The sequence below is a fragment of the Xanthomonas dyei genome (assembly GCF_002939865.1).
GTDB classification, from domain to species: Bacteria; Pseudomonadota; Gammaproteobacteria; order Xanthomonadales; family Xanthomonadaceae; genus Xanthomonas; species Xanthomonas dyei.
Genome location: NZ_MDEE01000027.1, coordinates 1 through 57,671, shown reverse-complemented (window position 1 = coordinate 57,671; position 57,671 = coordinate 1). Strand labels below are relative to the sequence as shown.

Sequence of the window (57,671 nt, the reverse complement as noted above, 5' to 3'; positions counted from 1 at the left end):
GTTCTTGCAGACCGCGCGTGCCGACGGAGCGCCGGATATCCACCGCCGCTTGCTGGCGCCGTGGGATGGCGAACGCTATATCGTGCTGTACTTCGAACCGGAGTCATCGGGCAACCGGCCTATCGGTCTGGACATCGCATCCGAACCGCGCCGCCGCGCCGCCGCCTTGCAGGCCGCGCGCAGCGGCGAGCCGATCATGACCTCACCGGTTTCGTTGTCGGGCTATCGCGTGCCCACCGAGAGCGGCTTTCTGGTGTTGCTGCCGGTGTATCGCGAGGGCATGCCGTTGCAAACGCCGCAGCAGCGCATGGCTGCCACCAACGGCTGGGTGTACGCGCCTTTCAGCGTCGAGCAGATGGTGAAAAGCGCATTGGGCGAACGCAACGACGTAGCGCTGGATCTGTCCGATCGCAACGAGCCGACCCATAATTTCTACCGCAGCGGCAACCCAGCCGGCGATAGCGCGCGCTGGCGGCCAGTGGTGCAGCTGTTGCCGATTTACGGGCGCACCTGGGTCATCACCGCCCATCCCACGGCCAGCTTTGTGGCCTCGCTCAATCAGACCTCGCCGTGGCTGGTGGGCGGCCTGGTCATGACAGCGTCCACCCTGTTTGCCGCCTTGCTGGGGTTGTACTTCAGCAACGGGCTACGCCGTGAAGAGGTGTTGCGCAAACAGATGGAACTGGCCGCACTGGTCAGCCATTCCAGCGAAGCCATCGTGGCCGAAACTCCGGATGGCCGCATCACCCACTGGAACCCGGCCGCAGAAGCGATGTTCGGTTACACCGCCGAGGACGCGATCGATCAGGACCTGACGCTGCTGCTGTCGCCGCAACCGTATGCGATGCCGCAGATCGAGCACGCCGATGAAGCGTACCCGACCAATGCCTCGGCCGCACAGAGCATGCGGCACCGCGATGGCCATCAGGTGCATGTGCTGGCGAGCAAGGCGCCCATCATCGAACCGGATGGCACGCTCAGCGGGCACTCGCACTTTTTCCGCGATATCTCCGAGCGGGTGCGGTCGCATCAACGCATTCTCGACCTCAACGCCTCACTCGAACATCAGGTGGCCGAGCGCACCAGCGAACTGGTCAAATTCTCGGTCTTGCAGCGCGCAATCCTGGCGCATGCCGGGTATGCCATCATCGCCACCGATTCCAGCGGCTTTGTCACGCTGTTCAATCGCGCCGCAGAAAAGCTGCTCGGCTATAACGCAGAGGACGTGATCGGCCGGCGCAAGGCCAGCCAGTTCGTCGAACCGGAAGAACTGCAGGAGCGCGCGCACCTGCTGTCCGAGCAGACCGGGGTGCCGGTGGCGCACACGCTGGAAGCGGTGGCCGCGCTCACCAGCCTGGGCCGCAGCGACACCAGCGAATGGACCTATGTCGGTCACGACGGTCGCCGCCTGCCGGTGTTGCTGACCCTGAGCACCCTGCGCGACGACAACGATCAGGTCATCGGTTACCTCGGCGTCGCGGTGGATCTCACCGAGCAGAAGATGCACGAAAAACAGCTGCGCCTGGCGATGGATGCGGCCAAGAGCGCCAATCAGTCCAAGTCCGATTTCCTGGCCAACATGAGCCACGAAATCCGCACCCCGATGAACGCCATCCTGGGCATGTTGTATCTGCTTCAGCGCAGCGAGCTCCCCGGCGCGGCGCAGGACATGGTCACCAAGATCGACCGCTCCGCACGCACCTTGCTGGAAATCATCAACGACATTCTGGACTTTTCCAAGATCGAGGCCGGACGCATCGATCTGGAACGCGCACCGTTCGATCTCAATCAATTGTTCGACAACATCGCCGACCTGATGCGCTCCTCGCTCAGCGCCAAACCGGTGGAGATGATCGTCGAGCCGTTGCCGCGCGACAGCCGTTGGCTACTGGGCGATGCGCTGCGCATCAACCAGGTGCTGGTCAATCTGGTCGGCAACGCGATCAAGTTCACCGAGCAGGGCGAAGTGGTGCTGTCGGTGCGGCGTTTCCCCAGCGGCGATCCGAACAAGGTCAAGCTGCTGTTCTCCGTGCGCGACACCGGCATCGGCATTTCCAAGGAAAAGCAGAGCCTGATCTTCTCGCCGTTTCTGCAAGCCGATACCTCCACCAGCCGGCGCTATGGCGGCAGCGGACTGGGGCTGACCATCAGCCGACGCCTGATCGAGCTGATGGGGGGCGAGCTGGAAGTGGAAAGCGTGCCCGGCCGTGGCAGCGAGTTCTATTTCGTGGTGACCCTGGAAAAAGCCGCACCACCCAAGGCGCAGCAGGATCTGCCGGCGCTGCCGCCCGAAGCGATGCCGCGCGTGCTCATCGCCGACGACCACGATGCCGCGCTCAGCAATCTGGTGCGGATCACCACCGACCTGGGCTGGCGCGTGGATGCAGTGGCCAGCGGCCAGGCCGCGCTGCAGGCGATCGAACAGGCCAGCGAGCCCTACGACATCTTCCTGCTCGACTGGCGCATGCCCGACATCGATGGTGTGGCGATCGCGCGCGAAATCCGCGCACGTGCCGCCCCTGGCCCGCATCCGGTGATCGTGATGGTCACCGCCTACGAGCGACGTTTGCTGGAGCAGCATCCCGAGCAACAGGATCTGGACGCGGTGATGACCAAGCCGGTGACCAGCGCCGCACTGCATCGTCTGGTGGAACAGCTGGTCGGCGAGCGTCCGGGAGCGCGCCCGGTCACGCCCACCTTCGTGGCACGGCGGCTGGAAGGCACGCATCTGTTGTTGGTCGACGACAGCGAGATCAACTGCGAGGTGGCGCAGCGCATTCTCGAGGGCGAAGGCGCCATGGTCACCGTCGCCCACGATGGCGAGCAAGCGGTCGACACCCTCAAGCGCGCGCCGGATCTGTTCCATCTGGTGTTGATGGATGTGCAGATGCCGGTGGTGGACGGCTACGAGGCCACCCGCCGACTGCGGCAGATCCCTGCCCTGGCCAGCCTGCCGGTGATCGCGCTGACCGCCGGCGCATTCCGCCCGCAACAGGAAAAAGCGCTGGAAGCGGGCATGAACGGTTTCATCGCCAAACCGTTCAATGTCGAGGAACTGGTTGCCGCCATTCGTCACTTCATGCATCCCGGGATCAAGCGCATTCCCTCGCTGCCGCACGAAACCGACCTGGCCATCGGCCCCGAGTGGCAGCACGACGATCCCGAGCTGCTGGACGCCGCACGTGCGCACAGCCTGTGGCGCGAGCGCGAGCCGTATGCGCGTTATCTGAGCAAGCTGCTGCGCGACAACCCCGACCCGGCCGAAGTCGCAGCCGAACACCTGCGCCGCAACGAACTGCCGGCCATCGGTGCAATGGCGCACAAGTTGCGTGGTGCGGCGGGCTCACTCGCGCTGCCGGCGCTGGCCGGGGCGGCAAGCGATCTTGAAACGCGCATCGAAGACGGTCACGACATCACCGCCTCGCTGATCGCGCTCAAGGACGTCATGCAACGCACCGCCGAGGCGATTGGCACTTTTCTGCAACACGACCACGCCACCGCGGCAGCCAACGACGACGATGTGGTGCTGGACGCCGACAGCCTGCGGATCCTGGAGCTCGCCCTGTCCACCGACGACGCCGACAAGATCGACCAGGCGCTGCTGAGCTGCGCATCGCACCTTCCACCGACATTGCAGGAAGAACTGCAACGCGCCGTGGAAGATTTCGACTTCCGTCGCGCCCAGGCCACCCTGCGCGACTGGCAGGCCACCCACCCACGCTGACGGCGATCTCCCGTGCCGTCGGCAAGGACCACCCATGCCGTCCCGTCCCCTGCTGTGTGTCGACGACGAGTCCAGCAACCTGGCGACCCTGCGCCAGCTGTTGCGTGACGACTTTCCGCTGGTGTTCGCCAAAACCGGCGGCGAAGCGCTGGATGCGGTGGCGCGCCATGCGCCTGCATTGATCCTGCTGGATGTCGAGCTCCCCGACATGGATGGCTACGCGGTGGCGCGCACGCTCAAGCAGCAACCCTCCAGCAATGCCATCCCGATCCTGTTCGTGACCTCGCGCAACAGCGAGCACGACGAGCGCGCCGGGCTGGATGCGGGCGCGGCCGATTACGTCAGCAAACCGTACTCGCCGGCCCTGCTCAAGGCGCGCATCAACACCCAGCTCAGGCTGGCCGAAAACGCGCGCCTGGCACAGCAATACCGCGACGCGATCCATCTTCTGGGCACTGCCGGCCAGGGTCAGGACGCGGACACCGGCGCGCACATCTGGCGCATGGCGGTGTATGCCCGCGTCCTGGCCGAAGCCGCCGGCTGGTCGCAGCAACAGGCGCAGACACTGCAGGATGCCGCGCCGCTGCACGACGCCGGCAAGATCGCCGTGCCCGGCAGCATCCTGCACAAGCCCGACACGCTGGACGAACACGAACGCTCGGTGGTGCGGCAACACCCGCAAGCCGGGCACGACTTACTGCGGCACGGGCGCGGACCGGTGTTCCAGCTGGCCGCCGAAATCGCGCTGCATCACCACGAATGCTGGGACGGCAGCGGTTATCCCAGCGGCCTGGCCGGCGAGGCCATTCCGGAATCGGCCCGCATTGTGGCAGTGGCCGATGTGTTCGACGCGCTGTGCGGGCGGCGCGCATACAAGGCACCGTGGACGGTAGAAGACGCAATGCGCAAGCTCGAAAGCATGTCGGGCAAGCAACTGGAACCGCGTCTGGTACAGCATTTCCGCAATGCCCTGCCACGGATCCTGGAGATCAAGGACGCCTGGGACAGTCGCACCGCACAGCGCTGATCCGGCGCTTCAAGCGTTGCCAGCTGCATATTGCTTGCCGCGTGCTGCTTGGTGTTGCTGTTGCTGTTGCTGTTGCTGTTGCTGCTCGCGAGCGAAGCACGATCGGCATGCACATCACGCCCTTCTCCCATCGGGAGAAGGTGGCGCGCAGCGCCGGATGAGGGTACGACGGAGCCATCGCCCCCCAATATCGCCCTCCCACAATACGGTTGCTTCACCGCACGCGTTGCCACACGGCCGGCTCGAACGCTGGCAGCTGCTTTGCGCAGAAAACACGACCATCAGCGACAGAGCACGCAGCGATCCGGTGCGCTGCATCAAACCACTAACGACGACACACCACCCCACCTCACGCAGCGGCTCGCACCGCAACCGTCGCACAAACCGCACTCCCAACCGCACGCAGCGTTGCCGCCACGCGCTTGAACCGCGTACCACGCAGGCGGACAATACCGGTTGTTGCGCCGCACAACACCGTGCGACGCGGGCTAATCCCGCGCTTTCGGGCGCCGCGGACAAGGCCCGGCAACCGAGAGCCCGATGTCTTCCAGCGTGTCCGAGGCCGGCGTGACGCCGCCGCGTTATCCCGATTACCGCATCATTTCGCTGATCCTGGCGTGCGCCATTTTCATGGAGCAGATGGACGCCACGGTGCTGGCGACCGCGCTGCCGACGCTGGCGCGCGACTTCGGGGTGGCCGCGCCAGCCATGAGCATCGCCATGACCAGCTATCTGCTGGCGCTGGCGGTGCTGATCCCGGCCAGCGGCGCCATCGCCGACCGCTTCGGCCTGCGCCGCGTGTTCGGCGCTTCGATCTGGGTATTCGTGGGCGGCTCGATCCTGTGTTCGCTGGCCGACAGCCTGCCCACCATGGTGGCCGCGCGCGTACTGCAAGGCGCCGGCGGCGCGATGATGGCCCCGCTCGGGCGCCTGATCCTGCTGCGCACCGTGGAGCGCCGCCATCTGGTGTCGGCGATGGCCTGGACGCTCGTGCCCGCCTTCATCGGCCCGATGCTGGGTCCGCCGCTGGGCGGCTTTTTCGTGTCGTATCTGGATTGGCGCTGGATCTTCTACATCAACGTGCCGATCGGCATCGCCGGCTTTTTGCTGGTGCGCCGTTTCATCCCGGAAATTCCTACCGACGCCGCACCGGCACGTTTCGATCTGCGCGGCTTCGTATTGTGCGGCATCGCGCTGGGCTGCCTGCTGTTCGGACTGGAAATGGTCAGCCAGCAGGACGGCATCGGCATGGCCAGCTGGTTGCTGGCCATCGGCGCGGCCGCGTCGTTGGGATATCTGTGGCATGCGCGCTACCACCCGGCACCGCTGCTGGATCTGACCCTGCTGCGCATCGACTCGTTCCGGCTGTCGGTGATCGGCGGTGCGCTGATGCGCATCACCCAGGGCGCGCAGCCGTTCCTGTTGCCGTTGCTGTTCCAGATCGGCTTCGGTTTCAGCGCTGCGCACAGCGGGCGGCTGATTCTGGCCACCGCACTCGGTGCGTTGCTGATGCGCAGCATCACGCCGCAATTGCTGCGCCGCTTCGGCTACCGCAACAGCCTGATCGGCAATGGCATCCTGGCCAGCCTGGGTTACATGGTGTGTGCGCTGTTCCGGCCCGACTGGCCGCCGGCGCTGATATTCGGCCTGCTGTTGTGGTGCGGCGCCTTCATGTCGTTCCAGTTCGCCGCCTACAACACCATCGCCTACGAAAACGTGCCCAGCGCGCGCATGAGCCCCGCCAGCAGCCTGTACACCACCTTGCAGCAGCTGATGCTGTCGGTGGGCGTGTGCGCCGGCGCGATGATCCTCAAACTGGCGATGCTGGCCGGCGATCACACCCAACCGGCGCAAGGCGATTTTTCGCTGGCGTTTTGCGTGGTGAGCCTGATTTCGCTCAGCGCCACCTGGGGGCATCTGCGCTTCGACAAGAACGCCGGGCAGGAAATGAGCGGACACCGGGCGTCGCGCGGCTGACACACCGATCGCGTCACCGCCGTTAGCCGATATCGGCAGCTACACCGAAGCCCCTGCACTCGCCAGCATGCGGTATTGCCAGCTGCTGACTACAGTGGGTAGCCAGCCATCACACCTATGCCTGCCCTTCGATTGCATGACGGCACGCAACAGGCTGCCGTCATGCATCGATCAACGCGCGAGGTTGGCGCGTCGCTGCGCGGCCTCTGCACGCGTGACCAACAGGAACGCCAGCGGAAGCCCGATTTCAATGGCAACCGCTGCAAAAATACCGGCGTTGACATGCCCGGCAGCCCATTCCGACACGCCCAGCACTGCCAGCGACAAGCACGCGGTGGCAAAGCCGGCAATCACGGCCCGGCGCCCCGGCGATGGCGGTGCAGCACGCACCAGCAACAGCATCACACCGATGGCCGCATACATCGGCGCGGCGCGTCGGCCCACCACCCCCAGCGCATTGCTGTCGAAGGCGAGTCCCCAGTTGGCCAGCATGGTCGCAGGCGCCAGCAACCAGGCCGCGCCCAACGCGAAAAACAACAGCGCCGACAGCGTGGCCAGATAGCGGAACGCTCGCGATGCAGTGGGCGCGCTCATGCGTTCACATCCACGACGGTACGCCCCTGCACCTTGCCATCCAGCAGCTGGGCGGCAATCTGCGGCACCTCCGCCAGCCCGACTGTCGTCGTGGTCAATGCCAGCTTTCCCAACTCCAGATCGCGCGCCAGACGCGACCAAGCCTGCAGGCGTACCGCCTGCGGCGCGTTGACCGAATCGATGCCGGCCAGCGTGACGTTACGCAGGATGAAAGGCAGCACCGAGGCCGGCAATTGCACACCCTGCGCCATGCCGAAGGAGGTCACCACGCCGCGATACTGCGTTTGCGCTAGCGCATTCGCCAGCGTATGGCTGCCCACCCCATCCACCACGCCTGCCCAGCGCTCCTTGCTGATCGGCGCGCCGGGTTCGGACAGACTGCTGCGGTCGATGACTTCTGCAGCGCCCAGGCTGTGCAGATATGCGGCCTGCTGCAGCCGGCCGGTGGAAGCGACCACGCGGTAGCCCAACCCTGCCAGCAGGGCGATGGCCACCGAACCGGCGCCGCCATTTGCGCCGGTGACCAGGATGTCGCCGCGTTCGGGCGTCAGCCCGCCGTGCTCCAGCGCCATCACCGCCAGCATGGCGGTATAGCCGGCCGTGCCGATCGCCATCGCATCGTGGGTGGAAAATGGCGCTGGAATCTTGATCAACCAATCGCCAGGCACCCGCGCCTTTTGCGCATAGCCGCCGTGATGGGTCTGGCTCAAGCCCCAACCATTGACCAGCACGCGGTCTCCCACCGCAATCCCCGAGTAGCTGGACGCTTCGACCACACCGGCTAGATCGATACCGGGAATCAGCGGAAAACGGCGAATGATCGGGCCGCGTCCGGTGACCGCCAGCGCATCCTTGTAGTTGACGGTCGAATAGTCGACGGCAATCGTCACCTCGCCCGGCATGAGATCGTCTTCGTTGAACTGCACGAGTTCGGTGGTCACCGTCTCGCTGGTTTGCGTGGCAAGCAATGCATTGAAGGTCATGACCTTGTCCTGTTTGGATGGAGGCTGCGGGTGAGCGCGTCCTTAGATTGCGGTGAGTGACGGGGCGGTCGGTTGACGATCACGCCGTAGCTGAGCGAGATGGCCGAGTGAGATGGCGGTGCGGTGAGGGATCAGCGGTCATGGCGGTGCAAGGCGTGTTGATTTACTGCAGCAGCAGGCTTGCCTGGGTCCGCTTGAAGCGGACGGTGTTGATCGCCTTGATGCCTGCTCAGACGGTGTGTTTTCTCAGCAATTTTGAGTGCAGCGACATCAACGGCGTTGCGCCAGGCACGTGACACGGCTGACGGATCTGCAGGACGGCTCGCGCGTTACGCGGCGTATCAGTACGCGCGCGTCTCTCAACACGCGGCGTTACCGGCAAACCCGCAATCGCGCCACACGCAGATGCACCTGTGCGTGCTAGTTGGACGGTTGCAACGACGACAGGATCTGGTCACGACACACCGCAATGATTTCGTCGGCCAGTGGCGAATCGTTCGGGCACGAGCGCGACAGCACGATGGCGCCGATCGCATGCGCCATCATGTCCAGGTTGCTGGCGCGCTCCTGTGCCGCTTCGGCAGTGCCGGGCGCAGCCCCGCTGCGGTCGAGCGCAGCCAACATGTTTTCCACCCCGGCAGCAAACGCTTCGCGCACCTCCTGCGGCTGACGGGCGGCGTCGGCGCCCAGCGCCGCCATCGTGCAACCGGTGGCGGGGTTGTCGCGATGCCCGCGCGATAGATAGAAATTCACGAAATCGGTCTTGTCCGCACGCTCGGACTGTGCAGCGATGTTGGCCAGACCGCAGGCTGCCGATTCGGCCATCAGATCCGCCTTGGAGCGGAACTGCTTGTAGAACCCACCATGGGTGAACCCTGCAGCGGCCATCAAGTCGGCGATGCCGATCCCTTCATAGCCGCGCTCGCGAAACAGCACCGCGGCCGTTTCGACGACGTGCGCACGGTTCGCCTGCGCCTGTGCCTTGGTCACTTTCATTGTTGGACCCTCCGGGGATGTGCGGGACTGGGACAGCCCCCAGCATACTTTGATGTTGGTCATAATCAAAGCATTGACAATTTAGATTTTGCTCGTAATCTTTGCCTCACTTCCTCCAAACACCGCCATTGCGCGCCGCTTCGCTTCGCTCCCAAGCCGTGGGCAATTTGACCTTTTCCAACCGCAAGGAACTTCCATGACCGCACTTCCCGCTGTCCTCATCACTGGCGCCTCCACCGGTATCGGCGCCGTCTATGCCGAACGCTTCGCCCAACGCGGACACAATCTGGTGCTGGTTGCACGCGACAAGGAACGCCTGGATGCCCTGGCTGCGCGCCTACGCGACGGCCACCACGTCAACGTCGATGTGCTGCAGGCCGACCTGACCCAGCCCGCCGATCTGACCGCCGTGGAAACCCGCCTGCGCGACGACGCGCAGATCGGCGTCCTGGTCAACAATGCCGGCATCGCGCAATCGGGCGGCATCGTGCAGCAAAACGCCGAGGCGATCGACCGCCTGATCGCGCTCAACATCACCGCGTTGACTCGCCTTTCTGCCGCCGTTGCGCCGCGCTTTGCGCAGTCCGGCAGCGGCGCCATCGTCAACCTCGGATCGGTCGTGGGGCTTGCGCCCGAATTCGGCATGAGCGTCTATGGCGCCACCAAGGCCTTCGTGCTGTTCCTGTCGCAGGGCCTGCACGTGGAGCTGGGAGCCAAGGGCGTGTATGTGCAGGCCGTGCTGCCGGCCGGGACCCGCACCGAAATCTGGGAGCGCGCCGGTATCGACATCAACACGCTCAGCGACCTGATGGACGTTGGCGAACTGGTCGATGCCGCGCTGGTCGGCTTCGATCGCCGCGAACTGGTCACTATCCCGCCGCTGCACGTGGCCGAACGCTGGGACGCACTGGATGGCGCGCGCCAGGGCTTGCTGTCGGACATCCGGCAGGCGAACGCCGCAGAGCGCTACCACCCCGCAGCCTGAGCGACACTCACTCAGCGGCGGTCTCGATGGAGAAGGCTGCGAACCTGCGCTGATCTGCCGTGCATGCGCACTGCTGCAGCACGCAGGACCGCAGCAATCTGTCTGCCATCACGCAAAAGGCCGCCTTTGGGCGGCCTTTTGCGTGACAGATAACAACTTCACCACCGATAAAAGGCAACGTGACAGCAGAGCGACCGCTCTGCCGCCACGTCGCGGCACACATCTACAGCCCGTGCGCCGCCAACTGCCCCAACCGCTGCACCGCCACCGACACGGTCGGATAGTCCAGCGTCTTCTGCTCGGCCACATCGCTCAACATCGCCAAGGTGAAGCGCAGGCTGGAATCGTCGCGTGCCAGCCAATTGGCCACCTTGTCCTCGGCACTGCTGCCGGGCATGGTCAGCACCTGACCCACCAGCGCACGCTGATGCGCGGCCAGTTCGTCGCGCAGCACGCCACGTGCCACCGCATGCCAGCGGCCGTTGACCTCCAGCGCGTCGATCTGCTCGAACAACCACGGCAGCCGCAGCGCATCGCCCAAACGGAAGTGCACCTTGGACACTTCCACCGGCTTGAGCTTGCGGGTGCGCGCGGTTTCGATGATGTCGAACGCCGGCTCCAGATAGCGCAACTCGGACAGCTGCTGTGCCAGTGCCGGCGGCAGGCCCTTGTCCTGCCACTCCTGCACGCTGGCTTCGTACAGCGGTCGCTGGGTGTCGGACAACACGCCCGAGGCCACCCGGATATCGTTGAACGGGCCGTGGTAACGCTCCACCGCTGCGGTGATGCCCGGCATCTGGCCCGGACGCAGCAACAGCCAACGCACGAACGAGCGTTGCAGGCGCCAGATCACTTCCAGTGCATCGATCTGCACCGACTCGGGCACCTTGCCGTCCAGCGCGTCGATCTGCGTCCACAGCGCGCGCGCATCCAGCGTTTCGCGGCTGATGGTATAGGCCTTGGCGACCTCACCGATGCTGCGGCCGGTGTCTTCCTGCATGCGCATCAGGAAGGTGGCGCCCATGCGGTTGATGGTGGTGTTGGTGACCGCGGTGGCGATGATTTCGCGCTTGAGGCGATGGCGCTCCATCGCATCGGCGTATTTCTTCTGCAGCGGCTGCGGGAAGTAGCGCTGCAGTTCCTTGGACAGATACGGATCTTCCGGGATATCCGATTCCAGCAGCTGCTGGAACGCCACCAGCTTGGAGTACGACAGCAGCACCGACAGTTCCGGCCGCGACAAGCCCTGCCCACGCGCCTTGCGTGCGGACAGTTCGGCGTCGGACGGCAGGAACTCGATCTGGCGATCGAGCAGGCCCTGCAATTCCAGCGTGCGGATGAAGTGCTGCTTGGAGCCCAGGCGCTTGACGCTCATGCGCTCCATCAAGCTGATCGCCTGGTTCTGGCGATAGTTGTCCCACAGCACCAGGTCGGCCACTTCGTCGGTCATCGACGCCAGCAGCTTGTTGCGTGCGTCGTAGGTGAGCTTCTTGGCCTGCACCACGTCGTTGAGCAGGATCTTGATGTTCACCTCGTGATCGGAGGTGTCCACGCCGGCCGAGTTGTCGATGAAGTCGGTGTTGAGCAACACGCCGGTCTGCGCCGCTTCGATGCGGCCCAGCTGGGTCAGGCCCAGATTGCCGCCCTCGCCCACCACCTTGCAGCGCAACTCGCCGCCATTGACGCGCAGACCGTTGTTGGCGCGATCGCCCACATCGGCATGCGATTCGCTGGAGGCCTTGACGTAGGTGCCGATACCGCCGTTCCAGAACAGATCCACCGGCGCCTTGAGAATGGCGTTCATCAGTTCGTTCGGCGAGAGCTGCTTGACGTTGGATTCCAGGCCCAAGGCTTCACGCACCGGCGCGCTGATGTCGATCGACTTGAGCGTGCGCGGATAAATCCCGCCACCGGCGCTGATCAGCTTGGCGTCGTAATCGGCCCAGCTGGAACGCGGCAGCTTGAACAGGCGCTGGCGTTCGGCGAACGAGGCAGCCGCATCCGGCGACGGGTCGAGGAAGATATGCCGGTGATCGAACGCGGCCAGCAGGCGGATATGCGTTGAGAGCAGCATGCCGTTGCCGAACACGTCGCCGGACATGTCGCCGATGCCGACCACGCTGAAATCCTGGCTCTGGCAATCGCGGCCCATCGCACGGAAGTGGCGCTTGACCGACTCCCACGCGCCACGCGCGGTGATGCCCATGCCCTTGTGGTCGTAACCGACCGAGCCGCCAGAGGCGAACGCATCGCCCAGCCAGAAGCCGTGATCCAGCGCCAGGCCATTGGCGATGTCGGAGAAGGTGGCCGTGCCCTTGTCGGCGGCGACCACCAGGTACGGGTCGTCCTGATCGTGGCGCACCACCTGCGTCGGCGGCACGATCTTGCCGCCGACGATGTTGTCGGTGATGTCGAGCAGGCCCTGGATGAACAGCTTGTAGCACGCGATGCCTTCGGCCTGGATCGCATCACGATCGCCACCCACCGGCGAGCGCTTGACGTAGAAACCGCCCTTGGCGCCGACCGGCACGATGACGGTGTTCTTGACCATCTGCGCCTTGACCAGGCCCAGCACCTCGGTGCGGAAATCCTCGCGACGGTCCGACCAACGCAGGCCGCCGCGCGCCACTGCGCCAAAGCGCAGATGCACGCCTTCCACGCGCGGGCTGTAGACGAAGATCTCCCGATACGGACGCGGCTTGGGCAGGTCCGGCACGATCGACGAATCCAGCTTGAAACTGATGCAATGGCCGTATTTGCCGTGCTTGTCGGTCTGGTAGTAGTTGGTGCGCAGCGTGGCATCGATCACGTCGATGAAGCTGCGCAGGATGCGGTCTTCGTCCAGGCTGGACACGCGGTCCATCAGCTTGAGCAAGGTGGCGCGGGTGGCCTCCTGCTGCGCAGCGCGGTCGCCGCCGCGTGCCGCGAGCACCGGTTCCAGCGCCTTGCGCGTGGCCTCATCGCCACCTGCCAGCGCGAAGAGTTCTTCGCGCAGACGTTCCTGGCCGGCAAAGATCTGCGCCTTGGTTTCGCTGCCCGTGGACGGGTCGAAGCGCGCTTCGAACAGTTCCACCAACAACCGTGCCAGCAACGGATAACGGGTAAACGTGGCTTCGACGTAAGCCTGCGAGAACGGCACCGCGGTCTGCAGCAGATACTTGCAGTAACCACGCAGCAACGCGACCTGACGCCAGTGCAGACCGGCGGCCAGGATCAGACGGTTGAAGCCGTCGTTTTCGGCATCGCCATTCCAGATGCGCTCGAAGGCTTCGCCGAAGCCGACATCGGCATGGGCGGCATCGATCTTGCCCGTGGTCGATTCGACTTCGAAGTCCTGAATATAGACCGGCGTCTCGCCCACCTGCAGCCGATACGGCCGCTCGGAGATCACGCGCAGGCCCATGTTTTCCATCATCGGCATCGCATCCGACAGCGGGATGTCGTCGAGCTGACGGTACAGCTTCAGACGCAGGCCTTCGCCGGCATCCAGCCGCACACCGTCGTCGCGGCGAACTTCCTGCAGGCTCAGATGCAGATCGTCCGGGCCATCCAGGGTTGCCAGATGTTCGACGTCGGACACCGCCGATTCGATCGACGACTCTTCGATATAACCGGCCGGCAACGCGCGGCCGAAATTGGCCGCCATGCGCAGGCCATTGGCCTCGCCATGACGCGCCACCAGCGCTTCGCGCAGGGCATCGCGCCAGTTGCGCAGCAGATGCGCCAGGCGCGATTCGAGTTCGGTGGTATTGAACTCCAGTGCTTCGCCGCTCTTGGGCCGCACGATCAGATGCAGCTGCGCCAGCGGCGACTCGCCCAGCACCACCGACGAATCGATGTATTCGCCGTGCAACGCGTCTTTCAACAGCCCTTCGATGCGCAACCGCACATCGGTGTTGAAGCGCTCGCGCGGGATGTACACCAGCGCGGAAATGAAACGGCTGTACTTGTCGCGGCGCAGGAACATGCGGCTACGCACGCGCTCCTGCAAGCCCAGAATGCCGATCGCGGTGCGGTACAGCTCTTCTTCGTTGGACTGGAACAACTCTTCGCGCGGCAGCGTCTCAAGGATATGCCGCAACGCCTTGCCGCTATGGCTGCTCGGGGTCAGCCCCGACTTGCTCATCACGTATTCGTGGCGCTGACGCACCAGCGGGATTTCCCACGGGCGGCGGTTGTAGGCGCTGGAGGTAAACAGGCCCAGGAAGCGCTGCTCGCCGACGATACGGCCCTTGCCATCGAATTCCAGGATGCCGATGTAATCCATGTAGCCAACGCGATGCACGCGCGAACGGGCGTTGGTCTTGGTCAGGATCAACGCGTCCTTGCGCTTGGACGATGCATTCAGGCCATGCGCCGCCAGCGTGGTCACCGGGCGCGCCGGCGAGGTGTCGTGGCCGCGCATCAGGCCCAGGCCGGTTTCTTCCACCGGCGCCAGCACGTCCTGGCCGTCCTGCTTCTCCACGCGGTATTCGCGATAGCCGAAGAAGGTGAAGTGGTCGGACGCAGCCCAGCGCAGGAACTCCTGCGCTTCGTGGCGGCTGATGTCGTCGATCGGCAGGCGGCGGGTGGCCAGATCGTCGGCCAGCATCACCATCTTTTCGCGCATCGCTGCCCAGTCGTGCACGATGGCGCGCACTTCGCCCAGCACCTTGCGCACCGCCGCTTCCACCTTGGCCATCTCATCGGCCGGCTGGCGGTCGATCTCCAGCACCATCAGCGATTCGCTCTTGCCCTCGCCCACCGCCGTCAGCTTGCCGGCCTTGTCGCGCGCGATGCGCAGCACCGGGTGGCCGAGCACATGCACGCCGATGCCCAGGTCCGACAGGGTCATGCTGACCGAGTCCACCAGGAACGGCATGTCGTCGTTGACGATCTGCAGCAGCGTATGCGGCGACTCGTAGCCGTGGCTCTTCAGGGCCGGGTTGAACACCCGCACATTGACCGTGCCGGCTTTGCGCACGCGCGCAAATTCCAGCATGTCGGCCGCCAACGCCGCCCACTGCTCGGGCGGATGATTCGGAAACTCGTCCTCTTCCATGCGCCGATAGAAATCGGCCGCGAACAACTGGACCTCGGACTGTCGGGCCGCCGGGTAGCGCTTGCGCAACGCGGCAAATACCGGCTCGAGGGTGACCGCCTGCGGTTCGGTGGCAAGCACGGGGACGGCACGTTCGGCGACCGGTTTGACCGACGTCGTGGACGATTTCGAAGCGGCTTTCTTGGCTGTCATGAGAGAGCTGGGATGCTCGGTGGAAAACCTGAATTGTACCGATGCGCCGTGACAACGCCTTGCTGCATAGCGCAAATACGCGGCGCGTAGCAGGCGCGGCAGTGGCGCGAAAGCGCTATGGCTGTGTAGTTTCCCCACGCCTGCCCGGCTGGCGGATGGCTGGATCGCCAGATCCGGCAAAGTCCGGTCCAATGCTTGGCACACAAGGCGTTGCGCAGACCAAACTGCGATCGTCAAGGCTGTTTAAAAACTAAACTGGACGGTATAGTCTACCGCCATGACTCCTCGTTCCCCCCGTGCTGCCCGGCGTTCGGACTGCGATCGCCGCATCCATGCTGCCGTGCATGCGTTGCTTGCCGAGCGCGGCATGCGACTGAGCATGGACGCGGTGGCCGAGCGCGCCGGCTGCTCCAAGCAGACGCTCTACAGCTATTACGGCTGTAAAGAGAATCTGCTGCGCGATGTCCTGCAGGACCACGTGCACCTGGCCACGGTGCCGCTGGACGCGGTATCCGGCGATCTGCGCGAAGATCTGCTGGCCTTCGCGCTGGCCCATCTTGATCGTCTGAACAGCCCGGATGTGTTACAGACCTGTCGCTTGGTGGAAGCCGAGTCGCACCGGTTCCCCGATCAGTCGCAGCAGATCTTCCATGAGGGCGTCGTCGGCATGCAGCAGCGCCTGGCGCATCGCTTCGAGCAAGCGATGGCCGCCGGCCAGCTGCGCCATGACGATCCGCACTTCATGGCCGAGCTGCTGCTGGGCATGATCGTCGGGCTGGATTTCGATCGCCAACGGTTTCAGGTTCCCCATCGCGCCGGCCTTGCCGCCAGGCAGCAGTGGGCGCAGTTCGCCGTCGATACCTTTTTGCGGGCGTTTGCCGCGGCCAATACCGCGCCTGCGCCGGCCTCGCTTGCTCTTCTCACTTCAAGACCCTAACGGAGTTCCTCCTGATGATTGCCCCGCTCCGCACCTTCGGCCTGGCCTTGGCCATCACCGTGGCGCTCGCTGCCTGCAGCAAGCCCGAACAACAGCAGGCGCCACCGCCGCCGGAAGTGTCGGTGCTGGAAATGAAACCGCAGACCCTGCCGCTGGAACGCGACCTGGTGGGCCGCCTGTCGGCGTTCCGCTCGGCCGACGTGCGCGCCCGCGTGGACGGCGTGCTGCTCAAGCGTCTGTACACCGAAGGCACCGACGTCAAGGAAGGCCAGCCGCTGTTCGAGATCGACCCGATGCCGCTGCGCGCCTCGCTGTTGCAGGCGCAGGGCCAGCTGGCCGCCGCCGAAGCCACTTACGCCAACGCCCAGATCGCCGCCAAGCGCGCGCGCAGCCTGGCGCCGCAGCAGTACGTCTCGCGTGCCGACATCGATAACGCCGAAGCCACCGAACGCTCCTCCGGCGCCAGCGTGCAGCAGGCGCGCGGTGCGGTGCAGGCCGCCCGGATCCAGCTCAGCTTCGCCAGCGTCACCTCGCCGATCACCGGCCGCGCCGGCATCCAGCGGGTGACCGAAGGCGCGCTGGTCGGCTCGGGCGAAGCGACGCTGCTGACCACGGTCGACCAGATCGACCCGCTGTACGTCAACTTTGCGATGAGCAGCGAAGAACTCGCCGCACTGCGCCAGGCGCAGAGCAGCGGCAACGTGCAGCTCAGCGGCGACGGCAAGTCCACCATCAATGTGGAGCTGGGCAACGGCACGATGTACCCGCACCCCGGCACGCTGGACGTGTCGGCGGTGACGGTGGACCCGAGCACCGGCGCGGTGTCGCTGCGCGCGACCCTGCCCAACCCGGAACTGGCATTGCTGCCGGGCGCGTTCGTGACCTTTAAAGCCAGCCTGGGCCAACGCAACAATGCCTACCTGCTGCCGCAGCAGGCGCTGCAGCGCGATGCGACCGGCGCCTATGCGCTGGTGCTGGGCAAGGACGGCAAGGTGGTGCGCAAGAACCTCACAGTCGACGGCCAGCAGAAGGGCCAGTGGATCGTGACCGGCGGCGTGACCCCGGGCGACCAAGTCATCGTAGATGGCGTGCAGAAGGCCAAGGAGGGTCAGCCGGCCAAGGGCGTGCCGTGGGATCCGAACAAGCCGGCCGCCGGCGGTCAGCCGGGGCAGCCCGGTGCACCTGGCGCGGCGCCCGCCGCAGGCCAGGCCGGCGATGCCAAGGCCGCACCGGCTGCCAACGCCGCCGATGCCGCGGCACCGGCGGCGCAGGAACAGCCCAAGCAGGATACGGCGGCGCAGCCAGCCGACTCCCAGTCCAAGCAGCAGTGACGGAACCCGGACATGCCTAAGTTTTTTATCGAACACCCGATCTTTGCCTGGGTGGTGGCGATCCTGATCTCGCTTGCGGGCGTGATCTCGATCCTGAATCTGGGTATCGAGTCGTACCCCTCGATCGCCCCGCCGCAGGTCACCGTCACCGCCAACTTCCCCGGTGCCAGCGCCGATACCGCCGAAAAGGCGGTGACGCAGGTCATCGAGCAGCAGCTCACCGGTATCGACCACCTGCTGTACTTCAACTCCTCGTCGGCCTCCAACGGCCGCGTCACCATCACGCTGACCTTCGAAACCGGCACCGACGCGGATATCGCGCAGGTGCAGGTGCAGAACAAGGTGTCGCTGGCCACGCCGCGCCTGCCGTCCGAAGTCACCCAGCAGGGTGTGGTGGTGGCCAAGGCCAACGCCGGCTTCATGATGGTGGCCGCGCTGCGCTCGGACAACCCGTCGATCAACCGCGATGCGCTCAACGACATCGTCGGCTCGCGCGTGCTGGAGCAGATTTCGCGCGTTCCCGGCGTCGGCAGCACCAACCAGTTCGGCGCCGAGTACGCGATGAACATCTGGTTGAACCCGGAGAAGCTGCAGGGCTACAACCTGTCGGCCACCCAAGTGCTGACCGCGGTACGTAACCAGAACGTGCAGTTCGCGGCCGGTTCGGTCGGTGCCGACCCCACGCCGCAAGGCATCAGCTTCACCGCCACGGTGTCGGCGGAAGGGCGTTTCAGCTCGCCGCAAGAGTTCGAGAACATCATCCTGCGCACCGACAACAACGGTGCGACGGTGCGGCTGAAGGATGTCGCGCGCGTCAGCGTGGGCCCGAGCAACTACGGCTTCGATACCCAGTACAACGGCAAGCCCACCGGTGCCTTCGGTATCCAGTTGCTGCCGGGCGCCAACGCGCTGAACGTGTCCGAAGCGGTCGGTGCCAAGCTCGACGAACTGCAGCCCACCTTCCCGCAGGGCGTGACCTGGTTTGCGCCGTACGAGTCGACCACCTTCGTGCGCATCTCCATCGAGGAAGTGGTGCACACGCTGGTGGAAGCCATCGTGCTGGTGTTCCTGGTGATGCTGCTGTTCCTGCAGAACTTCCGCGCCACGGTCATCCCGACCCTGGTGATTCCGGTGGCGCTGCTGGGCACCTTCTTCGGCATGTACGCCATCGGCTTCACCATCAACCAGCTGACCCTGTTTGCGATGGTGCTGGCGATCGGCATCGTGGTGGACGATGCGATCGTGGTGATCGAGAACGTCGAACGCATCATGAGCGAGGAGCATCTGGAGCCGAAGGCGGCCACGCAGAAGGCGATGACCCAGATCACCGGCGCGGTGGTGGCCATCACCGTGGTGCTGGCGGCGGTGTTCATCCCCTCCTCGCTGCAGCCCGGCGCCTCCGGTGCGATCTACAAGCAGTTCGCGCTGACCATCGCCATGTCGATGGGTTTCTCCGCGTTCCTGGCGCTGACCTTTACGCCGGCGCTGTGCGCCAGCTTCCTCAAGCCCACTCACTCGGACAAGAAGAACTGGGTCTACCGCACCTTCGACAAGTACTACGACAAGCTGGCGCATCGCTATGTCGGCGTGGTGGGTCACACGCTGAAGCGCTCGCCGCCATGGATGATCGTGTTCGTGGTGCTGGTGGTGTTGTGCGGCTTCCTGTTCACCCGCATGCCGGGCAGCTTCCTGCCGGAAGAGGACCAGGGCTTTGCGGTGGCCATCGTGCAGTTGCCGCCGGGTGCCACCAAGATCCGCACCAACGAAGCGTTTGCGCAGATGCGTGCGGTGCTGGAAAAGCAGCCCGCCGTGGAAGGCATGCTGCAGATTGCCGGCTTCAGCTTCCTGGGCTCGGGCGAAAACGTCGGCATGGGCTTCATCCGGCTCAAGCCGTGGGAAGAGCGTGACGTCACTGCCGAGCAGTTGATCCAGCAACTCAACGGTGCCTTCTACGGCATCAAGGGCGCGCAGATCTTCGTGGTCAACCTGCCGACCGTGCAGGGCCTTGGCCAGTTCGGTGGCTTCGACATGTGGCTGCAGGACCGCTCCGGCGCAGGCCAGGAAGCCTTGACCCAGGCGCGCAACATCGTGCTGGGCAAGGCGGCGCAAAAGGCCGACACCATGGTGGGCGTGCGCCCGAACGGCCTGGAAAATTCGCCGCAGCTGCAGTTGCATGTGGACCGCGTGCAGGCGCAGTCGATGGGTCTGGAAGTCAGCGACATCTACAGCTCGATCCAGCTGATGCTGGCACCGGTGTACGTCAACGACTACTTCTCCGAAGGCCGCATCAAGCGCGTCAACATCCGTGCCGACGATCAGTTCCGTACCGGCCCCGAGTCGTTGCGCAACTTCTTCACTCCCAGCAGCACCGCCACCGGTGCCGATGGCCAGCCCGGCATGATTCCGCTGAGCAACGTGGTCAAGGCCGAATGGACGTACGCCTCGCCGGCGCTGAATCGCTACAACGGCTATTCGGCGGTCAACATCGTCGGTAATCCTGCCCCGGGCGGTAGCTCCGGCCAGGCGATGACGGCGATGGAAGAGATCGTCAACAACGATCTGCCGCCGGGCTTCGGTTTCGACTGGAGCGGCATGTCGTACCAGGAAATCATTGCCGGTAACGCGGCGACGCTGCTGCTGGCGTTGTCGGTGGTGGTGGTGTTCCTGTGCCTGGCCGCACTCTACGAGAGCTGGTCGATTCCGGTGGCGGTGCTGATGGTGGTGCCGATCGGTGTGCTGGGTGCGATCGTGTTCTCGATGCTGCGCGGTCTGCCGAACGATCTGTACTTCAAGATCGGCATGATCACGGTGATTGGTCTGGCGGCAAAGAACGCGATCTTGATCGTGGAATTTGCGGTGGAGCAACGCGCGGCGGGCAAGACCCTGCGCGAGGCGGCCCTGGAAGCGGCGCATCTGCGTTTCCGCCCGATCCTGATGACCTCGTTCGCCTTCATCCTGGGTGTGTTGCCGCTGGCGATCTCCACCGGCGCCGGCGCCAACTCGCGTCACTCCATCGGTACCGGCGTGATCGGCGGCATGGTGTTTGCCACCGTACTCGGCGTGATCTTCATCCCGCTGTTCTTCGTGGTGGTGCGCCGCATGCTGGGCGACAAGCTGGACGAGCAGTCCAAGGAATATCTGGTCGCACAGAACGAATCGGGCGCGCATCGTCCGGATCGTTGATCGTTGATCGTTGATCGTTGATCGTTGATCGATTGGTTGATTGATCGATTGGTTGCAAGACGAAAAGCCCCGGCATTGCCGGGGCTTTTTTGTTGTGCTGTACCCGGCATGGGGCATGCAAACGGCAGGCACCAGCACCAGCAAATTGCAATGTAGGAGCGCACCTGGGCGCGAACGCTCTACCGGCAACGCCCGTCGCGCCCAGGTGCGCTCCTACGAGATAGCGATGATCGGAAACGGCACCGCACGTCATGCGCAGGTCGTCGCTCGCACATGCATTGCGATCCGCACTGGCATTGTTGCGATCTGCACTGGCACTGCACTGTAGGAGCGCACCCGGGTGCGAACGCTTAACCGGCAACGCCCGTCGCGCCATGGTGCGCTCCTACGAGATGGCGATGATCGGAAACGCCAGTGCACATCAGCCGCAGGTCGTTACTCCCACATGCAGTGCGATCCGCGCTGGCATTGTTGCGATCAGCCCTGGCACTGCACTGTAGGAGCGCACCTGGGCGCGATGGGGCTCTATCGATCGCGATCAGGGCTGTCGGTAAGGCTTGGTCGCGCCCGGGTGCGCTCCTACGGTGGTGTATCGCTCGGTGGTGTATCGCTCGCTACGTCTGATCGGGTGCACGGGCAGCGGTCGAACCGCGCACCACACAACGCCCGGTCATGACCATGCGGCGGATCGGCAGCTGCGGGTTGCTCAGGCGTTCCAGCAGCAATGACATCGCGGCACGGCCCATGTCTTCGACCGGCTGTTCGACCACGGTGATGCCCGGTTCGACCAGGTCGGTCCAGCGCTCGTTGTCGAAGCCGGCCAGGGCCAGATCCTGCGGCAGCCGCAGGCCGGCGGTGCGCGCGGCTTTCAATGCGCCCATCAGCAGCAGGCTGTTACTGGTGACGATGGCTTCGGGCCGGCTGTCGCTCGCCAGCCACTGTTCCAGTTCGACAATCGCCGCTTCGGCGGTCGGCGCCACTTCGCGGTAGTCCGGGGTCAGCCCCTGCGTCCGCATCGCCGCCAGGTAGCCGTCGCGACGCTCGGCCGCGGTGGTGCTGGTGCTGCCGAACAACCCGCCGATGCGTCGGTACCCCTGCGCCTGCAGGTGCGTGACCAGCTCGCCCATCGCCGCGGCGTTATCCAGTACCACGCTGTCGTAGCGGCTGCCGGGGCCAGCTCGGTCCACCAGCACCGTGGGGTAATCCAGGGCCAGTTCGTGCATGCGCCCCACCGTCACCCGGGTCGGGGCGAAGATCAGCCCGGTGATGCGCTCTTCCTGCATCAGCTCCAGATACAGCGCCTCGCGCTCGGGATCTTCATCGGTATTGCACAGGGTGACGCGCATACCGGCACGGTAAGCGACCTCTTCCACCGCACGGATCAGGGACGTGAAGTACGGGTTGCGGATATCGGCCACGATCACGCCCAGGATGCCGGACTGCTGGGATCGCAATCGCCGCGCCATCAGATTGGGGCGGTAACCGGTCTCACGGACGGCCGCCTCGACCTTGGCACGCACCTCCTCGCTCACCGGGCCGGTGCCCAGCGCGCGCGAGACCGTGGACTTGGACACACCGGCCACCCGGGCCACGTCATTGATGCTGATACTCACTGGGACCGTTCCCGCTCCATTTGCGCACCTGACCTAGGCGCGGTGTCAGTTCCGATGCTAACCCGAAAGCACTACAGGGATTTTGTGCACTGCACATTGACCTGGATCGTGGGAACGTTCCCACTATACTTCCCAGCCTGATCCCCCATCGGAGCCCGCCTTGTCTTCTCCGTCGCCCGCCCCCGTCACTCCCGAGCTCATCCGCCTGCATGCGCACGCCCGCGACAAGGACGATGCCATCGCCCAGGCTGCGCAACTGCTGGTCGCCGCCGGCTGCGTGGCGCCCGGTTACGACGCCAGCATGCGGCGCCGCGAAGGCCTGGCGAACACCTTCCTGGGCCATGGCCTGGCGATCCCGCACGGGGTGGGCGAAGACCGTCACCTGGTGCGCCGCGACGGAATCGCGGTGCTGCAGCTGCCCGAGGGCGTGGAATGGAACCCGGGCCAGATCACCCGGCTGGTGGTAGGCATCGCCGCCCAGTCCGACACCCATATCACCCTGCTGCGGCGGCTGACCCGGTTGATCCAGGACCCGGCGCAGCTGGAAGCGCTGTTCACCACCGACGACCCCGGCGTGATCGTGACCGCGCTCACCGGCGACCGCGCCCCCGCCACCAGCGCCGCACCGGCCACCGATCTGGCCGAACGCTTCGAGTGGACCATCGCCTACCCCAGCGGCCTGCACGCGCGCCCGGCCACGCGCTGGGCCGAAACCGTGCGCGGCTTCTCTGCGCGTGCGCAGGTGCGTGCCGGCGACCAGGCCGCCGATGCCAAGAGCCTGGTCGGCCTGCTGCAACTGGGCCTGCGTGCCGGCAACAGCATCACCGTTTCGGCCGAGGGCAACGATGCGGCGGCGCTGCTCAAGCGCCTGCGCGTGGTGATGGACAGCCTGACCGCACAAGAGAAGGCCGACGCCGAACGTGCCGCGCAACGCCGCGCCGCACCGGTGGTCGGCTGGACCCCGCCGCAGGCGCAGCCGGCCATCGTCGGTATCGGCGCCAGCCCGGGCGTGGCGATCGGCATCGTGCACCGCCTGCGTGCGGCGCAGACCGAGGTGGCCGATCAGCCGGTCGGCCTGGGCGATGGCGGCGCGCAGCTGCACGATGCGCTGACCCGCACCCGCCAGCAGCTGGCGGCGATCCAGGACGACACCCAGCGCCGTCTTGGCGCCTCGGACGCGGCCATCTTCAAGGCCCAGGCCGAGTTGCTCAACGACACCGACCTGATCACCCGCACCTGCCAGCTGATGGTCGAAGGCCATGGTGTGGCGTGGTCCTGGCACCAGGCGGTAGAACAGATCGCCTCCGGCCTGGCCGCGCTGGGCAACCCGGTGCTGGCCGGCCGCGCGGCCGATCTGCGCGATGTCGGCCGCCGCGTGCTGGCCCAGCTCGACCCGTCTGCAGCGGGCGCCGGCCTCACCGACCTGCCCGACCAGCCCTGCATCCTGCTGGCCAGCGACCTGTCGCCGTCGGACACCGCCAACCTGGACACCGCACGCGTGTTCGGCCTGGCCACCGCGCAGGGCGGACCGACCTCGCACACCGCGATCCTGTCGCGCACCCTGGGCCTGCCGGCGCTGGTCGCGGCCGGCGGCCAGTTGCTGGAGATCGAAGACGGCGCCACCGCCATCATCGACGGCAGCAGCGGGCGTCTGTACATCAACCCGTCCGCGCAGGATCTGGACGCGGCACGTGCGCACATCGCCGAACAACAGGCCATCCGCGAGCGCGAAGCCGCACAGCGCGCCTTGCCGGCCGACACCACCGACGGCCACCGCATCGACATCGGCGCCAACGTCAACCTGCCCGACCAGGTGGCGATGGCGCTCACCCAAGGTGCCGAAGGCGTCGGCCTGATGCGCACCGAGTTCCTGTTCCTGGAAAGCGGCAGCACGCCCACCGAAGACGAGCAGTACGCGACTTATCGCGCCATGGCGCAGGCCCTGGACGGCCGCCCGCTGATCGTGCGTGCGCTGGACATCGGCGGCGACAAGCAAGTGGCGCATCTGGAATTGCCGCACGAAGAAAACCCGTTCCTGGGCGTGCGTGGCGCGCGCCTGCTGCTGCGTCGCCCCGACCTGCTGGAGCCGCAGCTGCGGGCGCTATACCGCGCGGCCAAGGACGGGGCGCGGCTGTCGATCATGTTCCCGATGATCACCTCGGTGCCGGAGCTGATCGCCTTGCGCGAAATCTGCGCACGCATCCGCGCCGAGCTGGATGCGCCAGAGGTTCCGATCGGCATCATGATCGAAGTGCCCGCCGCCGCCGCGCAGGCCGACGTGCTGGCGCGGCATGCGGATTTCTTCTCGATCGGCACCAACGACCTCACCCAGTACGTGCTGGCGATCGACCGCCAGAACCCGGAACTGGCCGCCGAAGCAGACAGCCTGCATCCGGCGGTGCTGCGCATGATCCGCAGCACCATCGAAGGCGCGCGCAAGCACGAGCGCTGGGTTGGCGTGTGCGGCGGCCTGGCCGGCGATGCGTTCGGCGCCAGCCTGCTGGCCGGCCTGGGCGTGCAGGAACTGTCGATGACGCCTAACGACATCCCCGCAGTGAAGGCGCGCCTGCGGGCATCTTCGCTCGGCCAATTGCAGCAGCTGGCCGAGCAGGCGCTCCATTGCGAAACCGCCGAGCAAGTGCGCGCGTTGGAAGCCAAGCGCGAGGGCACGGCATGAGCTTGCAGGCACTCACCGTCACGCTGAACCCGGCGATCGACCAGACCATCCGGCTCGACAGCCTGCAGCCCGGCGCAGTGCATCGCGCCAGCAGCGTGCGTAACGATGCCGGCGGCAAGGGCATCAACGTCGCTGCGTGCCTGGCCGATTGGGGCACCGATGTGGCCGCACTTGGCGTGCTCGGCGGCGGCAATGCCGGCGTGTTCGAAGCGCTGTTCCGCGAGCGCGGCATCGTCGACCACTGCCAGCGCGTGGTCGGCGAAACCCGCACCAATCTCAAACTGGTGGAAGCGCGCAGCAACGACACCACCGACATCAACCTGCCAGGCCTGCAACTGACCGGCGCGCATCTGCAAAGCGTGGCCGATCAACTCGCGCCGCTGCTGCGCCCGGGTCTGCCGGTGGTGTTGTCCGGCAGCCTGCCGTCCGGCCTGCCCAACGACAGCTGGGCGCAGCTGCAGGCACAGGCCGGCGCCGCCGGTGCACACGTCCTGCTCGATACCAGCGGCGCGCCGCTGGTGGCCGCACTGAGCGCAGCACGCGATGCGCTGCCCTATGCGGTCAAGCCGAATCGCCACGAACTGGAAGCCTGGACCGGCCACCCGCTCACCGATCGCGCCGCACTCAGCGCCGCTGCGCACGAACTACTGGCACGCGGCATCCAGCTGGTGGTGATTTCGATGGGCACCGACGGTGCGTTGTTCGTGCAGCGCGAGCAGCGACTGATCGCGCGTCCGCCACGCCTGGCGCTCGGCAGCAGCGTTGGCGCAGGCGATGCGATGGTGGCCGGCCTGGCCGCTGCGCTGCTGGATGCCGCCACCGATCTGGAGCAGTGCGCACGGCTGGCCACGGCGTTTTCGATGTGTCGGCTGGAAAGCGGCGACGCGCGCAGGCTCAGCGCCGATGGCGTGCGCCGTGCTGCGGCCGACGTCGTGATCGAGACGCTGTCGTGAACGCTGCCTTTCACAAGACGGCGACCGGCACGCAGGTGTCCGCGGCTTACTTCGACCGCCGTCGTTCCGGCACGCGCCCTCCGCACGCGTAACGCCCCCAATTCCCCCCGCCGGCCACACCGGCGACCGCAATACAGCAGGAGTTTTGCCATGTCCTCTTCCATCGTGGTCATCGCCGCCGGCGAGCGCAGTACCGAAGCCGTTCTGGCGGCCGAGGCGCTGCGCCGCGCGGCCACCGCCGCCGGGCGCAGCGTGACGATCGAAATCCGCAGCGACCAGGGCGTGCTCGGCGCGCTACCGACCGAACTGGCCAGCGGCGCCGCGCAGGTCCTGATCGTCGGCGATACCGATGCCGACAGCGCCCGCTTCGGCGATGCGCAGCTGCTGCATCTGAGCCTGGGCGCCGTACTGGACGACCCGGCCGCCGCCATCAGCCAGCTCGCCGTGCCCACCGCAACGACCAGCACCTCGGCAGCGACCGACGCATCCGGCGCAGGCGGCAAGCGCATCGTTGCAATCACCTCCTGCCCCACCGGCATCGCGCACACCTTCATGGCCGCCGAAGGCCTGCAGCAGGCCGCAAAGAAGCTCGGCTACCAGATGCGCGTGGAAACGCAGGGCTCGGTCGGCGCGCAGGACGCGTTGACCGACGAGGAAATCCGCGCGGCCGACGTTGTCATCATCGCCGCCGACCGCGAAGTGGACCTGGCCCGTTTCGCTGGCAAGCGGCTGTTCAAGAGCGGCACCAAGCCGGCGATCAACGATGGCCCGGCACTCATCCAGAAAGCCCTGGCCCAGGCCGGCGTGCAGGGCGGCGCAGCCCCGGTCGCAGGCGCCAGCGCCACATCGGACAGCAAAGGCAACGGTCGCACCGGCGCCTACAAACACCTGATGACCGGTGTGTCGTTCATGCTGCCGTTCGTCACTGCCGGCGGCCTGTTGATCGCGCTGGCCTTCGCGCTGGGCGGCATCTATGCCGGCGACGACGCGCATCAGGGCACGCTGGCCTGGTCGCTGTTCCAGATCGGCGCCAAAGCCGGCTTCACCTTGATGGTGCCCGCGCTGGCCGGTTACATCGCCTACTCCATCGCCGACCGCCCCGGCATCGCGCCCGGCATGATCGGCGGGCTGGTCGCGGCCAATCTCAATGCCGGTTTCCTCGGCGGCATCATCGCCGGCTTCATCGCCGGCTACGGCGTGGCCGCGCTCAACCGCTACATCAAGCTGCCGCGCAACCTGGAAGGACTCAAGCCGGTATTGATCCTGCCGGTGCTGGGCACCCTGTTGGTCGGTCTGGCGATGATGTACGTATTCGGCCAGCCCGTCGCCGACCTGCTGGCCTGGCTCACCGCCTGGTTGCGCGGCATGCAGGGCAGCAGCGCGCTGCTGCTGGGCCTGTTGCTGGGCGGCATGATGGCCTTCGACATGGGCGGGCCGGTCAACAAGGCCGCCTACGCGTTTTCCACCGGTCTGATCGCCAGCCAGGTCTACACCCCGATGGCCGCGGCCATGGTGGCCGGCATGACCCCGCCGCTGGGCATCGCGCTGGCCACCTGGCTGTTCCGCAACCGCTTCACAGTCGAAGAACGCGGCTCGGCCACCGCCGCCGGCGTGCTTGGGCTGGCCTTCGTCACCGAAGGCGCCATCCCGTATGCCGCGCGCGACCCGTTGCGCACCATCCCGGCGCTGATGATCGGCTCGGCCGTGGCCGGCGCCATCTCGATGTCGGTCGGCGCCGAACTAAAGGCCCCGCACGGCGGCATCTTCGTGCTGCTGATTCCCAATGCCGTCACCCACCTGGCGATGTATGTGCTGGCACTGCTGGCCGGCGTGGCAGTCACCGCAATTGCCCTGCGCGTGCTCAAGAAGCCGGTCGCCGACGTCGTCGCCTGACGTCAGCACCTGCGGCGGCCGATGGCCGCCGCACCCGACGCGCAGGATGCGCGTCGCCCCTGATCGATCACCGCTGCGCCGCGCACCGATGTGCGCCGCCAGCGGCTTGCCCACCCACGTGCTGTCGCGTCCGCCATCTCGGCAACACCCTCTTTGTTCGGAGTCCTGCCATGACCGCCCTGCCCTCCCGTCGCGCCCATCCCCGCCTGCTGTGCCTGTCGCTCGCGCTGGCGATCGCCCCACTCGCCCAAGCGCAGGACGCCGCCGACGCCTTCAAGCTCAAGCTCGGCTACACCGGCGAAGCCGCCTCGATGATCGACGGCGGCCGCAAGAGCGGCGACGCTTACGCCGGCCAGCTGATGGTCGGCACCGATGTCGACATGGACCGCCTGTTCGGCTGGAACGGCGCCACCGTCAAGCTCTCTGTCACCAATCGCCACGGCACCAACCTGTCCAACAGCAGCATCGGCAACAGCACCTCGGTGCAGGAAATCTACGGCGGCCAGGGCACGCGTCTGGCCAACTTCACCCTGCTGCAAAAACTCTTCGACGACCGCCTGGAACTGGAAGCAGGCCGCAGCGTGGCCAACAGCCATTTCCTCGGCTCGGACCTGTGCCAGTACTTCCAGGGCAACTCGGCCTGCGGCAATCCCACCTTCGTATTCCGCACCAGCAACTTCACCTACTGGCCGGTTTCCAGCTGGGCCGCGCACGCCACCGCCTGGGTCACGCCCAAGGTCTACGTGCATGTCGGCGCGTATGAAGTGAACCCGGTACAGGCCCAGGACGGCCAGCACGGCCTGAAGTGGAGCACCGACGACACCACCGGCGTGGTGGTGCCCTATGCGGTGGGCTACAAGAACAAGGGCGGCGACGGCAGCATGGCCGCGATGTACGAACTCGGCGGCTGGCAGGACAACTCCGACTACACCGACCCGCTGCGCGACCGCAACGGCAACCCGGCCGTGCTCAGTGGGCTGGGCTATGAAAACAAGCAGGGCCGCTCGGGCCTGTTCGGCCGCTTCGAGCAGCAGGTTACCAACCCCGACCCCTCCGGCACCCGCGGCCTCACCGTCTTCGGCGCGATCCTGCAAAGCACCGGCGGCCAGGCCATCGAAGATCACTTCGTGCAACTGGGCCTGGTGCAGAAAGGCACCTTCGCCAGCCGCCCGCAGGACAACATCGCCTTCGTGATCACCCAACAGAAATACAGCGACGAAGCGCTGGAAAACCTGCGTTTGGCCCGCGCCTCGGCCGGCGGCACCGGTACCCCCGCCGACAACCAGATCATGATGGAGCTCAGCTACGGCATCCAGGTCACCAAGCGCCTGCGCGTCGCGCCGAACCTGCATTACGTGATCAACCCGGACCAGTTCAACGAACCGACACGCACCAACGATCTGAAGAACGCGCTGATCGCGGGCATGCGGATCGACTGGAATTTGTGACCGGGAGAGAAGCTGCGCGTGTTGCGCGCATGCTTGGCGGGCACCACTGCCTGAAGTGAGTGGCGGGTGCGTTGCATCTGATTGCAGTGCAACGCATTGCGTCGACTCGGTTGGCCTGGGCAGTTGCCGGATATGGCCGACGAGTTTGATGAGCCGGGTCGCTGCGCAATCGCACGTAATGACGCTTTATCGGGCCACTTGGTCACGCGCAAGCCCGTCGCTGGACACGTAAGCGCACGCGATAGCGGATGCCGAAGCTGTAGTGACCCACCACTGCCTAACGCCGGAGTTAAGGCGCGTGCGGTACGCACGTCGCCTTGAACGAATTGTTAGGCCGCCGGCTTGAGGAAGGCGCCACGCCGTCGTGCCGCGCGCAGCAACAGCACAACCACGACTGTGGCTGACACGATCACCAGCAGCGAACTTTCCGGACCGAACATTCCGCCGGTCAGCCAGTCGGGCCCGGCATAGCGGCTTTCGAGCGGCGCTACGGCGCGCCAGTCCTCGATGCCGGAAAGCGGCACGCCACTGAGAAAGATGGTGAAGTTCCACGCTGCGTGATTGGCGGCCACCACCCACAGGTTGCGCGTCAGGACGAACAGCCCGCCCCATAGCAGGCCCAGCACAGTCACGGAAATCAGCATGGCTACGATATCGCCGGGTCCACCGTGCGCCACGTTCTCCAAGTGCGGCAGGGCGAAGAGCACCGCTTGCACCACCAATGCCACCACTGTTCCCCAAGCCCGCTCCAGCAGACGAAACAGCAGGCACCGGTGGACCAGCTCTTCTAGGGTGGCCGCAATTCCAATGAAGGCCGCCACGCCCAGCAGAGCCGGCGAGGCGCCGCGAAATAGCACCAGTTCGTATGCGCCGAACGCGAACAGCATGGCGATCGGCAACGCTACCAGAGCGGCGCCGCCTACACCGCCAAGTATCAGGGGAACCGGCCGCAGCTGCAGCTCGGTCGCTTTACGCCTTTCATGCCAGTGCACATAGGCCCAGTAGCCCACGATGGCCACAAGGATGATGCCGGCACGTCTGAACACGCTGAGCCATGCGGGTCCAGGCTGGAACATCGTATCGATCAGTGGTAACAGGCCTTGCCGAAAGACCAATACCGAACCCATGCTCGCCACTCCGCCCAGCAGGAGCGAGCAAAGCATCCGGAAGGTGACGCGTATGCGCTGGCGCGCGATGCCTTCCGATTCTGCAGGAAGGGTGCGGCTTGGGTCGAAACGATCAGAAGACATGGCATCTTTGCTGGATAGAGATGAGTCAGGGGGCAGAGAATCTGCAGCCGGGTCGTGATCTTTCATGTCGGCCTAACGCCTGAATTAAGCCGACCCGCGAAGCGGGTTCGGCTTGAATGAATTGTTAGGCAGCGAGCTCAGTGAAGAAGGTGAGCCTGTTGCCGTCTGGATCAGCTACTAAGATTTCGCGAGTTTTCCATGCGGTGTTGTGCGGCGAGCCAGATTGAACAAGTCCTGCTGCTTGGAACGCCCGATGGCATTCGTCTACATCTGGAACAGCAAAGTAGATGGCGCCACCGACCTGACAGTCGTCTGCGTGCTCTGTTAGGAAAATCGATTGGTCCCCGCGACTGAGCTGCGCAAAAACCGGAAGATCTGGCTCGTGCCGGTACTCCCAATCGACGGTGAATCCAAGCCCCTGAACGTAGAACGGGAAACTAGCTGAAGCACTGGTTACCCGAAGGACGGGGGTCACTGTCTGAGTCACGATGATCGCTCCTTGCTGCCTAACTTCTATTGGACCGCCTAAACGCGGTGTTCCACCCAAGTATCCGTAATCCGCTGACGCGAGGGAATAGGCTCTTCCCAATGAATATCAATCGCTTACCTGATAGCTGGGGCTAGGCCCGACGTCGATGCTGGTGGTGTTACCCAACTGTTGAGCAGGCGTATGAATTACCCCCCGGGAGATGGAGGCGTCACGGCGTGGTGGGGCCAGAAGCTGTTGGATCAGGTGCGCGACCGCCTGCGGGGACGGCACTACAGCCTGCGCACCGAGCAGGCCTATCTGAGCTGGATACGGCGCTTCATCCTGGCCAGCGGCAAGCGTTATTTGGTGCAAATAGGTAAAGTTGAGGGCGAGGCGTTCCTCACCCGCTTGGCGATCCAGCACAGGTGTCTGCGGGCACACAGAACAAGGCGTTGGCGGCGCTGTTGTTTCTCTCCCGCGACGTATTGCGTATCGATCGGCATCACGTGTCCGACGAAAGCCCTGGTGTTCAATATCTTGAGTAGTGGCGTCACGGTGCACACCATGCACTCACGACGCCCACCGCCAGAAACGAAAAAACCGCGCAATGCGCGGTTTTTTCGTCACACCTTTTGCCAACCGATCAGGGGCGACGCGCCAGCGCCTCCACATCCTTGGCCTTGGGCAGCAGATCCTGCTTGGTCACCGCAAACGGCCCGATGCTCAGCATCGGCACCGCCACGATCACCGACGAGATCACCACGATCACCGCACCGATCATGTGCGTCTCGGCCAGACCTTCCATCGATTCGCCGCCGTAGATGTACAGCGCCAAGGCCGACAGGAAGAACATCACCGCGGTGATGATCGTGCGCGACAGCGTCTGGTTGATCGACCGGTTCAACACTTCCAGCGGTTCCACACGCAACCCGCGGAAGTTTTCGCGCACACGGTCGAACACCACGATGATGTCGTTGATCGCAAAGCCCATCACCGACAACAGACCGGCCAGCACGGTCAGATCGAACTCGCGACCGGTCAGCGACACGAAGGCCACCGTCACCAGCAAGTCGAACAATGCCGTCACGCTAGCCACCACCGCAAACTTCCACTCGAAGCGGAAGGCGATGTAGATCAAAAAGCCCACCAGCATGAACACCGTGGCGTACACGCCGTTCAAGGCCAGGTCCTTGCCGACCTGCGGGCCGACGAACTCGCCGGGCTGCACGGTGGCCGGATTCTGCTCGGTGCTGACCGCCTTGCGCACTTCTTCGGCAACGGTGCGCGCAGCATCGTCCCGGTTGTTGTGCTGCTCGCGCGCCTGCAGACGGATCATCACCTCGTTGCCGCCGCGGGCGTTTTGCACCTGTGCGTTTTCGAAGCCGGCCTTGGACAGCTGCTCGCGCACCTGGTCCACATCCACCGTTTTCTGGAAGCTGGTTTGCACCAGCGTGCCGCCGGTGAATTCCAGCGCGTAATTGAAGCCCTTGCCGACGATGATGCCGACCGAAGCGACTGCCAGGATCAGCATCAGGATCAGCACCGGCTTGCGCGGGCGCATGAAATCGATCTTGGTGTCGTTGGGAATGAGATGGAGCGGGAACAATTTCATGGAAAAGATCTTCCGTTTAGACGTTGCGCACCCTCGGGATGCGCAACGCTTGCGAAGGGATTCATCCCTCGCCCGCTACAGCTCGGCTGCAGGGGGCGAGGCCGGACTCGCATCTCAAATAGCGACGGTCTTCAGCTTCTTGCGGCTGCCGTAGATCAGCACCGCCAGCGCACGCGACACGGTGATCGCGGTGAACATCGAGGCGAAAATACCGATCATCATGGTCAGCGCGAAGCCCTTCAACGGGCCGGTACCGAACGCATACAAGGCCACCGCCACGATCAAACCGGTGAGGTTGGCGTCCAGGATGGTGCCGCCGGCCTTTTCGTAACCCGCGGCGATCGCCGACTTGGCCGGCACGCCCAGCCGCAATTCTTCGCGGATACGCTCGTTGATCAGCACGTTGGCGTCCACCGACAGACCGACCGACAGGGCCAGGCCAGCAAAACCCGGCAGCGTCATGGTGGCGCCGAACAGCGACATCACTGCCACCACGATCAGCAGATTGAACAGCAGCGCCACCGAGGTGATTGCGCCGAACACGCGGTAGTAGATGGTGAAGAACACCAGCGTGAACAGGAACGAGTACACCACCGCAGTGACGCCGCGCTCCACGTTTTCCGCACCCAGACTCGGGCCGATCACGTATTCCTCGACAAAATCCATCGGCGCAGCCAGCGAGCCGGACTTCAGCAGCTTGGCCAGGTTCTCCGCTTCCACCTTTTCCAGACCGGTGGTCTGGAAATTCTTGCCGAACACGCCGGCAATGCGGGTCGGCGACAAGGCTTCTTCCTTGACCCGAACGCTGCGCACTTCCTTGCCGTCGACCATGGTCACGGTGGGGATGCGCTCGATGTACACCACCGACATCAGCTTGCCGACGTTGGCGCTGGTGTAGTCGAGCATGCGCTGGCCGGCGACGTTGTTGAGCGTCACCGACACGGCGGGCATGCCGTTCTGGTCGTTGCTGACGCTGGCACTGACCATCTGGTCGCCGGTCACCAGCGCGCGCTTGTTAAGCAACACCGGCGCACCGGTGTCGCGCACGCGGTAGACCTTGGCCTCCGGCGGGATGCTGCCGCTGCGTACGGCGTCTTCGGCATTGCCGTCGACCACCGCACGGAATTCCAGCGAGGCGGTGGCGCCGATCAGGCGCTTGGCCTCGGCGGTGTCCTGCAAACCGGGCAATTCGACCACGATACGGTCTTCGCCCTGACGCTGGATGGTCGGCTCGGACACGCCCAACGCATTGACACGATTGCGCAAGGTGGTGAGGTTCTGCTCGATCGCGCCGCTTGCGATCTGCTTGAGCTCGGCCTCCGGCACCTTCACTGCGATGTTTTGGCCGCTGACGTCGTAGGTCAGCGTCGGCTGCGCCTTGGCCAGCGCGGTGCGCGCCGCATCGGCGCTGGCGCCATCGCCCAGGCTGATCTGGATGCTGTTGTCGCCGCGACGCTCGACTGCCCGATAGGCGATACGGGCATCACGCAAGGTGGTGCGGATGTCTTCGGCAAAGCCTTCGATCCGTTTTTCCACTGCGGCCTTCTGATCGACCTGCATGGCGAAGTGCACGCCGCCGACCAGGTCCAGGCCCAGCACCATCGGCTTGCCGCCCAGCTTGGCCAGCCACTCCGGCACGGTGGAGGCCAGATTCAGCGCCACCGTGTAGTTCTCGCCCAGCTGCTGACGCAGCACATCGTTGGCGCGGGTCTGCGCCTGCAACGAGGACAAGCGCACCATCAGGCTGTCGCCTTCCTTGGTGACGGCTTTGGGCGTGATGCCCGCGCCCTTGAGCTCGCCGTCGATGCGGCTGCGCAATGCGTCGTCGAGCTGCGCACCGCGGCTGGCGGTGATCTGCACGGACGGGTCTTTCTGATAGATGTTGGGCAGCGCATACAACGCGCTGACCGCCAGCACCAGCAGGATCAGGAAATACTTCCAGCGAGGAAATTCGAGCATTGCGACAGTCCCGCACAGCACCATCCCGGCGCCGCGCCTAGCAGTGAGAACGACTTCAAGCGGCCGATACAGCGTCGCGAGCGGTCATCCGGTGGATACGGGCAGTGCGCGGAGCGAAAGCGCCCAGGGGCGCATTCCGACTCCGTGCACCGACTGCGCCCGCCTGACGGTGCGCGCAGCGGTGGTATTGCAGGCCTTCAATTGCAGCGACATCTTGAGCCGCCCAACGCAGGCAGCGGCAGCGCGACGACAGCGCAGTGTACGAGCGGCCCCTGGCGTTTTCGAGCAGCGGCCGGCAGCGCCAGACGGTGCCCGATGCCGAGCGCGACTCAGCTGGCGGACTTGAGCGTGCCCTTCGGCAGTACATGGCCCACGGCGCTCTTCTGCACACGGATGCGGACGTTGTCGGCCACTTCCACGGTGATGAAGTTGTCGCCGATGTCGGTGATCACGCCGGCGACGCCGCCGGAGGTGATGACTTCATCGCCGCGTGCCAGCTTGTCCAGCAGCGACTTGTGCTCCTTCTGACGCTTCATCTGCGGGCGGATCATCAAAAAGTACATGACAGCGATCAGGATGATCGGCAGCGCGAAGGTGGACAGGCTCCCCATCGGGCCGGCGGCCGGCGCGCCACCGGTGGCTTGCGCCTGGGCGACCGGGATCAGGAAATCGAGCAAATTCATTCAGTGCATCCTAGTTTGGTGCCAGCGCGCCCGACGGGCCCACTCGCTATTCAGGTACCGCCAGAGCGGAACAGCCGGGAATTATGCCACGCGGGTTCCACCCCGTCCGCGCCAAGGGCACGGACGGCAGGGCTCAGCTGGTTTCCCCCGGCAACGGCGGCGTGGTGGCGCCGCGTGCCGCATAGAAGGACCGCCGGAACTGCACAAAGGTTCCCGCCGCGATCGCCGCACGCATGTCTGCCATCAGTTTTTCGTAGTACCAGAGGTTGTGCATGGTGCCCAGCATCGGGGCCAGCATCTCGTTGCAGCGGTCCAGGTGACGCAGGTAGGCGCGCGTGTAGCCGCTGCTGCAGGCATGGCAACCGCAGCCCGGCTCGATGGTGTCCAGGTCGCGTTCGTATTTGGCGTTGCGGATGCGCACCGTGCCGAACGAGGTGAAATAGTGGCCGTTGCGCGCGTTGCGGGTGGGCATGACGCAGTCGAACATGTCCACCCCGCGCGCCACGCCTTCCACCAGGTCTTCTGGCCGGCCCACGCCCATCAGGTAACGCGGGCGGTCGGCCGGCAGCTGCGGATGCAGGTGTTCGAGCATGGCGTTGCGCTCGTGCTCGGGCTCGCCCACCGCCAAACCGCCGATGGCGTAGCCATCGAAGCCGATGGCGTGCAGGCCCTCCAGCGAGCGGCTGCGCAGGTCCGGGTGCACCCCACCCTGCACGATGCCGAACAGCGCCGCGTCGTTTCCCAACCCGTCATGCGCATCGCGCGAGCGCTGCGCCCAGCGCAGGCTCAGCTCCATCGAGCGCCGCGCGACCTCTTCGGTGGCCGGGTACGGCGTGCACTCGTCGAAGATCATCACGATGTCCGAATCGAGCACTTTCTGGATCTGCATGCTTTCTTCCGGACCCAGGAACACCCGCGCGCCATCGGTGGGCGAGGAAAAGGTCACGCCCTGCTCGGTGATCTTGCGGCGATGCGCCAGCGAGAACACCTGAAACCCGCCGGAATCGGTGAGGATCGGCCCATCCCAGCGCGCAAACCCGTGTAACCCGCCGTGATCGCCGATCACATCCAGACCCGGGCGCAGATACAGGTGGAAGGTGTTGCCCAGGATGATCTCCGCCCCCAGCGCACGGATCTGCTCGGGCAGGATGCCCTTGACCGAGCCATAGGTGCCCACCGGCATGAACGCCGGTGTTTCCACCGTGCCGCGCGGAAAGGTCAGGCGGCCACGGCGCGCGTGGCCGTCGGTGGTCTGGAGCTGGAACTGAAGTCGGGACATTGAGGGGCCGGGAATAGGAAATCGGGATTGGGGAATCGGAAGAGCGGTTGGCAGGTGGCTGATCGTTCGGCGGACGCGCCTTACGATTCCCCATTCCCGATTCCCCAGTCCCTGCCCCACAACAACATCGCATCGCCGTACGAAAAAAAGCGATAGCGCTGTGCGATGGCATGCGCGTAGGCGGCGAAGATGCGCTCGCGGCCAGCGAAGGCGGAGACCATCATCAGCAGCGTGCTTTCGGGCAGATGGAAGTTGGTGACCATCGCATCGACGCTGCGAATGCGGTAGCCGGGCAGGATGAAGATCTGGGTTTCGCCGGCGAACGGCAGCAGTTCGCCATCGGGTGCGGCATCGGTGGTGCGCCAGGCGCTTTCCAGCGAGCGCACCACCGTGGTGCCCACGGCAATGACGCGGCCGCCACGGGCACGCGTGCGACGCACCTGCTCCACCAGCGCGGCACCGACGTTGAGCCACTCTTTATGCATCACGTGCTGGTCGAGCGCATCCACCCGCACCGGCTGAAACGTGCCGGCGCCGACATGCAGCGTGACGTGGCCGAACTCGACCCCGCGCTCGCGCAAGCGCGCCAGCAACGCTTCGTCGAAATGCAGGCCAGCGGTGGGCGCGGCGACCGCACCGACCTCGCGCGCGAACACGGTCTGATAGCGCTCGCGGTCTTCCAGCCCCGGCTCACGGCGGATATAGGGCGGCAGCGGCAGGCGGCCGGCCTCGGGCAGCCACTGCTCCAGCGGCAACGGGATGTCGAAGCGCAGCAGATAGAACTCGCCGTCGCGCCCCAACACTTCGGCCTGGCCACCCGCATCGAGCGCGATCAGGCTACCGGCCTTGGGCGACTTGCTCGCGCCGATCTGCACCCGCGCCTGGCGTTCGCCCAGCAGGCGCTCGATCAGGATTTCCACCCGCCCACCGCTGGCCTTCTGCCCGAACAGCCGTGCCGGGATGACACGGGTGTCGTTGAAGATCAGCAGATCGCCCGGCTGCAACAGCTCGGGCAGATCGCGCACCTGGCGGTCGCTGAAGTCTGCAGGCGCTTTGGGCACCACCAGCAGACGGCTGGCCGCACGCTCGGCCAGCGGGGCCTGGGCGATCAGCTCGTCGGGGAGCGAATAGTTGAAATCGGACTTCTTCAAGGCCGCAGGATATGTTGGCTGAGTAGTCAGACATTGTAACTGCGGCCGGGAATGGAGAGTCGGGAATGGGGAATCGTAAAAGCGGGCTTGTCTGCGCGACATAAGTTCCGGTCACCGGATCAAGCTCTCACGATTCCCAATTCCGATTCCCCGCCCCTCACCGCTCCAACATCATCGACAGACTCGGCTTGGGCGGCCGGGAGTGGAGATTCGGGATTGGGGGTTCGTAAGAGTAGGATCAGCAGGCCGGAGAGTAGGATCAGCAGGCCGGAACGCGGACGACACAAGCCAGCCCGCTTTTGCGATTCCCGATTCCCGATTCCCCATTCACCGCTCGAACTTGGTCGACAGGATGATCGAGGTCGTGGTGCGCTCCACCCCGTCGATCGCGCCGATCGCATCGGTGAGCACGTCCATCTCGTTGACGCCGCCGACCACGCCCAGCGCAATCAGGTCGTAGGCGCCGCTGACCGAGTGCAGCAGGCGCACCTCGGCGATGTCGCGCAAGGCCTTGACCACGGCCGGCATCTTCTTGGGCAGCACGGTGATCAGGATGTGCGCGCGGATGCGGCCCTGTTCGTAGTCGTCGTGGGTGCGCACGGTGTAGCCGCTGATCACGCCATCGCGTTCGAGCTTTTCGATGCGGCTTTGCACCGTGGTGCGCGACAAGCCGAGCCGGCGCGCGATCTGGGCAGTGGACGCGCGCGCGTCCTCGCGTAGCAGCGACAACAGGCGTTCGTCGGACGGGGTGATCTTCACAATGCGCATCCGGTTCGGCGAATCGACGAAAATACCGTACATCACGCCTAAATTCACGCTGCCAAACGCCGATCGTCTGCCGATAATAGGAAGGACAACGTCAATGCAGGAGATGCGCCATGTCCGTCCTCGCCCCGCTCGCCCCGCTGCGTGCCCACGCCGGCCGCCGCCTGACCGATGGCCTGGACGATGCCGCCATCGTGCGTCTGGCCGCCAACCACCCGGATCTGGCCCACGCCATCAACGCCGCCGCCGCCGAATACGCGCAGGTGCGCGATGACGCTGCCGACCTGCTCGATCTGGACGAAGGCGACCAGATCGCCGCCGTGCAGGACGGCTTCATCAACTTCTACGCCGACGATGCGGTGACGCCTTACGTGGCGCTGGCTGCGCGTGGGCCGTGGGTGATCACGCTCAAGGGCGCGGTGCTCTACGACGCCGGCGGCTACGGCATGCTGGGCTTCGGCCACACCCCCGCGCCGGTGCTGGAGGCGATGGCGCGCCCGCAGGTGATGGCCAATGTGATGACCCCCAGCCTGGCGCAGCGCCGGTTGGACCGCGCACTGCGCGCCGAGATCGGTCACACCCGCGGCGGCTGCTCGTTCGCCCGTTTCATGTGTCTCAACTCCGGCTCCGAAGCGGTGGGCCTGGCCGCGCGCATCGTCGATACCAACGCCAAGCTGCACACCGACCCGGGCGCGCGGCATGCCGGGGCCACCATCAAGCGCCTGGTGGTCAAGGGCAGCTTCCATGGCCGCACCGACCGACCGGGGCTGTATTCGGATTCCAGCCGCAAGACCTACAACAAGTATCTGGCCAGCTACCGCGACGAAGATTCGGTGATTGCGATCGCGCCCTACGACGTGGCCGCCCTGGAGCGCGCCTTCGAAGAAGCCGTGCGCAACCACTGGTTTATCGAAGCGGTATTCCTGGAACCGGTAATGGGCGAAGGCGACCCGGGGCGTGCGCTGCCGGCCGAGTTCTACGCCGCCGCACGCGCGCTCACCCGTTCGCACGGCAGCCTGCTGCTGGTGGATTCCATCCAGGCCGGCCTGCGCGCGCACGGCGTGCTGTCAGTGGTGGACTACCCCGGCTTCGAGCAGCTCGACCCGCCGGATCTGGAAACCTATTCCAAGGCACTCAATGCCGCCCAGTACCCGTTGTCGGTGCTGGCGGTGACCGAGCACGCCGCGCAGGTCTACCGCAAGGGCACCTACGGCAACACCATGACCACCAACCCGCGCGCGCTCGATGTCGCCTGCGCCACGCTGGCGTTGTTCACGCCTGCAGTGCGCGACAACATCCGCACCCGCGGCGCACAGGCGATTGCCAAGCTGCAGGCGCTGCAGTCCGAACTGGGCGGTCTGATCACCAAGGTGCAAGGCACCGGGCTGCTGTTTTCCTGCGAACTGGCGCCGCAGTTCAAGTGCTACGGGGCTGGCTCCACAGAAGAGTGGTTGCGCCATCGCGGCGTCAATGTGATCCACGGCGGCGAGAACTCGCTGCGCTTCACACCCCACTTTGCGATGGACGAAGACGAACTGGATCTGCTGGTCGGTCTGATCGCACGCGCATTGAAGGAAGGCCCGCGCCAGGTGCAGGCCGAGGCCGCCTGATCCGCGCCGGGCGATGCATCGGCTGCGCGAGTGCAGCCGATGCATCATTGGAGTTGCCGCCTGCGACGGGCTGTTCGGTTTGGCAGCTTGGTCGGCACCGGCGGTCGTTGCGCAAGGCATCGACCGCGTTCAAGCAGATGCAAGGCGGTGGCCAAGCCCGCCTCTCATGCCATCCATCGCCCCTCGCACAACAACTGCAAGGCGCAATGCGAAGCCAATCTGGCGTGCAAGCGTTCGCTTGCATGAATCGCTAGCAACGTGCTGTGCGGACCGGCTGCACAACCTCGACCTGCGCCGCCTTCGCCCGTGTCGATGGCCGTGTCACCACAATCCAAGCGCGGATCAGATCGGCACCGCACTCAACTTGCGGCGCAGATAATTGGTCACCGCACGGTGTGGCGATTTGCCGCGCCACGACGCCCAGCACAAGTGCGAGCCGACGGCGATCTGGCCGCCACGATGGCCAAGCCCGAACCAGGTGCGATCCGGATGGAAAGCGTTGCGCGGCGGGAACACGATGCCGGCGAACCGCGCCCCATGTGCGTTGTAGAAGCGGGTGAGTCCGCGCGGGCCGGAGATCATCGGAATCTCGCGATGGTCTTCCAGCGTTTCCGGTGCATGCACGTTGAAAATGTGCGCGATGAACGCGCCCCAGAACGGATGCCCCGCTTCGGAGCCAAAGACGGCATTGCCGATCTTGAAGTCGTCGTTGCCGGGCGCGCCTTCCTCGATGGGCAGCACGCATTGCTGCGACAGCACGTCCGCACCGAGCGGACGCAGCAGCTTGTAGTCGGTGTCGAAGTAGAAACCGCCATGCGCGTGCATGTACGCACAGCGCGCGATGTCCGCTTTCATCACGCCAAAACGGATGCGCTCGTAGCGCTCGGCAAACTGGGGAAACGCACGCCGCATCAGTTCAGAGTTGTCGGCATCGTCCCAGACGTGACAGGTCCATCCGGGCAACAGACGCTGCAAGCGATCGCAAACCCGGCGCTCCTCCCACAGCAGTTGCTTGGTGGGTGCGGTGAGGTGAATGAGTTGGGGAATCATGGGGGGCGACTCGGTGGGCTGGGGGAGCCAGAGCCGTCACCGCAGCACCGCATCGAATCGGGGTACTCGGTCGGCGACTTGGCCGCAGCAAACGTAGTCGCAGTATCGACGTGATGTAATTCACATTACCTAATAATCCAACCTACACTTCATCTATAAAACCTATGGCTTTGCGAAGTTTTGAAACGACGGATAAATCATATTGAATCGCTGATTCAACCTTTCGCCGTCTTGTCATAGTTGTCGCAACAGCTGTTGCAGCAACACTCCTTCAAACACGTGCAAGATGCAGAGATGCGGCATCCACGCCTTGCACGTCGTCGGGGCAGCTGCGCCATCTTCGAGATTGCGCAACCGCTATGCGTCATCCCCCGTTCTTGCGCCCTGCCCGGCTCACTCCCAGCAACGGTCCGCACGGCCCTTGAGCGTGGCGTTGCGCGGGCAATCGCGTGGCGCGATGCGCCCTTGCTCGTGCTCGATCAGTCGCTTGGCGCCGTGCGCGTCGCGCTGCAGTTCGAACGCGTCGTACAGGCGGCCGGTGGCGGTGCGCGATTCGTAGACCAACTGCTGGTTGTCGATGCGCAGCACCTGATACAGCTGGGTGTCTTCGCCCACCGGGCGCATGGTCTTGCGCGCCATGTCCGAGAGCCGGTACTGCTTGGGCCCGGCGACCGACACCACGAAGACCGGCGTGGCCTGCCCGGCCTGGTCGCCGCGCCGGCCGTAGGTGTGGTCATGCCCTTGCAGCACCAGATCCACCTTGTGCCGGCGGATCACCGGCAGGACCTGCTCGACCAATTTTTCGTTCTCGCGATCGGCGCGCGGCGAAAAGAACGGCTGATGGATCAGCACGATCGACCAGGGGTGCGGATTGTCGGCCAGCACCTTGTCCAGCCATTGCGCCTGCGCCGGCCCGGTGCCCAGGTCCAGCACCGAGGTGCCATCGAGCACGGCGATGCGCACGCCCTGGTAGTCGAACCAGTAGCTGGTGCGCGCCGTGGCCGACGGCCCGTTCCGCGGCAGCGCGAAGGTTACCGGCCAATGGCTGCCCAGGGTGCGGGGGGCCTGCGGGGTCTCATCGCCCTCTTCGTGGTACTCGTGATTGCCCGGTGCCGGCGCCACTGCGGTGCCTTCCAGCAACCAGCGCCCGGCTTCGAACCACTCGGCCCATTCGTTGTCGTCCTGGCCGTCCTTGCCGCTGACCAGATCGCCGGCAAACAGCGCCAGCCGCGCATCCGGCGCCGAGCGCCAGGCCTGGCGGATCACCCGCGACACCAGGCTGAGATTCTTGTTCTGGGTGTCGCCGAAATACAGCAGCGTCAGCGGTGTCTGCGCCGTGGCCGCGGTGCGGAAGTGATTCCACGCGCCCCAGGTGTCATGGCCCTGCACACGGTAGGCGTACAGCGTGTCGGACTTGAGGCCGTCGATGTCGGCGCGATGATGGTGCGAGCTGCCATTTTCGCTGCTCAGCGTGGCGGTGCTGGCGCGGATGCGCCGCGGCGTGCCGACGTCGGGCGAATCGCCAGCGATCACCAGCTCCAGCCACGGCTGATCGACGCTGGCATCGGTGCGCCAGGCGACCGCGAAACCGGTCGCAGCGTCCTGCGCGGGCGTGGCGACAATGCGGTCCGGGAAGCCGTCGGCCACGTAATGGGTGGACCCGGCCGGCACCTGCGTATTCGGCTCGGCAGTGCGCTCGGCGGCCAGCGCGTGGCTGCCGGCAAGTGCCATCAACGACAGCGCTGCGTAGCACGCGGTACGCGCGGTGCTCATGGTGCGCAGTCCTTCAGGCGCAGAGTGCGTGCGATGTCGCGCCAATCGAACGCGGCCACCGCCTGGTCATCGTGCAGCGCGTAGAACACGCCGCCGGGGAAGCGCGCATCGCCGCGTTGATCCAGCCACACGCCATCGGTATTGGCGGTGACGCGGCCGGCGAAGGCGCCCACGTGCGCCAGCGTCTTGCGATCGAACACCTGGAACACGCTGCGATCCTTGAACTGATCGGTGGCGATCCAGTAGCCGCTGCCATCGGCGCACTGCAGCAAGGTCAACCCCTCGGCCTGCGCCTTGAACAGCCCGGCGCCCACGTCGCGCCCGCGATAGCGCCCATCCATGCCGTACTCGCGCAACTGCGTGCCCACCGCCACATCTTCTTCGGCAATCAGCAGCCGCGCATTGGCCTCATCGCCGAATACCGACTCGGCGATGCGCACCGCACCGGCTTCGGTGGTGTCGCCAAAACTCTGCGTCAGCCGTGACTGCCAGCCCTGCCCTGCCGCATTCAACTGATAACGACGGAAGCGTTGGCCCAGCTCGGCCAGCGGCGGCGGTTGGTCCTTGTTGGCCGGCGACATGTAGTTGTCGCTGACCACCACCTCGTAACCGCCGTCATGCTTGCGCACCCACACTCCGTAAGGCTCGCGCAGGTCGTCCTGGCCGAACGCGGTCAGCGGTTTGAACTCCGGCAGCGAAAACACCTGCACGCGGCGGTTGTCGCGCTCGACCACGAATACCAGATCATCGACCACCGAAATCCCGTTGGGCCGATCCAGCTTGCCCAGCGCCTTGCCCTTGCCGCCGACCACGCGCAGCCGCTTGCCGCTGTCGCCATCGAATACCACCAGCGCATGCGTGGCCTTGGACGTGGCGATCACCCAGCGGCGGCCATCGGGCGCGATCCAGCTGGCCGGCGAATCCAGATTGTCGGACGGCGTCAATGCGGTGATGAAGGCTTCCGGCACCACTTCATGCGCCACCTTCGCCTCGCTGAGCATGGGATCGGTGAGCAGGGCTTCGTCGGCCTCGCGGTCGACCGGCTTGGTCGCGCAGCCTGCCAATAGCAACGCGCTCGCAAGCAATGTGGAATGCAGCAATACGCCGGTCCGCATCACAGCGCCACCTTCAGGCCCAGCGCATAGGTGCGGCCGTATTCTTCGTTCTGCAGCGTGCGCGAGGGCACGCCCTGGTACAGCTCCAAGGGTTCATCCAGCAGGTTCTGCGCTTCCAGATACAGGCTGACGTGGCTGTTGAACTGATAACTCATGCTGACATCCAGCTGGGTGTGCGGGGCGACATAGATATCGTACGCGCGGCTCTGGCCGATGGTGTCCAGATATTCGCTGCGATACACCGCCGCCACACGCGCACTGAAGCCGTATTTTTCGTAACCCAGATGGCCGCTGTAGATGCGCTTGGACGAGCGCGGCAGCATGAAATCGTCGCCGGCACGATTGCTCAGGCCCGGGTCGAAGTCGCTGTCCAGGGCGGTAGCGCTGGCACCGACCAACACGCCGTTCCAGCCTTCGGGCAGAAAATCCAGCGTCTGCTGCCAATTGAACTCGGCGCCGCGCACCTTGGCGGTGTCGCCATTGATCGAGCGCGTCACCTGCAGGCCAGGAAATTCGGCATCGGTGGTGCTGAGGGTCTGCACGATGTAATCGTCGATCGACTTGTTGAACACGCCCAGCGACACCAGCCCGGTGCTGCCGATGTATTTTTCGAACGACAGATCCAGATTGGTGGAACGATACGGGTTGAGGTCCGGGTTGCCGATGCTCACGTCTTCATCGCCGCGGTTGATGCTCACGCGTGGCGACACATCGCCGAACGATGGACGCGACAAGGTCTTGTTGGCTGCAAACCGCAACACCCAATCGTTGCCGCTGTCGTAACGCAGGTGCAGGCCCGGCAACACATTGGTGTAGCTGCTGGAAGCTTGGCGCGGCGTTACCGTGGCGGCGCGGCCGTTTTCGGCCACGTCCACCTGGTTGCCGGTGGCGTTGAACTGGGTGTTCTCCACGCGGACGCCGGCAATCATGCGCAACGCCCCGATATCCCAGGTGCCCATCGCATACGTGGCGAACACGTCTTCGCTCGCGATGTAATCGTCCTGCAGAGAGGTCTGCACATTGCCGCCCACATCCTGCGGACGTGCGCTGTACAGACCGCCCGACGCCCGCCAGTAGCGGCGCATGCCGTCCGAGCCGATGCTTTCGCCCAAGGTGCCGCCACGGTGCTCCGGTGCGGCGGTGGTCCAGCTGCCCAGATCGATCGCCGGGCCGCGCCGCAGCTCCTGTTCGTTGACGTCCACATCGCGTTCGCGCCAGCGACCGAGCACACCCATCTTCAGGCTGGAATGTTCGCCGTCGAAGCGCACATTGACCTGCGCGCTGTGCTCGCTGTCGTCCACCGTCTTGGGCGCCAGCACGAAGCGGTCGAACACGAAGTCCTGGTTGCTCTGCCATCCGTTATCGGAGAAACCCAGCCGCGGGATGCCACTGCGCTGATCCACGGCAGCCGACAGGTCGTCGCCGTCGTAGTCGAAGCCCGCTTCCATCTCATCGTTCACCCGCTCGGTGGTCTTGGTGTAGCCCACCTTGTAATCGAGCGTGGCGCTGCTCAGGCGGTTTTCGCCGCCGAAACTGATCGCCGTGTTGTCTTCCTTCTTGGTGCGGTAGCGCACGCGCTTGGCGATGCTGTCTGCCGGTAGATCGGCCACGTTGTAGGTGCCATCGCCGTTGGCGCTTACCTGCCCATCGGCCAGGCCGAAGATGGTGCGCTGGCGCGTTTCGGCATCGTCGAAACGGCTGTACAGCGAGCGCAGGTAGTAACGGTTGTCGGCATCCGGGCGCCAGTCCAGATTGAGGTTGGCGCCCATGCGGGTGCGCTCGATGAAGTACTTGCGGCGCTGCACTTCGCCGGCAAACAGGTCATCGGCAGCGCCACCGTCGAAGCTGTCGTACGCCACTTCGGTGTTGTCCGATTCGAACTCGCGGTCCTGATAGTTCACACCCACCGCCACACCGAAGGTGCCGTTGTAGATGTCGCTGTAATTGAACGCGCCCTTGGGGCTGGTCTTGCCCGACAACGACTGATGGCTGCCTTCGATCGAACCGCGCAGCGTGCGCCCGTCGCGATCGAACGCAGAGGTGGATTCCACCTGGATGGCGCCGCCGATCGAATCGCCCGGCATGTCCGGCGTGGGCGACTTCACCACTTTCAAGCGCTCGGTGGAATCGGACGGAATCACATCCAGCGGTGCCGAGCGCGTGCCGTCTTCGGGCGTGCCCATGCTCATGCCGTCGATGGTCACGCTGTTGAGCGACGAATCCAGGCCGCGGATCACCACAAAGCGGCCTTCGCCCTGATCGCGGGTGACGCTGACGCCGGGCAGGCGCTGCAAGGATTCTGCAACATTCTTGTCGGGGTAACGGCCCATCGCATCGGAGGCCACTGCATCCTGGATCGCATCGGACGCGCGTTTGAGATCGACTGCGCGCTCCTGCGCTTCCAGCTGCGGGCGCACTTCCAGCCGCTCCAGATCGATGGCCGCCGCACCGCTGGCTGCGCCGGATGCAGCAGCAGCCTCTGCCGCCTGTGCCTGCGGGCCCCAGCCGGCGGTTGCCAGCGTCAGCGTGATCGCCAGGCAGAGCGGAGTCTTGTTCAACACGAGTGCTTCCCCAATCGGTTAAGAATGGGTGCACACACTATGTCTACGACGTTTCACCGACATGACATATGCAAGCGCGATCACACCCGATGTGTGGCAGCGCCACGCATGGCTGCGGCACACTGTGCGCCTCTCCCGTCTGTCGCTGCCCATGAAAATCGTCGAAGTCCGCCACCCTCTCGTTCAGCACAAAATTGGCCTGCTGCGCGATGCCGCCTTGAGCACCAAGGGCTTTCGCGAACTGGTCACCGAGCTGGGTACCCTGCTGGCCTACGAGGCCACGGCCAATCTGGACACCGAATCGCACGTGCAACAAGGCTGGGCCGGCCCGGTGAACGTGCAGCGCATTGCCGGTGCCAAGATCACCCTGGTGCCGATCCTGCGCGCCGGCTTAGGCATGCTGCCAGGCGTACTGGCACTGATCCCCGCCGCGCGCGTCAGTGTGGTCGGCCTGCAACGCGATGAAGAAACCCTGCAACCGGTGCCCTACTTCGAACGCCTGACCGGCCGCCTGGAAGAACGCGACGCGCTGATCCTGGACCCCATGCTGGCCACCGGCGGCACCTTGATCGCCACCATCGACATGCTCAAGCGCGCCGGCGCCCGCCGCATCAAGGGCATCTTCCTGGTCGCCGCGCCAGAAGGCCTGAAAGCGCTGGAAGCCGTGCACCCGGACGTGGAGGTCTACACCGCCGCCATCGACGACCACCTCAACGAAAAGGGCTACATCCTGCCCGGCCTGGGCGATGCGGGCGACCGGATTTTCGGAACGCGGGTGGAGTGAGTCTCTTCATCGGACAGATCAAAAGCTGATGCGCGCTGGACGATCGCCGATCGCACTGCAACAGCGCTGGTGAGGGAATCGGCGGCTTGAAGCCCCTCTCCCCTCGGGGCGAGAAGGCACCGCTTGCGCGCCATTGGCGCGCGCGCTTTGGAGCGCCCGCGCTGCAAGCGCGGGCCGGGGGGCGCAGTGGGGGTTGGGGTGAGGCTACGTCAGCGAGGACGTAGGCGATTCACCGCTGCCGGCGCGTAGCGACGCGTTTGTCATGCCAGGCATCGGCAGGTTGCTGAGGCGCCCCTCATCCGGCCCTTTGGGCCACCTTCTCCCGAGGGGAGAAGGGATAGCCCCCCTGCGCACGCGCCTGAGATAGCCACTAAATACGGTGATAGAACTGCGGCCTGATGGTGCAGCTTGCTAGAAACCTCAGGCATCCATCAGCGCGTCGAGGCCTCGATGGCCGCACTCACATACACCAGCGGCGCATTCCAGTTGATGGCGACTTCATTGCTCGCGTAACTGCAGGTGTTATCCAGATACGACAGCGCCGGCAACGTGGACGGATACGCCACCTTGCAGTCCTTGGCGTCCTGCTGGCCCGGCTGCGGGCCGCCGGCCAACCAACCCGGCACCGGCGCGTCGATGCCGTCGGCCTCCGAGGGGCGATGGTGGATATGCATCGGCGTGCGCTGGCCTACTCCGGTGACGAACGACAACCCCAGCGGATTACGCCCCAGGATGTAATCCAGATGCGATTGCGCGGCATCCAGCGTCGTCCGTTGTTGGGTCAGGCGATAGCCCTGCAACAGCATCATCGCGCGGTTGAGTACGGCGGAATTACTGCCCCAGACGAAATCCTTGTCGGTCATGGCCAGGCGCCACGGCGATGCCTGCCATTGCTCGGTCAACTGCTGCGCCAGACCGGTGATCTCAGCCGTGATGCGCGCACGATCCGCATGCGCGGTCAGCGTGTCGCGGTGCGCGGCCAGCGACATCCACGCCAGCCCGCCCACATTGCTCCAGCCCGGCACGCTGGCCGGCACGTTGCGCGCAAGCATCGCATCGTAGAAACCATCCTCGCGGGTGGTGACATACAACTCCGCCGCCGCCCACGCGAATTCGTCGTCGACCTGCGCATCGTCATAGCCGCCGGTCCGCACATCGTCGGGCTGGCGATAGATCACATCCGGATGCTGCTGCGCCCAGCTCCAGGCATGACGCGCCGCCTTCAACATGCGCGCCGACACACCCGGATACTGCTTTTCGAACGGCGCATACACACGGCTGGCCGCTGCCATTACAGCTGCAAAATCCAGCGTGGCCGCCGTGGCCTTCATCACCACGTAGCGTTGCTGCTTGGCCTGATCGGGCATTACCAGACCGTCGAACTGCTTGTCGGTGAGCTTGTGGTACACGCCACCATCGGCCGGGTCCTGCATGGCCAGCATCCATTCCAGATTCCACCAGGTTTCCTGCAGGATGCCGGGGACGCCGGGCGCGTCGTTGGGGATGGTCAGGGCCTGCGCCTTGAACAGCGCCGGGTAGTGCTCATAGGCCGCCAGCAAGGTGTAAGTGCTGATGCCGGAGTTGACGATGTACTTGTTGTAATCGCCGGCGTCGTACCAGCCCTTGGGTGCACTGATCACGCTATCGGCCGGACGCGTGGCCGATGCCGCCGATGGGTGGATGCGTACCTGCGTGTCCGGATGCCCGGCCGCACGCGCATAGCGCCCGGCGAACTGCGCCGGCAACGCGGTGCTGGCGCGATTGAAATAGAACGCCTTGAGCGAGGCATCGACCACAGGCTGATACGCATGCGCGTTGATCGGGAATGCATCCGAGGCCGGCAACCCATCGATCTTCAACCGGTAGGTGCCCGGCGCACGCACGCTGGAGAAATCCGCCACCCGCGCCTGCTGCCCGGCCGGCGACCACAGCGCTGGCGGTTGCAACGTGCCTTTCAGCACCGTGCGGCCCTGCGCATCTTCGACCGTGAAACGGTCCGCGCCTGGCGCCGCGCCCTGTGGCAACCCGACCACCGCCAACTTGGCCGAGCCTGGCAGATAGCCGAGTTGATTGACGTGGATGGAGCCGCCAGCGCCATCCGAAACGGACTCGGCGGTACAGGCGGTCGATGGAAGTATCAGCGCAGCGGCGGTCAACAAAGCGGAGAAATTTTTCATACGCCATGGTGGCCGCACTGCAACGCCACGACAAGCCCGACCCTACCGAAGGCGGCCGCAACTGAGCCACATCACGCCAGCCGTTGCATCGCATCAGCGAATGAACTCGCCAACCGGCGACCTATTTCTCTGCGACAGAAGGGGGCCGGCCCAACCGAATCACACGGGTCAGCCGGGATCGTATTTTCCGTTGCAACGTACTGCCAGCCATGTCGCAGTCTTTCAGTGATTGCACCGGATTGACCGGCCCGCGTTCGGGTCAGCGGCATCCACGACGGGAGCATCTCCAATATCCCATCGAATCGCCTGCAATTGCACTCGTTTAGGCCAATCCCGCTTGTCCATCGCCAGCTAACGTGGCTTGGCCTCGATGCACTGCATCCGCCACGAATGCAGCGAGCGACGCCCTTTCATTCCATGGCCTTAAAGGACAACCCAATGAACATCATCGACAGCAACAAAAAACCAATCGCACCTGGCTCACTGGACCCTGAGCAGCACCAAGCCAAACAACGTGGAATGACACGCTGGAAGCCGTTCCTCGCCGGCAATACGAATCCGGACGTCTATCTACTGGACGGCAAGCTGGTAGTGCGCCTGGTCGACAGCGTCGTCGATAAAAAGAAAGGCGACGACGACTACGACGACACCTATACCGTCTATCAAGCCAAGGATGGACATTATTACGGACTACTGAACTAGAGCAGCTAACACAGCTGCCGTGCAGCCGCGGGGCGGGCGCGGCCGGTGCTCGGTGCGGCGTGTCCCACTCGTGCGTTCCGGTTACGAGCACGCCATGCGCACCCACCCAACGACGGCTTGCCAGGTTGCGTTGCTAGCCCGCTCTAATGCTGATCGCTGTCATGGCACGTCATAAAACGCAGAAGGCAGGCGCTAGCCTGCCATCTGCACTCGGATCATTTTGCAGCAGCGCTCGAAGCGTTCTGCGCATCCAACTGCACCTGCGCCTTGCCCACCGGATTACGCGGGTCGCTGCCGCCGCTGAGCACATTGCTGCGCTTGTCCCATTCCACGGTCTGCAGGTTGCCCCACACATGGCTGGACCCGCGCCCGCCTTCTGCAGTATCGCCGGGCAGTTTGAGCGCGTGGCCCATCGCCTGCAGGCCCTTGGCGGTCGTTGGCGAGAACGCGTCGGTTTCGGCGTCGATGACATCCGGCAGCCACTGATGGTGATAGCGCGGCAACGCGCTGACCGCCTGCGCATCCAGTCCTGCGTCGTAACCCAGGATGCCGAGCAGCACCATGGTGATGATGCGGCTGCCGCCCGGTGTGCCCAGCACGATCGCCTTATCGGCCGATTCCATGAAGGTGGGCGTCATCGAGCTGAGCATGCGCTTGCCCGGCTTGGGGGCGTTGGCCGCGTAGCCCATCACGCCAAAGGCGTTCGGCGTGCCCGGCTTGAGCGCAAAGTCGTCCATCTCGTCATTGAGCAGCACGCCGGTGCCCTTGGGGATCAGGCCCGAGCCGTATAGCAGGTTGACGGTCTGGGTGGCGCCGACGCGATTGCCTTCGCCATCGATGATGGAAAAGTGCGTGGTCTCGTCGTCTTCCAGCGGCGTGGGGTTGCCCGACAACAGATCGCTGGGCGTGGCCTTTTCCGGGTTGATGGTGGCACGCAGGCCTTGCGCGTAATCCTTGCTGGTCAGCACGCGCTGCGGCACGTCCACAAAGTCCGGGTCGCCCAGAAAGAACGTGCGGTCGCGGTAGGCACGGCGCATCGATTCCACCACCAGATGCGTGCGATGCACGTCATCGAGCTTGTTCAAGTCCCAGCCTTCCAGAATCTGCAACATGGCTGCCAGCGCAATACCGCCCGAGGACGGCGGCGGCGCGGTGGTGATGGTCCAGCCGCGATAATCGAACTGGATCGGCGTGCGCTCTTTCACCGTGTAACCGGCCAGCTCCGCCGCAGTCCAATGCCCGCCCGCCTGCCTGACGCCAGCGATCAGCTTCTTGGCGGTCTCGCCCTTGTAGAACCCGTCGAAACCCTTGTCGCCGAGCAGCTGCAAGGTGTGCGCCAACTCGGGTTGCTTGAAGGTGTCGCCTTCGGCAATGGGTTTTCCGCCGCGCAAATACACTTCACGCGTTCCGGGATAGCGCTCCATCACCTCGCGCCGCGAGGCGTAACCCTTGGCCATGCGCGCATACACCGGGAAGCCGTCGGTGGCGATGCGGATTGCCGGCGCCAGCGATTGCTTGAGCGGCAGCCGGCCGTGCTTGGATGCCAGCTCCACCAGCGCGGCGGGCAGACCGGGAATGCCGGCCGACCACGGCCCGTTGACCGAGCGGTCGCGGTCCAGTTCGCCCTGTTTGTTGAGGAATTTTTCCGACGTGGCCGATTCGGGCGCGTATTCGCGCGCGTCCAGCATCACGTCCTTGCCGGTCTTGGCATCGTGCAGCAGAAAAAAACCACCGCCGCCCAGGCCCGAGCTGATCGGCTCGACCACTGCCAGCGTGGACGACACCGCAATGGCCGCATCGAACGCGTTGCCACCCTCGCGCAGGATCTGCAGCCCGGCATCGGTGGCCAATGCATGGCCGCTGGCCACCGCCGCACCGGGCGGATGCGCGGCGACCGCAGCGGGCGCGCCGGCGGAAGGCTTGGCGCCATCGGCGGACCAGGCCGGCGCTGCCAGCACCAAGGCCAGCAACAGCAGGCCGCGTGTCGAAAAACGTCGGGAGAAAGTGCTCACGGGACGGGAGGCTCCTGTTCGTACAGTTCGGGGTGATCGCGCTGCAGCTGCATGAGCTTGGCCAGCAATTGATCGTGGGTTTCCGGAATGTCCGGATCCGGGTCGATGCACTCGACCGGGCACACCACCACGCATTGCGCCTCGTCGAAATGGCCCACGCATTCGGTACAGCGTGCCGGATCGATCACGTAGATGGTTTCGCCCATCGAGATCGCCTGATTCGGGCATGCCGGTTCGCAGACGTCGCAGTTGACGCAGAGCTCGTTGATTTTCAGCGACATATCGACGACACCATGCGATGCGGGGCAGCGCGGTTCAACTGCAGGCGCTGGAACGCAACGTACTGCTGCAGGCGGGCGCACATGGCGCGAATCAACCAGGGGAAAACGCCGTGGGCGCTGTCGGACACCGGCCTGACACGGCCGGCTCCGGTGCCGTGCGAAGTCAGCATGCTGCTGGCTCCGCACGCCGCGGCCGGGTGCGCCCTCCCGCGCATCCGGCCTGGTACGGCATTACTTGGCTTCAACGAAGGTGTATTCCGCGCCCTTGGGCTGGACGATGGTCTGCACGCGCGCATTCTCGGCGGCGTCGCCGATGAACAACACGCGCACGCCCTTCATCGAATCCGGCTGCACGTCCTTGAACGCGGCCTCGATCAGGTCGGCCATCTTGGTGGAGGCGGACGAACCGAAGGCCAGCATGTTGCCCGGCTGCACGCCACGCGCCAGCGCGGTCTTGACGCTTTCCAGCTGACGCTCGTAGCTACCGGCGAACTCGGCATCGGATTCCGGCGGCAAGTAGTACAGGAACGGGCTGTTGGTGGTGGCGCCCAGATTCTGGCCGACCACTTCCTGCAGGTACTTCTTCCAGCCGGCGTTGTCGTCCTTGGCCGGGGCCTTCAGCGCTGCCGGAGCGGCAGCGGCGGTCGGCGCCGGCTCTTCTTTCTTGCAGGCGGTGACCGCCAGAGCGGCGATCGAAGCGAGCGCCAAAGCGCGCATGGTGTGTTTCATGAAACTCCTCCCTTTGAAAAGCGTGGTGATGGAACGACAGATGAGATCAGGCCTGCGCGCGGGACTCGCGCACTTGCCGCAAGGCTTCGACCACCGAGGCCGGCACGAAGCCGGAAACGTCGCCGCCCAGCCGCGCGATCTCGCGCACCAGCGACGACGAAATGAAGCTGTATTGCTCGGCCGGAGTGAGGAACAGCGTTTCCACTTCCGGGATCAGATGGCGATTCATGCTGGCCATCTGAAATTCGTATTCGAAGTCGGACACCGCACGCAGGCCGCGCAGCAGCACCCCGGCATGCATGTCGCGCACAAAGTGCGCCAGCAGCGTATCGAAGCCGCGCACTTCCACATTCTTGTGCGCCGCCAATGCCTCCTGTGCCAGCGCGACGCGTTTTTCCAGCGGCAATGCCGGGCCTTTGGACGGGCTGTACGCCACGCCCACCACCACGCGCTCGAACAACGGCGCGGCACGGTTCACCAGGTCGATATGACCATTGGTGATCGGGTCGAAGGTACCGGGATAGACGGCGGTGCGGCTGTTGGCCACGCTCATACGGAAACTACCGGGGCTGGATCGCCGTTCAGTGTAGCAGCGGCCCGGCGATACAGCGCATAGCGCACCTGCCGGGTACCGCCCTCGCGATGCAGGTGCCAGCCGGCCGGCAGCTGCAACGCCAGGTCGGCCGGCGCTTCCAGATACAGCCAGGCCTCGGCGGCCAGATGCGCGGGCAGGCGTTCGAACACGCTCGGCCACAGACCGGCCGCGAACGGTGGGTCGACGAAGACGATGTCGACCTTGGCCGCAGGCGCGCGCTCCAGCCAGCGCAGCGCGTCTTCCTGCAGCACCTGCACCTGATCGGCCGCCTCCAGCTTGGTCACCAGCTCACGCAACCGCTGCGCCAGGCCGGGGTCGCGCTCGATCAGCGTGGCATGCGCCGCGCCGCGCGAGACCGACTCCAGCCCCAGCGCGCCGGAGCCGGCAAACAGATCCAGCACACGCGCACCGCGCAGCCGCGGCATCAGCCAGTTGAACACCGTTTCGCGCACGCGGTCGCTGCTGGGGCGCAGGCCCGGCAGGTCCGGCACCGCCAACCGCGTGTTGCGCCAGCGCCCGCCCACGATGCGCACCTGGCCTTCGGCGCCACGCGGCGCCGGTCGTGCCGGGCGGCTCATCGCAACGCGCCTGTGGCAGGCGGACGACGGCGTAACACAGGTGGCGCAAGTGGCAGCATGGGTCGGAATGCAGGCGATGGCCGCCCATGATACCGCTGCCGCCGGCATGCCCGCCCCGCCCGTCCGGGGCACCTATGCGCCACACCTTCGCGCAGGCACGCCTTGAAAAAATCCGCCGACGGCCTCATCCCCCAGGCCATCGGCCGCAGTGCGGCCCGGACCACCATGGAGCACGACCCCAATGACCGTTGACACCGACAAGCAGACGCTGGGCTTCCAGACCGAGGTCAAGCAGCTGCTGCAGCTGATGATCCATTCGTTGTACTCGAACAAGGAAATCTTCCTGCGCGAGCTGGTTTCCAACGCTGCCGACGCCGCCGACAAGCTGCGCTTCGAAGCCTTGGTCAAGCCCGAGCTGCTGGAAGGCGGCAGCGAGCTGCGCATCCGCGTCGACTACGACAAGGACGCGCGCACCGTCACCATCGACGACAACGGCATCGGCATGAGCCGCGAGGATGCGGTCTCGCATCTGGGCACCATCGCCAAGTCCGGCACCGCCGACTTCCTCAAGCATCTGAGCGGCGACCAGAAGAAGGACGCCAACCTGATCGGCCAGTTCGGCGTCGGTTTCTACAGCGCCTTCATCGTCGCCGACCAGGTGGACGTGTACTCGCGCCGCGCCGGCCTGCCCGCCAACGAAGGCGTGCATTGGTCCTCGCGTGGCGAAGGCGAATTCGAAATCGCCAGCATCGACAAGCCCGAGCGCGGCACCCGTATCGTGCTGCAACTGAAGGAAGGCGAAGATTCTTTCGCCGACGGCTGGACCCTGCGCGGCATTCTCAAGAAGTACTCCGACCACATCGGCCTGCCGATCGAAATGCGCAAGGAGCATTACGGCGAAGACGCCGACAAGCCCGCCGAGCCGGAGTGGGAAGCGGTCAACCGCGCCAGCGCGTTGTGGACGCGCCCCAAGTCCGAGATCAAGGACGCCGAATATCAGGAGTTCTACAAGCACGTCGCGCACGATGCGGGCAACCCGCTGGCGTGGAGCCATAACAAGGTCGAAGGCAAGCTGGACTACACCTCGCTGCTGTTCGTGCCCGGCCGCGCCCCGTTCGACCTGTATCACCGCGATTCGGCCAAGGGCCTGAAGCTGTATGTGCAGCGCGTTTTCATCATGGACCAGGCCGAGCAGTTTCTGCCGCTGTACCTGCGTTTCATCAAGGGCGTTGTGGATTCCTCGGACCTGTCGCTCAACGTCTCGCGCGAAATCCTGCAATCCGGCCCGGTGGTGGACTCGATGAAGTCCGCGCTGACCAAGCGCTCGCTGGACATGCTGGAAAAACTCGCCAAGGACAAGCCGGACGATTACGCCACCTTCTGGCGCAACTTCGGCCAGGCATTGAAGGAAGGCCCGGCGGAGGATTATGCAAACCGCGAAAAGGTCGCCGGCCTGCTGCGTTTCTCGTCCACGCACGACACCACCGGCGCACAGAGCGTGGGCCTGGCCGATTATGTGAGCCGCCTGGCCGAGGGCCAGGACAAGCTGTACTACCTCACCGGCGAGAGCTACGCGCAGATCAAGGACAGCCCGCACCTGGAAGTCTTCCGCAAGAAAGGCATCGAAGTGCTGCTGCTCACCGACCGCATCGACGAATGGCTGATGAGCTACCTCACCGAATTCGACGGCAAGTCGTTCGTTGACGTGGCACGCGGTGACCTGGACCTGGGCAAGCTGGATTCGGAAGAAGACAAGAAGGCGCAGGAAGAAGTCGCCAAGTCCAAGGAAGGCCTGGCCTCGCGCATCAAGGCCGCCCTCGGCGACGATGTGGCCGAAGTACGCGTCTCCCACCGCCTGACCGACTCCCCCGCCATCCTCGCCATCGGCCAGGGCGACCTGGGCCTGCAGATGCGCCAGTTACTGGAAGCCAGCGGTCAGGCCGTACCGGAAAGCAAGCCGGTGTTCGAATTCAACCCCGCCCACCCGCTGATCGAAAAACTGGATGCGGAACAGGACATGGACCGCTTCGGCGATTTGAGCCGCGTGTTGTTCGACCAGGCTGCGTTAGCGGCGGGCGATAGCCTCAAGGATCCGGCGGCGTATGTGCGGCGGTTGAATAAGTTGTTGTTGGAGTTGTCGGCTTAGCCTAGGCAATGGCGACTTAGTGCAGAAAGACCGGCGCTCGCGCCGGTCTTTTTTTGGAAAGCGTGTTACCGTGTTTAAGCAATGACAGTTGCTTGACGCGTAGCAAACGGAACTTCCACAAAAAGGAATTTGAAATGACGAAATTCGTATTGCATTTTAAATTTTTCGCACTCTCCTTAGTCGCATTATTTATCTCAACGATTTCCGTCGACGCGGAAGCACAGGACTCACAGTGCACAAACCAAGGCGGCAAAAAGGTTTGTACGGCGCACGCTGATAACTGGGAGTACATGCTTTGTGATCGACTGGGAGCAAGCGTAGCTGCTTATGCAGCATGGTGTAGAGCACGTGGCGGGGTATACAAAGGACTCTACGCCACTCCTGACTGTGAAGGCGGGGACTCAACAACGAACGAGTCCAATATTGTTCCATTGTCCGAAAATTACTACGCAGAACGGACAGGATGTCCAGCTGAATCGACCGTCGATACCGGCTGGGGTCAGACGTCTCAACAAGATTTTCTTTGCTGGAGCGGCAGCCCTCAATACCAGCAAGGCCAACTCGTTAGTGACCTGAGATTAATCACTGTCTCCGGAAGCTCTAGAGATAGCAAAGGCCAATGCTCCACTCCGGGTGGACAGATCGCATTTGTTGCTAGAAAAGACAGGACTCTGAGATGTCCCATTGGCTTTGAAGCACTATTGGATGCCTCGGGAAATTGGATCGGATGCTTTAACCACAAGGGTGTCGACTCCCCGCAATTCAGTGCCAGCCAAAACTAGAGGTCTGCGGTTAATGTTGATCACGGAACTCGGCGGGCGTTAGCCCGCCCAGGC

The 57,671-nt window shown here is 65.0% G+C and carries 41 protein-coding genes and 1 pseudogene (1 of these 42 running past the window's edge); 18 read left to right on the top strand and 24 right to left on the bottom strand.

The genetic code is table 11. From position 1 onward, the window contains the following. The 3 genes from XdyCFBP7245_RS16400 to XdyCFBP7245_RS16390 all read left to right on the top strand — a co-directional run. A protein-coding gene (locus XdyCFBP7245_RS16400) for a CHASE domain-containing hybrid sensor histidine kinase/response regulator (RefSeq protein WP_104616607.1) crosses the window boundary here: on the top strand, nucleotides 1-3,724 show its 3' portion. Its footprint begins 371 nt before the window's first position; the window shows 3,724 of its 4,095 coding nt (coding positions 372-4,095); the start codon falls outside the window, past its left edge; its stop codon occupies nucleotides 3,722-3,724. Between the two features lie 34 nt (nucleotides 3,725-3,758). After that, nucleotides 3,759-4,751 (top strand): HD-GYP domain-containing protein, encoded by a 993-nt coding sequence (locus XdyCFBP7245_RS16395; protein ID WP_104616606.1) that lies wholly within the window; start codon nucleotides 3,759-3,761, stop codon nucleotides 4,749-4,751. Nucleotides 4,752-5,291: 540 nt separating this feature from the next. Continuing rightward, entirely contained in the window at nucleotides 5,292-6,728 is a 1,437-nt protein-coding gene (locus XdyCFBP7245_RS16390; protein WP_104616605.1) for a DHA2 family efflux MFS transporter permease subunit, read from the top strand. 171 nt (nucleotides 6,729-6,899) lie between these two features. On the opposite strand, the gene XdyCFBP7245_RS16385 is transcribed toward XdyCFBP7245_RS16390, so the two are convergent. Together XdyCFBP7245_RS16385 and acuI are read right to left on the bottom strand one after the other, a co-directional pair. Continuing rightward, nucleotides 6,900-7,322, bottom strand: coding sequence for a hypothetical protein (locus tag XdyCFBP7245_RS16385; protein ID WP_104616604.1), 423 nt, complete (start codon nucleotides 7,320-7,322; stop codon nucleotides 6,900-6,902). Continuing rightward, nucleotides 7,319-8,305, bottom strand: a complete 987-nt coding sequence (acuI, locus tag XdyCFBP7245_RS16380; RefSeq protein WP_104616603.1) for an acrylyl-CoA reductase (NADPH) — start codon at nucleotides 8,303-8,305, stop codon at nucleotides 7,319-7,321. Before acuI ends, XdyCFBP7245_RS16385 begins: the two co-directional genes overlap by 4 nt. A gap of 140 nt (nucleotides 8,306-8,445) precedes the next feature. Between acuI and XdyCFBP7245_RS24055 the strand changes: the two genes are divergently transcribed. Beyond that, complete coding sequence (locus tag XdyCFBP7245_RS24055) at nucleotides 8,446-8,601, top strand: hypothetical protein (protein WP_158255519.1); 156 nt, start codon at nucleotides 8,446-8,448, stop codon at nucleotides 8,599-8,601. Between the two features lie 124 nt (nucleotides 8,602-8,725). Here XdyCFBP7245_RS24055 and XdyCFBP7245_RS16375 read toward each other — a convergent pair whose 3' ends face one another. Beyond that, entirely contained in the window at nucleotides 8,726-9,301 is a 576-nt protein-coding gene (locus XdyCFBP7245_RS16375; RefSeq protein WP_104616602.1) for a TetR/AcrR family transcriptional regulator, read from the bottom strand. 196 nt (nucleotides 9,302-9,497) lie between these two features. Here XdyCFBP7245_RS16375 and XdyCFBP7245_RS16370 point away from each other — a divergent pair, with 196 nt between their 5' ends. Beyond that, nucleotides 9,498-10,286 carry an SDR family NAD(P)-dependent oxidoreductase gene (locus XdyCFBP7245_RS16370; protein WP_104616601.1) on the top strand — a complete coding sequence of 263 codons (789 nt, stop codon included), beginning with the start codon at nucleotides 9,498-9,500 and terminating at the stop codon, nucleotides 10,284-10,286. Between the two features lie 223 nt (nucleotides 10,287-10,509). Here XdyCFBP7245_RS16370 and XdyCFBP7245_RS16365 read toward each other — a convergent pair whose 3' ends face one another. Next, entirely contained in the window at nucleotides 10,510-15,519 is a 5,010-nt protein-coding gene (locus XdyCFBP7245_RS16365; protein WP_104616600.1) for an NAD-glutamate dehydrogenase, read from the bottom strand. Between the two features lie 277 nt (nucleotides 15,520-15,796). Between XdyCFBP7245_RS16365 and XdyCFBP7245_RS16360 the strand changes: the two genes are divergently transcribed. From XdyCFBP7245_RS16360 to XdyCFBP7245_RS23815, 4 genes are read left to right on the top strand one after another with little or no spacing between them, the layout of a single operon-like run. Next, nucleotides 15,797-16,456 carry a TetR/AcrR family transcriptional regulator gene (locus tag XdyCFBP7245_RS16360; RefSeq protein ID WP_104616599.1) on the top strand — a complete coding sequence of 220 codons (660 nt, stop codon included), beginning with the start codon at nucleotides 15,797-15,799 and terminating at the stop codon, nucleotides 16,454-16,456. A 14-nt stretch (nucleotides 16,457-16,470) separates the two neighbouring features. After that, nucleotides 16,471-17,787, top strand: a complete 1,317-nt coding sequence (locus tag XdyCFBP7245_RS16355) for an efflux RND transporter periplasmic adaptor subunit (protein WP_104616598.1) — start codon at nucleotides 16,471-16,473, stop codon at nucleotides 17,785-17,787. Between the two features lie 12 nt (nucleotides 17,788-17,799). Beyond that, on the top strand, nucleotides 17,800-20,970 hold the full coding sequence (locus tag XdyCFBP7245_RS16350) for a multidrug efflux RND transporter permease subunit (RefSeq protein ID WP_104616597.1): 3,171 nt from the start codon (nucleotides 17,800-17,802) through the stop codon (nucleotides 20,968-20,970). A gap of 40 nt (nucleotides 20,971-21,010) precedes the next feature. Next, on the top strand, nucleotides 21,011-21,298 hold the full coding sequence (locus tag XdyCFBP7245_RS23815; protein ID WP_146091685.1) for a hypothetical protein: 288 nt from the start codon (nucleotides 21,011-21,013) through the stop codon (nucleotides 21,296-21,298). A gap of 286 nt (nucleotides 21,299-21,584) precedes the next feature. Here XdyCFBP7245_RS23815 and XdyCFBP7245_RS16345 read toward each other — a convergent pair whose 3' ends face one another. Further along, nucleotides 21,585-22,583, bottom strand: a complete 999-nt coding sequence (locus XdyCFBP7245_RS16345) for a LacI family DNA-binding transcriptional regulator (protein WP_104616596.1) — start codon at nucleotides 22,581-22,583, stop codon at nucleotides 21,585-21,587. A 160-nt stretch (nucleotides 22,584-22,743) separates the two neighbouring features. Here XdyCFBP7245_RS16345 and ptsP point away from each other — a divergent pair, with 160 nt between their 5' ends. From ptsP to XdyCFBP7245_RS16325, 4 genes are all read left to right on the top strand, one after another. Further along, nucleotides 22,744-25,260, top strand: a complete 2,517-nt coding sequence (gene ptsP / locus XdyCFBP7245_RS16340; RefSeq protein WP_104616595.1) for a phosphoenolpyruvate--protein phosphotransferase — start codon at nucleotides 22,744-22,746, stop codon at nucleotides 25,258-25,260. Next, nucleotides 25,257-26,213, top strand: coding sequence for a 1-phosphofructokinase (pfkB, locus tag XdyCFBP7245_RS16335; RefSeq protein ID WP_104616594.1), 957 nt, complete (start codon nucleotides 25,257-25,259; stop codon nucleotides 26,211-26,213). The genes ptsP and pfkB overlap by 4 nt, the downstream gene beginning before the upstream one ends. Nucleotides 26,214-26,363: 150 nt before the next feature. Then, nucleotides 26,364-28,106, top strand: a complete 1,743-nt coding sequence (locus XdyCFBP7245_RS16330) for a PTS fructose transporter subunit IIC (RefSeq protein WP_104616593.1) — start codon at nucleotides 26,364-26,366, stop codon at nucleotides 28,104-28,106. Between the two features lie 170 nt (nucleotides 28,107-28,276). Continuing rightward, the gene (locus XdyCFBP7245_RS16325) at nucleotides 28,277-29,554 is read left to right on the top strand and encodes a carbohydrate porin (protein WP_170068682.1); all 1,278 of its coding nucleotides are present in this window, start codon (nucleotides 28,277-28,279) and stop codon (nucleotides 29,552-29,554) included. Between the two features lie 329 nt (nucleotides 29,555-29,883). On the opposite strand, the gene XdyCFBP7245_RS16320 is transcribed toward XdyCFBP7245_RS16325, so the two are convergent. Then, on the bottom strand, nucleotides 29,884-30,804 hold the full coding sequence (locus XdyCFBP7245_RS16320) for a CPBP family intramembrane glutamic endopeptidase (protein WP_158255518.1): 921 nt from the start codon (nucleotides 30,802-30,804) through the stop codon (nucleotides 29,884-29,886). 124 nt (nucleotides 30,805-30,928) lie between these two features. Next, nucleotides 30,929-31,291: a bleomycin resistance protein gene (locus XdyCFBP7245_RS16315; RefSeq protein WP_104616591.1), complete on the bottom strand. Its 363-nt coding sequence runs from the start codon at nucleotides 31,289-31,291 to the stop codon at nucleotides 30,929-30,931. A 183-nt stretch (nucleotides 31,292-31,474) separates the two neighbouring features. Here XdyCFBP7245_RS16315 and XdyCFBP7245_RS24805 point away from each other — a divergent pair. Then, nucleotides 31,475-31,770 (top strand): annotated as a pseudogene (locus tag XdyCFBP7245_RS24805) (phage integrase N-terminal SAM-like domain-containing protein); the annotation flags it as partial. Nucleotides 31,771-31,916: 146 nt separating this feature from the next. Here XdyCFBP7245_RS24805 and secF read toward each other — a convergent pair. The 6 genes from secF to XdyCFBP7245_RS16280 all read right to left on the bottom strand — a co-directional run bounded on the left by secF (nucleotide 31,917) and on the right by XdyCFBP7245_RS16280 (nucleotide 38,758). Next, nucleotides 31,917-32,885: a protein translocase subunit SecF gene (gene secF / locus XdyCFBP7245_RS16305; protein WP_055851716.1), complete on the bottom strand. Its 969-nt coding sequence runs from the start codon at nucleotides 32,883-32,885 to the stop codon at nucleotides 31,917-31,919. 114 nt (nucleotides 32,886-32,999) lie between these two features. Further along, the gene (gene secD, locus XdyCFBP7245_RS16300; RefSeq protein ID WP_170068681.1) at nucleotides 33,000-34,844 is read right to left on the bottom strand and encodes a protein translocase subunit SecD; all 1,845 of its coding nucleotides are present in this window, start codon (nucleotides 34,842-34,844) and stop codon (nucleotides 33,000-33,002) included. A gap of 329 nt (nucleotides 34,845-35,173) precedes the next feature. Further along, nucleotides 35,174-35,527 carry a preprotein translocase subunit YajC gene (gene yajC / locus XdyCFBP7245_RS16295; RefSeq protein ID WP_104612453.1) on the bottom strand — a complete coding sequence of 118 codons (354 nt, stop codon included), beginning with the start codon at nucleotides 35,525-35,527 and terminating at the stop codon, nucleotides 35,174-35,176. A gap of 133 nt (nucleotides 35,528-35,660) precedes the next feature. After that, on the bottom strand, nucleotides 35,661-36,806 hold the full coding sequence (tgt, locus tag XdyCFBP7245_RS16290; RefSeq protein ID WP_104616589.1) for a tRNA guanosine(34) transglycosylase Tgt: 1,146 nt from the start codon (nucleotides 36,804-36,806) through the stop codon (nucleotides 35,661-35,663). 80 nt (nucleotides 36,807-36,886) lie between these two features. Further along, a complete protein-coding gene (gene queA, locus XdyCFBP7245_RS16285; protein WP_104616588.1) occupies nucleotides 36,887-37,957 on the bottom strand; it encodes a tRNA preQ1(34) S-adenosylmethionine ribosyltransferase-isomerase QueA in 1,071 nt (356 codons plus the stop codon). Between the two features lie 327 nt (nucleotides 37,958-38,284). Then, entirely contained in the window at nucleotides 38,285-38,758 is a 474-nt protein-coding gene (locus XdyCFBP7245_RS16280; protein ID WP_386261615.1) for an Lrp/AsnC family transcriptional regulator, read from the bottom strand. A gap of 77 nt (nucleotides 38,759-38,835) precedes the next feature. On the opposite strand from XdyCFBP7245_RS16280, the gene XdyCFBP7245_RS16275 reads away from it, so the two are divergent. Then, the gene (locus XdyCFBP7245_RS16275; protein WP_104616587.1) at nucleotides 38,836-40,332 is read left to right on the top strand and encodes an aminotransferase class III-fold pyridoxal phosphate-dependent enzyme; all 1,497 of its coding nucleotides are present in this window, start codon (nucleotides 38,836-38,838) and stop codon (nucleotides 40,330-40,332) included. 342 nt (nucleotides 40,333-40,674) lie between these two features. Here XdyCFBP7245_RS16275 and XdyCFBP7245_RS16270 read toward each other — a convergent pair whose 3' ends face one another. The 4 genes from XdyCFBP7245_RS16270 to XdyCFBP7245_RS16255 all read right to left on the bottom strand — a co-directional run bounded on the left by XdyCFBP7245_RS16270 (nucleotide 40,675) and on the right by XdyCFBP7245_RS16255 (nucleotide 46,831). After that, nucleotides 40,675-41,382, bottom strand: coding sequence for a glycosyltransferase family 32 protein (locus XdyCFBP7245_RS16270; protein ID WP_104616586.1), 708 nt, complete (start codon nucleotides 41,380-41,382; stop codon nucleotides 40,675-40,677). A gap of 393 nt (nucleotides 41,383-41,775) precedes the next feature. Continuing rightward, nucleotides 41,776-43,155, bottom strand: a complete 1,380-nt coding sequence (locus XdyCFBP7245_RS16265) for a purple acid phosphatase family protein (protein ID WP_104616585.1) — start codon at nucleotides 43,153-43,155, stop codon at nucleotides 41,776-41,778. Continuing rightward, nucleotides 43,152-44,270: a phytase gene (locus XdyCFBP7245_RS16260; RefSeq protein WP_104616584.1), complete on the bottom strand. Its 1,119-nt coding sequence runs from the start codon at nucleotides 44,268-44,270 to the stop codon at nucleotides 43,152-43,154. Before XdyCFBP7245_RS16260 ends, XdyCFBP7245_RS16265 begins: the two co-directional genes overlap by 4 nt. Continuing rightward, entirely contained in the window at nucleotides 44,270-46,831 is a 2,562-nt protein-coding gene (locus tag XdyCFBP7245_RS16255; protein ID WP_170068680.1) for a TonB-dependent receptor, read from the bottom strand. Before XdyCFBP7245_RS16255 ends, XdyCFBP7245_RS16260 begins: the two co-directional genes overlap by 1 nt. Nucleotides 46,832-46,982: 151 nt before the next feature. Here XdyCFBP7245_RS16255 and upp point away from each other — a divergent pair, with 151 nt between their 5' ends. Continuing rightward, a complete protein-coding gene (upp, locus tag XdyCFBP7245_RS16250) occupies nucleotides 46,983-47,615 on the top strand; it encodes a uracil phosphoribosyltransferase (RefSeq protein WP_104616614.1) in 633 nt (210 codons plus the stop codon). Between the two features lie 431 nt (nucleotides 47,616-48,046). Here the strand turns inward: upp and XdyCFBP7245_RS16240 are convergent, their stop codons facing one another. Then, nucleotides 48,047-49,792 carry a glycoside hydrolase family 9 protein gene (locus tag XdyCFBP7245_RS16240; RefSeq protein WP_104616582.1) on the bottom strand — a complete coding sequence of 582 codons (1,746 nt, stop codon included), beginning with the start codon at nucleotides 49,790-49,792 and terminating at the stop codon, nucleotides 48,047-48,049. Between the two features lie 438 nt (nucleotides 49,793-50,230). Between XdyCFBP7245_RS16240 and XdyCFBP7245_RS16235 the strand changes: the two genes are divergently transcribed. After that, the gene (locus tag XdyCFBP7245_RS16235) at nucleotides 50,231-50,494 is read left to right on the top strand and encodes a hypothetical protein (RefSeq protein ID WP_104616581.1); all 264 of its coding nucleotides are present in this window, start codon (nucleotides 50,231-50,233) and stop codon (nucleotides 50,492-50,494) included. Nucleotides 50,495-50,709: 215 nt separating this feature from the next. On the opposite strand, the gene ggt is transcribed toward XdyCFBP7245_RS16235, so the two are convergent. From ggt to rsmD, 6 genes are all read right to left on the bottom strand, one after another. Then, a complete protein-coding gene (ggt, locus tag XdyCFBP7245_RS16230; RefSeq protein WP_104616580.1) occupies nucleotides 50,710-52,506 on the bottom strand; it encodes a gamma-glutamyltransferase in 1,797 nt (598 codons plus the stop codon). Then, nucleotides 52,503-52,787 (bottom strand): YfhL family 4Fe-4S dicluster ferredoxin, encoded by a 285-nt coding sequence (locus XdyCFBP7245_RS16225; protein ID WP_104612443.1) that lies wholly within the window; start codon nucleotides 52,785-52,787, stop codon nucleotides 52,503-52,505. The genes ggt and XdyCFBP7245_RS16225 overlap by 4 nt, the downstream gene beginning before the upstream one ends. Continuing rightward, nucleotides 52,778-52,957: a hypothetical protein gene (locus XdyCFBP7245_RS16220; protein WP_244907835.1), complete on the bottom strand. Its 180-nt coding sequence runs from the start codon at nucleotides 52,955-52,957 to the stop codon at nucleotides 52,778-52,780. Before XdyCFBP7245_RS16220 ends, XdyCFBP7245_RS16225 begins: the two co-directional genes overlap by 10 nt. 61 nt (nucleotides 52,958-53,018) lie before the next feature. Next, a complete protein-coding gene (locus XdyCFBP7245_RS16215) occupies nucleotides 53,019-53,516 on the bottom strand; it encodes a hypothetical protein (protein ID WP_170068679.1) in 498 nt (165 codons plus the stop codon). Nucleotides 53,517-53,562: 46 nt separating this feature from the next. After that, a complete protein-coding gene (gene coaD / locus XdyCFBP7245_RS16210; RefSeq protein WP_055851671.1) occupies nucleotides 53,563-54,069 on the bottom strand; it encodes a pantetheine-phosphate adenylyltransferase in 507 nt (168 codons plus the stop codon). Beyond that, a complete protein-coding gene (gene rsmD / locus XdyCFBP7245_RS16205; protein WP_104616578.1) occupies nucleotides 54,066-54,689 on the bottom strand; it encodes a 16S rRNA (guanine(966)-N(2))-methyltransferase RsmD in 624 nt (207 codons plus the stop codon). Before rsmD ends, coaD begins: the two co-directional genes overlap by 4 nt. Before the next feature lie 241 nt (nucleotides 54,690-54,930). On the opposite strand from rsmD, the gene htpG reads away from it, so the two are divergent. Next, nucleotides 54,931-56,835: a molecular chaperone HtpG gene (htpG, locus tag XdyCFBP7245_RS16200; RefSeq protein ID WP_104616577.1), complete on the top strand. Its 1,905-nt coding sequence runs from the start codon at nucleotides 54,931-54,933 to the stop codon at nucleotides 56,833-56,835. Nucleotides 56,836-57,671: the final 836 nt, after the last annotated feature.

What these genes read in the sequence shown, in the direction of transcription:
- XdyCFBP7245_RS16395 (WP_104616606.1), top strand. Translation starts at nt 3,759, where the DNA reads ATGCCGTCCCGTCCCCTGCTGTGTGTCGACGACGAGTCCAGCAACCTG.
- XdyCFBP7245_RS16390 (WP_104616605.1), top strand. Translation starts at nt 5,292, where the DNA reads ATGTCTTCCAGCGTGTCCGAGGCCGGCGTGACGCCGCCGCGTTATCCC.
- XdyCFBP7245_RS16385 (WP_104616604.1), bottom strand. Translation starts at nt 7,322, where the DNA reads ATGAGCGCGCCCACTGCATCGCGAGCGTTCCGCTATCTGGCCACGCTG.
- acuI (WP_104616603.1), bottom strand. Translation starts at nt 8,305, where the DNA reads ATGACCTTCAATGCATTGCTTGCCACGCAAACCAGCGAGACGGTGACC.
- XdyCFBP7245_RS24055 (WP_158255519.1), top strand. Translation starts at nt 8,446, where the DNA reads ATGGCGGTGCAAGGCGTGTTGATTTACTGCAGCAGCAGGCTTGCCTGG.
- XdyCFBP7245_RS16375 (WP_104616602.1), bottom strand. Translation starts at nt 9,301, where the DNA reads ATGAAAGTGACCAAGGCACAGGCGCAGGCGAACCGTGCGCACGTCGTC.
- XdyCFBP7245_RS16370 (WP_104616601.1), top strand. Translation starts at nt 9,498, where the DNA reads ATGACCGCACTTCCCGCTGTCCTCATCACTGGCGCCTCCACCGGTATC.
- XdyCFBP7245_RS16365 (WP_104616600.1), bottom strand. Translation starts at nt 15,519, where the DNA reads ATGACAGCCAAGAAAGCCGCTTCGAAATCGTCCACGACGTCGGTCAAA.
- XdyCFBP7245_RS16360 (WP_104616599.1), top strand. Translation starts at nt 15,797, where the DNA reads ATGACTCCTCGTTCCCCCCGTGCTGCCCGGCGTTCGGACTGCGATCGC.
- XdyCFBP7245_RS16355 (WP_104616598.1), top strand. Translation starts at nt 16,471, where the DNA reads ATGATTGCCCCGCTCCGCACCTTCGGCCTGGCCTTGGCCATCACCGTG.
- XdyCFBP7245_RS16350 (WP_104616597.1), top strand. Translation starts at nt 17,800, where the DNA reads ATGCCTAAGTTTTTTATCGAACACCCGATCTTTGCCTGGGTGGTGGCG.
- pfkB (WP_104616594.1), top strand. Translation starts at nt 25,257, where the DNA reads ATGAGCTTGCAGGCACTCACCGTCACGCTGAACCCGGCGATCGACCAG.
- XdyCFBP7245_RS16330 (WP_104616593.1), top strand. Translation starts at nt 26,364, where the DNA reads ATGTCCTCTTCCATCGTGGTCATCGCCGCCGGCGAGCGCAGTACCGAA.
- XdyCFBP7245_RS16325 (WP_170068682.1), top strand. Translation starts at nt 28,277, where the DNA reads ATGACCGCCCTGCCCTCCCGTCGCGCCCATCCCCGCCTGCTGTGCCTG.
- XdyCFBP7245_RS16320 (WP_158255518.1), bottom strand. Translation starts at nt 30,804, where the DNA reads ATGTCTTCTGATCGTTTCGACCCAAGCCGCACCCTTCCTGCAGAATCG.
- secF (WP_055851716.1), bottom strand. Translation starts at nt 32,885, where the DNA reads ATGAAATTGTTCCCGCTCCATCTCATTCCCAACGACACCAAGATCGAT.
- secD (WP_170068681.1), bottom strand. Translation starts at nt 34,844, where the DNA reads ATGCTCGAATTTCCTCGCTGGAAGTATTTCCTGATCCTGCTGGTGCTG.
- yajC (WP_104612453.1), bottom strand. Translation starts at nt 35,527, where the DNA reads ATGAATTTGCTCGATTTCCTGATCCCGGTCGCCCAGGCGCAAGCCACC.
- tgt (WP_104616589.1), bottom strand. Translation starts at nt 36,806, where the DNA reads ATGTCCCGACTTCAGTTCCAGCTCCAGACCACCGACGGCCACGCGCGC.
- XdyCFBP7245_RS16280 (WP_386261615.1), bottom strand. Translation starts at nt 38,758, where the DNA reads ATGTACGGTATTTTCGTCGATTCGCCGAACCGGATGCGCATTGTGAAG.
- XdyCFBP7245_RS16275 (WP_104616587.1), top strand. Translation starts at nt 38,836, where the DNA reads ATGTCCGTCCTCGCCCCGCTCGCCCCGCTGCGTGCCCACGCCGGCCGC.
- XdyCFBP7245_RS16270 (WP_104616586.1), bottom strand. Translation starts at nt 41,382, where the DNA reads ATGATTCCCCAACTCATTCACCTCACCGCACCCACCAAGCAACTGCTG.
- XdyCFBP7245_RS16265 (WP_104616585.1), bottom strand. Translation starts at nt 43,155, where the DNA reads ATGAGCACCGCGCGTACCGCGTGCTACGCAGCGCTGTCGTTGATGGCA.
- XdyCFBP7245_RS16260 (WP_104616584.1), bottom strand. Translation starts at nt 44,270, where the DNA reads ATGCGGACCGGCGTATTGCTGCATTCCACATTGCTTGCGAGCGCGTTG.
- upp (WP_104616614.1), top strand. Translation starts at nt 46,983, where the DNA reads ATGAAAATCGTCGAAGTCCGCCACCCTCTCGTTCAGCACAAAATTGGC.
- XdyCFBP7245_RS16240 (WP_104616582.1), bottom strand. Translation starts at nt 49,792, where the DNA reads ATGAAAAATTTCTCCGCTTTGTTGACCGCCGCTGCGCTGATACTTCCA.
- XdyCFBP7245_RS16235 (WP_104616581.1), top strand. Translation starts at nt 50,231, where the DNA reads ATGAACATCATCGACAGCAACAAAAAACCAATCGCACCTGGCTCACTG.
- XdyCFBP7245_RS16225 (WP_104612443.1), bottom strand. Translation starts at nt 52,787, where the DNA reads ATGTCGCTGAAAATCAACGAGCTCTGCGTCAACTGCGACGTCTGCGAA.
- XdyCFBP7245_RS16220 (WP_244907835.1), bottom strand. Translation starts at nt 52,957, where the DNA reads ATGCTGACTTCGCACGGCACCGGAGCCGGCCGTGTCAGGCCGGTGTCC.
- XdyCFBP7245_RS16215 (WP_170068679.1), bottom strand. Translation starts at nt 53,516, where the DNA reads ATGAAACACACCATGCGCGCTTTGGCGCTCGCTTCGATCGCCGCTCTG.
- coaD (WP_055851671.1), bottom strand. Translation starts at nt 54,069, where the DNA reads ATGAGCGTGGCCAACAGCCGCACCGCCGTCTATCCCGGTACCTTCGAC.
- rsmD (WP_104616578.1), bottom strand. Translation starts at nt 54,689, where the DNA reads ATGAGCCGCCCGGCACGACCGGCGCCGCGTGGCGCCGAAGGCCAGGTG.
- htpG (WP_104616577.1), top strand. Translation starts at nt 54,931, where the DNA reads ATGACCGTTGACACCGACAAGCAGACGCTGGGCTTCCAGACCGAGGTC.